The 56415-nt window shown below is 61.8% G+C and carries 55 protein-coding genes (1 of these 55 running past the window's edge); 32 read left to right on the plus strand and 23 right to left on the minus strand.

Annotation, left to right across the window (positions count from 1 at the left end):
* The 3 genes from OZ411_RS07915 to OZ411_RS07925 form a co-directional block, all read left to right on the plus strand.
* A protein-coding gene (locus OZ411_RS07915) for an alpha/beta fold hydrolase (protein ID WP_282527472.1) crosses the window boundary here: on the plus strand, positions 1-94 show its 3' portion. 1610 nt of this gene lie to the left of the window's left edge; 94 of the gene's 1704 nt are visible here — the last part of the coding sequence; its start codon lies off the left edge, out of view; its stop codon occupies positions 92-94.
* Positions 87-1007, plus strand: coding sequence for a poly(3-hydroxyalkanoate) depolymerase (phaZ, locus tag OZ411_RS07920; RefSeq protein ID WP_282527473.1), 921 nt, complete (start codon positions 87-89; stop codon positions 1005-1007). Before OZ411_RS07915 ends, phaZ begins: the two co-directional genes overlap by 8 nt.
* 107 nt (positions 1008-1114) lie before the next feature.
* A complete protein-coding gene (locus tag OZ411_RS07925; protein ID WP_282527474.1) occupies positions 1115-2332 on the plus strand; it encodes an acyl-CoA dehydrogenase family protein in 1218 nt (405 codons plus the stop codon).
* 30 nt (positions 2333-2362) lie between these two features.
* Here OZ411_RS07925 and OZ411_RS07930 read toward each other — a convergent pair whose 3' ends face one another.
* Both OZ411_RS07930 and OZ411_RS07935 read right to left on the minus strand, forming a co-directional pair.
* Positions 2363-3706: an adenylate/guanylate cyclase domain-containing protein gene (locus OZ411_RS07930; protein ID WP_282527475.1), complete on the minus strand. Its 1344-nt coding sequence runs from the start codon at positions 3704-3706 to the stop codon at positions 2363-2365.
* Positions 3687-3863, minus strand: coding sequence for a hypothetical protein (locus OZ411_RS07935; RefSeq protein WP_282527476.1), 177 nt, complete (start codon positions 3861-3863; stop codon positions 3687-3689). Before OZ411_RS07935 ends, OZ411_RS07930 begins: the two co-directional genes overlap by 20 nt.
* Positions 3864-4031: 168 nt before the next feature.
* Between OZ411_RS07935 and OZ411_RS07940 the strand changes: the two genes are divergently transcribed.
* Genes OZ411_RS07940 through OZ411_RS07960 form a run of 5 tightly spaced genes read left to right on the plus strand, consistent with a single transcriptional unit; the run spans position 4032 to position 9209 of the window.
* On the plus strand, positions 4032-5387 hold the full coding sequence (locus tag OZ411_RS07940) for an NAD(P)/FAD-dependent oxidoreductase (protein ID WP_282527477.1): 1356 nt from the start codon (positions 4032-4034) through the stop codon (positions 5385-5387).
* On the plus strand, positions 5384-6382 hold the full coding sequence (locus tag OZ411_RS07945; protein ID WP_282527478.1) for an HlyD family secretion protein: 999 nt from the start codon (positions 5384-5386) through the stop codon (positions 6380-6382). The genes OZ411_RS07940 and OZ411_RS07945 overlap by 4 nt, the downstream gene beginning before the upstream one ends.
* A gap of 1 nt (position 6383) precedes the next feature.
* Positions 6384-7571, plus strand: coding sequence for an ABC transporter permease (locus OZ411_RS07950; protein ID WP_282527479.1), 1188 nt, complete (start codon positions 6384-6386; stop codon positions 7569-7571).
* A complete protein-coding gene (locus OZ411_RS07955; protein WP_282527480.1) occupies positions 7568-8749 on the plus strand; it encodes an ABC transporter permease in 1182 nt (393 codons plus the stop codon). The genes OZ411_RS07950 and OZ411_RS07955 overlap by 4 nt, the downstream gene beginning before the upstream one ends.
* Positions 8750-8759: 10 nt before the next feature.
* Complete coding sequence (locus tag OZ411_RS07960) at positions 8760-9209, plus strand: hypothetical protein (protein ID WP_130577832.1); 450 nt, start codon at positions 8760-8762, stop codon at positions 9207-9209.
* A 115-nt stretch (positions 9210-9324) separates the two neighbouring features.
* Here OZ411_RS07960 and OZ411_RS07965 read toward each other — a convergent pair whose 3' ends face one another.
* The 11 genes from OZ411_RS07965 to OZ411_RS08015 all read right to left on the minus strand — a co-directional run bounded on the left by OZ411_RS07965 (position 9325) and on the right by OZ411_RS08015 (position 21889).
* Positions 9325-10560 carry a CoA transferase gene (locus OZ411_RS07965; protein ID WP_282527481.1) on the minus strand — a complete coding sequence of 412 codons (1236 nt, stop codon included), beginning with the start codon at positions 10558-10560 and terminating at the stop codon, positions 9325-9327.
* Between the two features lie 17 nt (positions 10561-10577).
* Positions 10578-11402, minus strand: coding sequence for an alpha/beta hydrolase (locus OZ411_RS07970; RefSeq protein WP_282527482.1), 825 nt, complete (start codon positions 11400-11402; stop codon positions 10578-10580).
* A gap of 136 nt (positions 11403-11538) precedes the next feature.
* On the minus strand, positions 11539-12333 hold the full coding sequence (locus OZ411_RS07975; protein ID WP_282527483.1) for an enoyl-CoA hydratase-related protein: 795 nt from the start codon (positions 12331-12333) through the stop codon (positions 11539-11541).
* Positions 12334-12398: 65 nt separating this feature from the next.
* The gene (locus OZ411_RS07980) at positions 12399-13616 is read right to left on the minus strand and encodes an acyl-CoA dehydrogenase family protein (RefSeq protein ID WP_282527484.1); all 1218 of its coding nucleotides are present in this window, start codon (positions 13614-13616) and stop codon (positions 12399-12401) included.
* 250 nt (positions 13617-13866) lie between these two features.
* The gene (locus OZ411_RS07985) at positions 13867-14946 is read right to left on the minus strand and encodes a 3-hydroxyacyl-CoA dehydrogenase NAD-binding domain-containing protein (RefSeq protein ID WP_282527485.1); all 1080 of its coding nucleotides are present in this window, start codon (positions 14944-14946) and stop codon (positions 13867-13869) included.
* On the minus strand, positions 14834-15763 hold the full coding sequence (locus OZ411_RS07990) for a 3-hydroxyacyl-CoA dehydrogenase (RefSeq protein ID WP_282527486.1): 930 nt from the start codon (positions 15761-15763) through the stop codon (positions 14834-14836). The genes OZ411_RS07985 and OZ411_RS07990 overlap by 113 nt, the downstream gene beginning before the upstream one ends.
* A gap of 175 nt (positions 15764-15938) precedes the next feature.
* Positions 15939-18371 (minus strand): PAS domain S-box protein, encoded by a 2433-nt coding sequence (locus OZ411_RS07995; protein ID WP_349016986.1) that lies wholly within the window; start codon positions 18369-18371, stop codon positions 15939-15941.
* 74 nt (positions 18372-18445) lie between these two features.
* Positions 18446-19354, minus strand: coding sequence for an AraC family transcriptional regulator (locus tag OZ411_RS08000; RefSeq protein WP_282527487.1), 909 nt, complete (start codon positions 19352-19354; stop codon positions 18446-18448).
* A gap of 106 nt (positions 19355-19460) precedes the next feature.
* Entirely contained in the window at positions 19461-20366 is a 906-nt protein-coding gene (locus OZ411_RS08005) for an AraC family transcriptional regulator (protein WP_282527488.1), read from the minus strand.
* 153 nt (positions 20367-20519) lie between these two features.
* A complete protein-coding gene (locus tag OZ411_RS08010; protein WP_282527489.1) occupies positions 20520-21422 on the minus strand; it encodes an AraC family transcriptional regulator in 903 nt (300 codons plus the stop codon).
* A 170-nt stretch (positions 21423-21592) separates the two neighbouring features.
* Positions 21593-21889 (minus strand): AraC family transcriptional regulator, encoded by a 297-nt coding sequence (locus tag OZ411_RS08015; RefSeq protein ID WP_165421029.1) that lies wholly within the window; start codon positions 21887-21889, stop codon positions 21593-21595.
* 399 nt (positions 21890-22288) lie between these two features.
* Here OZ411_RS08015 and OZ411_RS08020 point away from each other — a divergent pair, with 399 nt between their 5' ends.
* Complete coding sequence (locus OZ411_RS08020) at positions 22289-24901, plus strand: LuxR C-terminal-related transcriptional regulator (RefSeq protein ID WP_282527490.1); 2613 nt, start codon at positions 22289-22291, stop codon at positions 24899-24901.
* A 23-nt stretch (positions 24902-24924) separates the two neighbouring features.
* On the opposite strand, the gene OZ411_RS08025 is transcribed toward OZ411_RS08020, so the two are convergent.
* Positions 24925-25308, minus strand: coding sequence for a response regulator (locus tag OZ411_RS08025; RefSeq protein ID WP_282527491.1), 384 nt, complete (start codon positions 25306-25308; stop codon positions 24925-24927).
* A gap of 83 nt (positions 25309-25391) precedes the next feature.
* Positions 25392-26021 carry a response regulator transcription factor gene (locus OZ411_RS08030; RefSeq protein WP_130577851.1) on the minus strand — a complete coding sequence of 210 codons (630 nt, stop codon included), beginning with the start codon at positions 26019-26021 and terminating at the stop codon, positions 25392-25394.
* A 436-nt stretch (positions 26022-26457) separates the two neighbouring features.
* On the opposite strand from OZ411_RS08030, the gene OZ411_RS08035 reads away from it, so the two are divergent.
* The 5 genes from OZ411_RS08035 (at position 26458) to OZ411_RS08055 (ending at position 29025) form a co-directional block, all read left to right on the plus strand.
* Positions 26458-26943 (plus strand): AraC family transcriptional regulator, encoded by a 486-nt coding sequence (locus OZ411_RS08035; protein WP_282527492.1) that lies wholly within the window; start codon positions 26458-26460, stop codon positions 26941-26943.
* A gap of 128 nt (positions 26944-27071) precedes the next feature.
* Positions 27072-27314 (plus strand): NYN domain-containing protein, encoded by a 243-nt coding sequence (locus OZ411_RS08040; RefSeq protein ID WP_282527493.1) that lies wholly within the window; start codon positions 27072-27074, stop codon positions 27312-27314.
* A gap of 384 nt (positions 27315-27698) precedes the next feature.
* On the plus strand, positions 27699-27842 hold the full coding sequence (locus OZ411_RS08045) for a hypothetical protein (RefSeq protein WP_282527494.1): 144 nt from the start codon (positions 27699-27701) through the stop codon (positions 27840-27842).
* 308 nt (positions 27843-28150) lie between these two features.
* A complete protein-coding gene (gene ybgC, locus OZ411_RS08050) occupies positions 28151-28594 on the plus strand; it encodes a tol-pal system-associated acyl-CoA thioesterase (RefSeq protein WP_282527517.1) in 444 nt (147 codons plus the stop codon).
* A gap of 2 nt (positions 28595-28596) precedes the next feature.
* The gene (locus tag OZ411_RS08055) at positions 28597-29025 is read left to right on the plus strand and encodes a YbgC/FadM family acyl-CoA thioesterase (protein WP_282527518.1); all 429 of its coding nucleotides are present in this window, start codon (positions 28597-28599) and stop codon (positions 29023-29025) included.
* 113 nt (positions 29026-29138) lie between these two features.
* On the opposite strand, the gene OZ411_RS08060 is transcribed toward OZ411_RS08055, so the two are convergent.
* Positions 29139-29783, minus strand: a complete 645-nt coding sequence (locus OZ411_RS08060; protein ID WP_282527495.1) for a glutathione binding-like protein — start codon at positions 29781-29783, stop codon at positions 29139-29141.
* Positions 29784-29880: 97 nt separating this feature from the next.
* Here OZ411_RS08060 and OZ411_RS08065 point away from each other — a divergent pair, with 97 nt between their 5' ends.
* The 3 genes from OZ411_RS08065 to OZ411_RS08075 all read left to right on the plus strand — a co-directional run bounded on the left by OZ411_RS08065 (position 29881) and on the right by OZ411_RS08075 (position 32795).
* Positions 29881-30546 (plus strand): TetR/AcrR family transcriptional regulator, encoded by a 666-nt coding sequence (locus tag OZ411_RS08065; RefSeq protein ID WP_130580174.1) that lies wholly within the window; start codon positions 29881-29883, stop codon positions 30544-30546.
* 344 nt (positions 30547-30890) lie between these two features.
* Positions 30891-31661, plus strand: coding sequence for a methanethiol S-methyltransferase (gene mddA / locus OZ411_RS08070; protein ID WP_282527496.1), 771 nt, complete (start codon positions 30891-30893; stop codon positions 31659-31661).
* Between the two features lie 204 nt (positions 31662-31865).
* Complete coding sequence (locus tag OZ411_RS08075) at positions 31866-32795, plus strand: 5'-methylthioadenosine/S-adenosylhomocysteine nucleosidase (protein ID WP_282527497.1); 930 nt, start codon at positions 31866-31868, stop codon at positions 32793-32795.
* 222 nt (positions 32796-33017) lie between these two features.
* Here the strand turns inward: OZ411_RS08075 and OZ411_RS08080 are convergent, their stop codons facing one another.
* The 3 genes from OZ411_RS08080 to OZ411_RS08090 form a co-directional block, all read right to left on the minus strand.
* The gene (locus tag OZ411_RS08080) at positions 33018-34709 is read right to left on the minus strand and encodes an arylsulfatase (protein ID WP_282527498.1); all 1692 of its coding nucleotides are present in this window, start codon (positions 34707-34709) and stop codon (positions 33018-33020) included.
* A 171-nt stretch (positions 34710-34880) separates the two neighbouring features.
* Positions 34881-36356, minus strand: a complete 1476-nt coding sequence (locus tag OZ411_RS08085; protein ID WP_282527499.1) for an NAD(P)/FAD-dependent oxidoreductase — start codon at positions 36354-36356, stop codon at positions 34881-34883.
* 617 nt (positions 36357-36973) lie between these two features.
* Positions 36974-39163, minus strand: coding sequence for a tetratricopeptide repeat protein (locus OZ411_RS08090; protein ID WP_282527500.1), 2190 nt, complete (start codon positions 39161-39163; stop codon positions 36974-36976).
* Between the two features lie 625 nt (positions 39164-39788).
* Between OZ411_RS08090 and OZ411_RS08095 the strand changes: the two genes are divergently transcribed.
* Both OZ411_RS08095 and OZ411_RS08100 read left to right on the plus strand, forming a co-directional pair.
* Complete coding sequence (locus OZ411_RS08095) at positions 39789-41165, plus strand: FAD-binding oxidoreductase (protein ID WP_282527501.1); 1377 nt, start codon at positions 39789-39791, stop codon at positions 41163-41165.
* Between the two features lie 371 nt (positions 41166-41536).
* A complete protein-coding gene (locus OZ411_RS08100) occupies positions 41537-42589 on the plus strand; it encodes an AraC family transcriptional regulator (protein WP_130580167.1) in 1053 nt (350 codons plus the stop codon).
* Positions 42590-42735: 146 nt separating this feature from the next.
* On the opposite strand, the gene OZ411_RS08105 is transcribed toward OZ411_RS08100, so the two are convergent.
* The gene (locus OZ411_RS08105) at positions 42736-43701 is read right to left on the minus strand and encodes a glyoxylate/hydroxypyruvate reductase A (protein ID WP_282527502.1); all 966 of its coding nucleotides are present in this window, start codon (positions 43699-43701) and stop codon (positions 42736-42738) included.
* Between the two features lie 245 nt (positions 43702-43946).
* Here OZ411_RS08105 and OZ411_RS08110 point away from each other — a divergent pair, with 245 nt between their 5' ends.
* The 3 genes from OZ411_RS08110 (at position 43947) to OZ411_RS08120 (ending at position 46136) form a co-directional block, all read left to right on the plus strand.
* The gene (locus OZ411_RS08110) at positions 43947-44315 is read left to right on the plus strand and encodes a YciI family protein (RefSeq protein ID WP_130580165.1); all 369 of its coding nucleotides are present in this window, start codon (positions 43947-43949) and stop codon (positions 44313-44315) included.
* Positions 44312-45589, plus strand: a complete 1278-nt coding sequence (locus OZ411_RS08115; RefSeq protein ID WP_130580164.1) for an RNA polymerase sigma factor — start codon at positions 44312-44314, stop codon at positions 45587-45589. The genes OZ411_RS08110 and OZ411_RS08115 overlap by 4 nt, the downstream gene beginning before the upstream one ends.
* Before the next feature lie 133 nt (positions 45590-45722).
* Positions 45723-46136 (plus strand): VOC family protein, encoded by a 414-nt coding sequence (locus OZ411_RS08120; protein WP_130580163.1) that lies wholly within the window; start codon positions 45723-45725, stop codon positions 46134-46136.
* A 119-nt stretch (positions 46137-46255) separates the two neighbouring features.
* Here OZ411_RS08120 and OZ411_RS08125 read toward each other — a convergent pair whose 3' ends face one another.
* Positions 46256-46705, minus strand: coding sequence for a hypothetical protein (locus OZ411_RS08125; protein WP_130580162.1), 450 nt, complete (start codon positions 46703-46705; stop codon positions 46256-46258).
* A gap of 186 nt (positions 46706-46891) precedes the next feature.
* On the opposite strand from OZ411_RS08125, the gene OZ411_RS08130 reads away from it, so the two are divergent.
* Complete coding sequence (locus OZ411_RS08130) at positions 46892-47458, plus strand: histidine phosphatase family protein (protein ID WP_282527503.1); 567 nt, start codon at positions 46892-46894, stop codon at positions 47456-47458.
* Positions 47459-47467: 9 nt separating this feature from the next.
* Here the strand turns inward: OZ411_RS08130 and OZ411_RS08135 are convergent, their stop codons facing one another.
* Positions 47468-48256, minus strand: coding sequence for an SDR family oxidoreductase (locus OZ411_RS08135; protein ID WP_282527504.1), 789 nt, complete (start codon positions 48254-48256; stop codon positions 47468-47470).
* A 162-nt stretch (positions 48257-48418) separates the two neighbouring features.
* On the opposite strand from OZ411_RS08135, the gene OZ411_RS08140 reads away from it, so the two are divergent.
* The 9 genes from OZ411_RS08140 to OZ411_RS08180 all read left to right on the plus strand — a co-directional run bounded on the left by OZ411_RS08140 (position 48419) and on the right by OZ411_RS08180 (position 54831).
* A complete protein-coding gene (locus OZ411_RS08140) occupies positions 48419-49072 on the plus strand; it encodes a glutathione S-transferase family protein (protein WP_282527505.1) in 654 nt (217 codons plus the stop codon).
* Complete coding sequence (locus OZ411_RS08145; protein WP_282527506.1) at positions 49073-49441, plus strand: nuclear transport factor 2 family protein; 369 nt, start codon at positions 49073-49075, stop codon at positions 49439-49441.
* A 148-nt stretch (positions 49442-49589) separates the two neighbouring features.
* A complete protein-coding gene (locus tag OZ411_RS08150; RefSeq protein ID WP_282527507.1) occupies positions 49590-50003 on the plus strand; it encodes a YciI family protein in 414 nt (137 codons plus the stop codon).
* A gap of 152 nt (positions 50004-50155) precedes the next feature.
* Positions 50156-50575, plus strand: coding sequence for a YciI family protein (locus tag OZ411_RS08155; RefSeq protein WP_282527508.1), 420 nt, complete (start codon positions 50156-50158; stop codon positions 50573-50575).
* Between the two features lie 32 nt (positions 50576-50607).
* Positions 50608-50973, plus strand: coding sequence for a hypothetical protein (locus OZ411_RS08160; protein ID WP_282527509.1), 366 nt, complete (start codon positions 50608-50610; stop codon positions 50971-50973).
* A gap of 192 nt (positions 50974-51165) precedes the next feature.
* Positions 51166-51861 (plus strand): TetR/AcrR family transcriptional regulator, encoded by a 696-nt coding sequence (locus OZ411_RS08165; RefSeq protein ID WP_130580154.1) that lies wholly within the window; start codon positions 51166-51168, stop codon positions 51859-51861.
* A gap of 119 nt (positions 51862-51980) precedes the next feature.
* Positions 51981-52475: a DUF2852 domain-containing protein gene (locus OZ411_RS08170; RefSeq protein ID WP_130580153.1), complete on the plus strand. Its 495-nt coding sequence runs from the start codon at positions 51981-51983 to the stop codon at positions 52473-52475.
* Between the two features lie 165 nt (positions 52476-52640).
* Entirely contained in the window at positions 52641-53420 is a 780-nt protein-coding gene (locus OZ411_RS08175; RefSeq protein ID WP_282527510.1) for a serine acetyltransferase, read from the plus strand.
* A 439-nt stretch (positions 53421-53859) separates the two neighbouring features.
* Positions 53860-54831, plus strand: a complete 972-nt coding sequence (locus OZ411_RS08180; protein WP_282527511.1) for a Na+-dependent transporter — start codon at positions 53860-53862, stop codon at positions 54829-54831.
* Positions 54832-55042: 211 nt separating this feature from the next.
* Here the strand turns inward: OZ411_RS08180 and OZ411_RS08185 are convergent, their stop codons facing one another.
* Positions 55043-56116, minus strand: coding sequence for a tartrate dehydrogenase (locus tag OZ411_RS08185; protein WP_282527512.1), 1074 nt, complete (start codon positions 56114-56116; stop codon positions 55043-55045).
* Positions 56117-56415: the final 299 nt, after the last annotated feature.

Consider the following 56415-nt stretch of genomic DNA (forward strand, 5'->3'; position numbering starts at 1 on the left):
GCGCTCGGGCGAGGAGGTGAGCGCGCCCGCGTCGCTTGGCAGTGAACGCCATCCCGTCCTTGGACCCGCGCCGGGGACCTACGTCTTTGACTGACGACCGCACCAGCGCCGACCAATCGATCAGCCGGAAGCCGAGCTCGACCGCTATGAATCCGAACGAGATTGAGGTCCGACAAATTACGATTGGCGCGCAGTCATTGCGGGTTGCGATCAAGCGTGGGACCGGCGACAGCCGACCGCTTCTGCTGTTCAACGGAATAGGGGCAAACTGGGAGCTCGCGAGGCCGTTCCTTGAGGCGCTCACCAGAACGACAGCGATCATCTTTGACGTGCCCGGCGTTGGCGGATCGCCGCGACCTCTGCTGCCGTATCGCCCGTCGACGCTCGCGCGGCTCGCCGCCGACCTCGTCGCGGAGCTCGGTTACCATGAAATCGACGTCGCCGGCGTGTCCTGGGGAGGCGGCATCGCGCAGCAATTCGCGCATCAATATCCAAAGCTGTGCCGGCGACTGGTGCTCGCCGCGACCGCGCCAGGGGCCATCATGGTGCCGGCGCGCCCTTCGGTGCTGTGGATGATGGCGACGCCGCGCCGCTATGTCGACAAGGAATACTTGAGCAGGATCGCGCCGGACATCTACGGCGGCGCGTTTCGCAAGGACCCGTCCTTGATCCGCCCCCATGCGGAAGCGATGCACGGCGCACGCAACTTGGGCTACCTTTATCAGCTTCTCGCCATGGTCGGATGGACGAGCCTGCCATGGCTCTGGTCGTTGCCGCAGAGAACGCTCGTTCTGATGGGCAGCGACGATCCGCTAGTCCCGCCGATCAACGGCCAAATAATGGCGCGGCTGATCCCGAACGCCGAACTCCGCATGATCGACGACGGACATTTGCTTATGGTGACGAAGCCGGGGGAAACCGCGGCCCTTATCGAGGAATTTCTGGCCGACGAGCGCGAACGGGGCGAGCCGGAGCGTGTCCGCTTTCGCAAAGGGGCGGCCGAATGAGACATCTCTTGCCGAAACCGGATGGCGAACGCGCATAACCTAGGCACAGCGAGAAGGGAGGAAATCATGACGGATGCGACCTCACCATTCATTCCAGGGAGGACCCCATGGCGAACGCGCAGGCAAAGCTGACGGAGAAACCGGGTTACGTACCGCCGCCGATTGACGGCGACTTCTACAGGATCGCAAGCATGCTGAACAATGAGGAGCGTGCGTTGCTTGGGCGCGTTCGCGCCTTCACGGAAGGCGTGGTCGCGCTTGTGATCGAGGACTATTGGGGTCGTGATGAATTTCCGTTCGCGATCATTCCCAAGATGGCCGAAATCGGCATAGGTGGCATCGGCTACCAGGGGTATGGGGCGGCCGGAGGCAGCTGGCTGTTGAACGGCTTTGTCGCGATGGAGCTGGCGCGCGTGGATGCGTCCGTCGCGACGTTCTGGGGGGTGCACACCGGGCTGTCGGCGGGATCGATCTATCTGTGCGGCGACGAGGAGCAGAAGCAGCGTTGGCTGCCGGCCATGATGCGCTTCGATTCAATCGGCTCCTTCGGTTTGACCGAGCCATTGGTAGGCTCAGCAACGTCGGGCGGAATGATGACGTCCTGCCGCCGTGAGGGCGACAGCTGGATCCTCAACGGCCAGAAGAAATGGATCGGCAACGCCACCTTCGCCGACATCAACGTGATCTGGGCGCGTGAGGAGGGCTCAAACCAGGTCAAGGGCTTCGTCGTCGGAAAGGACAATCCGGGCTTCTCGGTCGAGAAGATAAGGACCAAGATGGCTTTGCGGGTCGTTCAGAACGGGCTGATCACCCTGAAGGACTGCCGCGTTCCCGAGGCGGATCGCCTGCAGAACGCCAACACGTTCAAGGACACGGCAAAGGTCTTGAGAATGACCCGCACCGGGGTGGCGTGGTTCGCCGTGGGCTGCCAGATGGGCGCCTACGAGCATGCGCTGCGTTACGCCACCGAGCGAATGCAGTTCGGCAGGCCGATCGGCGGCTTCCAGCTCGTTCAGGATCTCCTGGTGCGCATGCTCGGCAATGTCACATCGACCCAGGCGATGATGCTGCGACTCGGGCAGTTGCAGGATGAGGGCGTGATGCAGGACGAGCACGCCTCGCTCGCAAAAGCGTTCTGCACCGTGAAGTGCCGCGAGACGGTCGGCTATGCCCGCGAGCTGCTCGGCGGCAACGGCATCCTCCTGGAGAACCACATCGGGCGCTTCGTGGCCGATGCGGAGGCAATCTACTCCTATGAGGGGACCAGGGAGATGAACACCTTGATCGTCGGCAAGTCCATCACCGGATTGAGCGCTTTCGTATGACGAGATAGGGTTTGCACTGGCGCGTGCCCACTATTGGACCTCCGCGCCAGCCATCATCAGTCCCGAAATCGTGCCGTAAACAGCGATCCAGGCGGCGCGAATCTCCGGCGTGAACTCGTCGCCAAGGAATTCTGCGAGCGTCAAGAGCAGTGCATTGGCAACCTTGTCGTAATCGGTCGAAATTGCCCCATAGTGGCAGTGACGCGTTCCGAGGGCGCGCACGCCGCCCTCGATCTCGGTTATCCGGTTCAGTCCTTTGACGAGAGAACTCAGCATCGACACCAGCATCCGTCTCTGGAGTGCGAGGTCGCTCTTGAACAAAGGGCGAAGTTCCGGATTGGCCTCGAACAGAATGCAGTAGAAGCGTTCGCCGAACGCGACCAAGCGCGGAGCGATCCGGTGGAACGATGACTGGACCAGGAGAGCGGGATCGGGGTTCGTGAATCCGTCGCAATGGTAAAGCACGGAGTCTTCCGACGTGCCTTTGAGCTGGAGCTTGTGGCTCGCGCCAACTCGAAGGGCGCCGGGCAGCTCGGCGACAATGCTGTCGCTCAGGAGTATCGAAGAATTGAGTTGCTTGGTCATGCGCTCGATTCGGCTGGCAACGTTCACGGTGTTGCCGATGACGGTGATCGGCCGCTTTCCTGGATGACCGATTCGGCCCAGGATGACCGGTCCGAAATGCACGCCGATGCCGAGACGAAGCGAGATGTTGAGATCGCGTTCGAACATCGGGGAGAGCCGCTGTGCGGCGTCTTGCATCGCGATCGCCGCACGAACGGCATTCCGGCACGCGACCGCCGGCCGCTCACCGCGGATGCCAAAGATCGCAAGCAGACCATCGCCAATGTATTTGTCGATGAATCCATTGTTGTTCAGCACGACTTCCGCCGCGGCCGCGAAGTGGCTGTTCAGGAAATAGACGACGTCGTAGGGTAAGCTCTTTTCCGTCTGACTGGTGAAGTTGCGGATGTCGCAAAAGAGGACGGCTACTTCCAGTTCCCGCTCCTCGACGCCGGAAGGTGCGCCCAGTTCATCGAGGTCAAGGACCACGATGTCCTGCGGGCTCTGCAGGAGCCGGCGCGCGACGAGGTCGCCGTGTACCCTGGTCTGACAGGCGAGGCGCGTAAACTCATCCCACCCGCGCTCCGATGCGACGCGCTCCTCGAGCGGCGTGCGGGCTGAGACATGCGTGAGGCCATCGAGGATCCTGACCCGGCAGGTCGTACAGCGTGCTTGGCCGCCGCACTGGTGGTGGTGCGGAATCCGGTTCTGGATCGACGCCTCGAGCAATGTCTGTCCATCGGCCACCTGGATCGTCGTTCCGTGAGAGTAGGTCACGCAATGCACGGCATCAGCTCCCTGCTTGCTCAATCCCCTTGCTCTCCGCGAACAATCGAAAACCGCGCCGCTGGCCGAAGGCCGCCAGCAAAGGATTCGCCGAGAAGCTCATTGTCACCGTTTGGAGAAAGCGCACGCCCGGTGCTTGCATCGGTTTGACGGCGGCGGAACGCTCTTGCTGTGTTTCCACGAACCAGGCGCGACGGTTTTGACCTTCGTAATCCCGAGAAAAGTGACCAATTCGAATGCGGCAAGGATGTTCTAGGCTTCGCAACCCCGTTCAAGAACGGCCTGGCAGGCCGCTCTATGCCCCTTGGGTCCGTAGGCGGGCTTCAGCAAGAGATCGTCAGATACGCCGATGACCACCGTTGTGACCGAGAAACTTCCGCGCGAGAGGGGATCGGCGTCCGCATCATTCTCACTGACGCGGAAGCGTGTCGTGATCATCGGCGGCGGATTTGCCGGGATTGCGGCGGCGCGCGCGTTGAGGAAGGCCGACGTCGAAGTCATCCTGATCGATCGGCGGAATCATCACATCTTTCAGCCGCTCCTCTACCAGGTCGCGACCGCGGTCCTGGCGCCTTCCGAGATCGCGACGCCGATCCGTCAGCTCGAGGCCAAGCAGAAAAATCTCGACGTGGTGCTCGCCGAGGTTACCGGCGTCAGCCTGAGCGCTCGCGTGGTCGAAGTGATCTATCCACGACTTGGCACCCGCAAGCTCGGTTTCGATTATCTCATCGTCGCTACAGGAATGCGTCCGAGTTATTTCGGTCATGACGAGTTCGCGCTGCATGCGCCCGGTCTCAAGAGACTCAATGACGCCGAAACCATCCGCACCAAGATTCTCAGCGCCTTTGAATTGGCCGAGGCTACCGAAAATGAAACGGAATGCGCCCGCCAGATGACGTTCGTGCTGGTTGGAGCCGGCCCGACCGGCGTCGAGCTTGCTGCGTCAATCGCGCAGATGGTCTCGATCACGCTACGCAACAATTTTCGCAGCATCGATCCGGCGAACAGCCGGATCATCCTGCTCGACGGCGGCAGCCGTATCCTGCCGAGCTTTGCCGAGCCGCTGTCAAAGAAGGTCGTGCGGCGTCTCACCAGGCTAGGGGTCGAGGTCAGGACCGGGCTGAAGGTCGAGACGGTCGACGAGCAAGGCGTCATCGCCAGTGGGGAACGCATTGCCAGCGCGACCGTGCTGTGGACGGCGGGAGTAGCAGCCTCGCCGGTCGTGAAAATGCTCGGCACCAAGACCGACCGGGCCGGGCGGGCTCTGGTCGGGCCCTTCATGGAGATCCAGGAGGCGGGTGACGTGTTCGTCGCCGGGGATGCGAGCTCGCTCACCCAGGACGGCCACGCCGTGCCCGGCGTCGCGCAGGCCGCAATCCAGCAGGGCCGGTTTGTCGGGCGATTGATCGCTAATCGCGTCAAAGGACGGAAGGATGGCCGTCCGTTCCTCTACCGCAGCAAAGGCAACATGGCGGTGGTCGGCAAGAATTTTGCGATTCTGGAGACTGGTCGCCTGCGGACCAGTGGCTTTGCGACGTGGATCGTGTGGGCTGTCCTCCATGTGCTCGCACTGCCGCAGCTTCAGAATCGGTTCAGGGTGCAGACGCAATGGTTCTGGTCATATCTGACCGGTCAACGCAGTTCGCGATTGATTGCGGAAGCGCCTCGTGCCGTCGAACTCATCAAGCAGAAAACCGGATCATGAACGCTTCATCTACCGCACTAAGAGCCGTCCGTTGGATTGTTCTCGCCGGTGTGCTGCTCGGTCTGGGCACGTTTCTCTGGTTTGCGACGCGGCCACCGCCATTGACCGTGCAAGGCGAGGTTTCGGCCAACCGCGTGGACGTTAGCCCCCGCGTCAATGGACGGGTCGCTGACCTCCGCGTCGATGTCGGCGACACGGTCCAGCGGGGCGCCTTGCTCGCGGAGCTGGACAGTCCTCAGCTGAAAGCCTCCCTCATTGCCGCACGCGCGGCCCTTGCGGTTGCCACGGCGGATTTCGATCGGGTCTACAGCACGCGGCCGGAGACGATCGCCGCCCGCAAGGCGGATCTCGCCGCGGCCGATGCCGATGTCGTGCTCAGCAAGGAAGTCTTCGACCGGCAGACGAGCCTGATCAGCAGCGGTTCGACGCCGCAGCAGCGCGTGGACGAGGCAACGCGGAACCTGGAAACCGCAACACGCCGGCGCGAGGCGGCCAAGGCTGCGCTTGACCTTGCCACCAAGGGAGCCAGCGACGAGGAGAAGGCGCTGGCGGCAGCACAGGTGAAGCAGGCCGAGGCGAGCCTGAACCAGCGCGAGGTCGACGTCTCGGAATTGACGTTGCGAGCGCCAGCGTCCGGCCAGGTCACCAGCCGCGTCGCCGAGCTCGGCGAAAACTTCAGCGCCGGCGCGCCGCTGTTCTCGCTGATCGACATGGGAGATCTCTGGTTCACCTTCAACCTTCGTGAGGACTTGCTCGCTGGGCTGAAAATCGACGACAAGTTCGAGGTCACGGTGCCCGCGCTGAAATCGCAGGTCATTCCGGTGCGCGTCACGATGATCAACGTGCAGGGCCAATACGCGACTTGGCGGGCAACGCGCGCGACCGGCGACTTCGACCTTCGGACCTTCGAGGTGCGGGCCAAGCCGTTGCAGCCGGTTGACGGGCTGCGGCCAGGCATGAGCGCGATTGCGGCGTGGCAAGCGCGGGTGCGCTGAGATGCAGCGTCGCGACCGCCAGCAGCCCGGATTTCCGCTGGTATTTTGGCGGGAGCTCGCCTGGTTGCGGCGGCGTCCGTTGCTCCTCATGCTCACCGTCGTCGTGCCGCTCGGCCTGATGCTGCTGTTGACGGCTATCCTGAGCGCGGGGATTGCCACGCGGCTGCCGATCGCGGTTCTTGATCTCGACGGGTCCGAACTCTCCCGTTCCGTCATCCGCGCGGTCGATGCCACGCCCGATACCGCCACCGTGCTTCATGTCGCCGAACTGTCGGAGGGGCGGCATCTGATCGTCGCGCGCAAGATCCGCGGCCTCCTGATGCTGCCGCGCAATCTGGAGCGCGACGTCTTTGCCGGCCGTCGTCCGGAAGTCGTTCTCTTCTACAACACCCAGACATTTACGGTCGGCAATCTGGTCTTGCGGGGCGTCAATAGTGCCATACCGACCGTCGCCGCGGGGATCCGGATCTCGCTCAGGACCGCGGAAGGGCAGCCGGTGGAGGAGGCGCAGGCCGCGATCACGCCGATCCCGCTGCAGACCCATGCGCTGTTCAACTCGACCCTGAACTATGTGCATTTCCTGCTCGCTGCGCTGTTGCCGGCGGTGCTGCAGACCGTCGTCGTGACCACGATGGCCTATGCCGTCGGCATTGATGTCGAGACACGTCATCGCTTTGCGATATTGCGACGCTTGGGCGGAGGACTCTTGCCGGCGATGTTTGGAAAGATGCTTCCGTATACGATCCTATTCCTGTCGATGCTTGGGATCGCCGATTTCGTGCTGTTCAAGTACTTGGAGCTGCCGCTGAGAGGCGATCCGGCAGTGCTCGTGATTGCCGGGATTGTCTTCGTCCTGGCCTGCCAGTTCATCGGAGCGCTGCTCGCGCTCTTGCTTCGGCCGGTGGCCGCGGCGGTGAGCATCGCCACGCTGTTGACGGCGCCGGCCTTCGGATTCATGGGCATCGGCTTTCCACGGCTTGGCATGAACGCTTTCGCTTATGGCTATGGCGAGCTGTTGCCGGGCACCTGGTACTTGATGGCCCGGATCGACCAGACCATCCGAGGAACGCCGCTCGATCTCTCGTGGAAGCCGGTGCTGGTACTGACCGGCTTTGTTGCCGTGCTCATCAGCCTCACCGCCATAAGGGTAAGGATCATGCGCCGATCTATTCCGGAGCACGCGGCATGAAGATGTTCCTCACCATCTTTCGCAACGAAATCGGCCGGATATTCTCGCTGCGGCCGGTATTTTCAGTCGTGGTGCTTGCGGCTGCCGTCTACGCGCTGTTCTACCCGCAGCCCTATCTGAACGAAGCCCTGCGCAAGGTTCCGATCGCGGTCGTCGATCAGGACCGCACCCAGACCAGCCGCGAGCTGGCGAGGCTGGTCGACGCGACGCCCGATGTCGCAGTGGCCAGGGTTCTCCCGGACGTTCCGACGGCCGAGCGCGAGGTCTATGACCGCTCGATTTTCGGGATCCTCCTCATTCCACAGCATTTCGAGCGGGACCTGCTGCATGGCCGATCGTCACCGATCGCACTCTACGCGGACGCCAGCTATTTCCTGATGTATCAGCGCATGAACGGCGCGGTGATGGCGGTGTCGCGTACGCTCGGAACCAATTTCGAGATCGTGCGCTTGGTCGGGCTCGGCGTCGATCCGCCGGTTGCGGCCGCGGCGACCGATCCAATGCCTTTCATTCCGGTTCCGCTGTTCAACCCGCAGGGCGGTTACGCCACCTATATCCTGCCCGCCGCCTTCGTGCTGATCCTGCAGCAGACGTTGCTGATCGGCGTAGGCTTGCTCGGCACCTTGCCGGGAGCGCAGGTGATCTGGACCGGCAAGGCGCGAAGGCGCGTCAGCGACCTCGCCTTTGAATCGATCGCGACCGTAGCAGGCAAGCTGCTCGCCTATCTCACGATCCACGCGCTGATCGTTGCGACCTACCTGATTGGCCTGCCATATCTTTACGGGATTCCACGCCTCGGTTCGGTCGCGACCATTTTGGCCTTCGCGGTGCCGTTCACGCTCGCGGTCGGAGGTCTCGGCTTGGTGGTCGCGGCGACCTTCCGCAATCCGCTGGCGGTCCAGCTCGTCTTCGCAGCGATTGGGCTGCCGTTCTTCTTCCTTGCGGGCTTTGCCTGGCCCGCCGAAGTGATGCCCGCGCCGGTCAGGCTATTGTCGCAGCTATTGCCAAGCACGCTTGCGATCGACGGCCTGGTCGATGTCGCCCAGCTCGGCGCCAGCCTGTCCGACGTCCACCGCGAATTCCTGGAGCTTTGGCTGCTCGTAGCCGTCTATGCCGGCATCGCCGTGATCATCGAGTTTATCAGGCGGCGCCGTGCGCCGCTTCCCCACCCCGGCTGAGGACATCGCAATGGACGCCTCGATCATTTCCGCGCTCGCTGCCCTGACCGGGACCGCCGTCGGCGGGATGACCAGTCTGATCGCGAACTTGCTGACCCAGCGGCTCCAGCTTCGCGCGCAATGGCTGTCGCATGAGCAGAGCCGCCGTCAGGACCTTTACCGGGAGTTCATCGAGCAAGCCTCGAAATGCTATATCGATGCGCTCCAGCACGATGAGGCCGACATACCGGGCCTGGTCGGTCTCTACGGCAAGCTTGGAAGGATGCGGGTGCTATCGAGTGAACGCGTCGTCCACTGCGGCGAGCACATCGCGAGGAAGATCCTCGACACTTACCTTGAGCCTGACCGGACTTTCGTCGAGCTTCGCGAGATGGCGAAGCATGGCGCGATCGATCTGTTGCACGAGTTCAGCGTGGCCTGCCGCATGGAGTTCGAGGAGCTGGATGCCCGGCGTTTCTGACGTTTCTGAGCTGGTTAATTTCAAGCCGCGAATGGCTTCATTCGGCCGCGACCAGCGAGCGGGTAAAGCAAAGACCCGGTCGCAGTGTTTTGAAGTCAAGCATCAATAGCCGCCGCTAGGCCGCCGAGGGTTTATGCTCCTGAGGGCGTGGTACGGCACCGCTGACGAGCAGTCCCTCGATCCGGCCGTCGTCATAGCCCAACTCCTTGAGAATATCGGCGTTGTGCTCACCGAGCCCGGGCGCGCGCCTGGCCGCGACCTTGGTCACGCCGTGGATCTGCAGCGGACTGCTGACGGTGAACGTCAGATTGCCGCCGGCACCCTCGAGCGGAACAACGATATCGTTCTCGTGCAGCTGCGGATCCTTGACGACCTCGTAAGGCGCCCGCACCACACCGAAAGTGATGTGGCTGTGATCGAAAACGTCGTGCCAATGCGACATCGGTTGCGAACGGAACACCTCGTCGAGGATTGCCGAAAGCTGTGCCGCATTTGCCACCAGCTTTGCGGCATCCGAGAAGCGGGCGTCGGACAAAAGATCGGGGCGGCCGACAGCGGTCGCGAAGGCGGACCATTTGTCAGGCGTCAGCACGATCAGGAACCAGGCCTCGTCGGAGGCCTGATAGACGTTGAAGATCGCGTTCGGCGGGCTCTTGCGATCGTGCAACGGATAGAACTGGGCATCACACAGTGCCGCCTGGACCGAGACACCGCAGGCCCAGACACCCGAGGCGAGCAGCGACGTCGTCACGTAGGAGCCTTGCCCCGTCCGCTCACGTCGGTACAGCGCAGTCACGATAGCCGAGTAGAGGCTCACGGCGGTGGCGTGATCGCCGCTGCCGGAGACCGGCAAGGTCGGCGGCGCGCCGGCATCGCGGGTGAGGGAAAGCAGGCCGCTCCGCGCCCAATAGGCGGTGATGTCAAATCCGGGCAGGTCGGCGTCCGGCCCTTTGTCACCATAGCCGGTAATGTCGGCATAGATCAGGCGGGGATTCCACGCCGTGACATCCTCATAGTTGAGCTTCAACCGCTTGCGCGCGGGGTGAGGGGTGTTGACGATCAGCACGTCAGCCCATTTGACTAGCCGCTCGAGAATCTCAGCCGCGTGCGGTGATTTCAGATCCAGCGTCAGGCTCCGCTTGTTGCGATTGTTCAGATGCCAGGGATAGTTGTCCTTGGCACGCGGCTGCGGCGGGATCTTGTAGCCGATGCGCCAGGTATCGCCGCTTGGCGGCTCGACCTTGATGACGTCAGCGCCGAAGTCGGAGAGGATGACGGCGGCTCCCGGGCCGGCGATGAAACTCGCCAGATCCACAACCTTCAGTCCCGAGAAAATGTTGTCAGTGGACATTTGCTGTCTCCTCAGCGTTACAGTTTGTGCGCGATCGAATGACGGGTGTCATCGGCGGCCGGGCGGTCCAGCACGCGGGAAATCCATCCGGTTAGCCGCGTCTGGACTTCGCGGCGATTGGTTTCGTTGAGCATCTCGTGGCGTCCGCCCGGATAGGCATCGAAGGCGATGTCGTGCAGGCCGGCGGCGCGGTAGCGCTCCACCAGGAGTCTGACGCCATCGAGGTGTTGGCCGACGGGATCTTCGCTGCCGGAAAACAGGTAGACCGGTAGGTCGCAGCGTATCTTTGACAAGGCAACGGGATCGCAGAGCGTGGGAGCCGAACCAAGAAAGGACGCAAGCGAATCCGGCTGCAGGGCCGCAAAACACAGGGGGTCATCGATGAACGCGTCGACAACGAGCTCATCGCGGCTCAGCCAGTCGAACGGCGTGCGCGCCGGCTCAAATGCGGCGTTGAGCAGGTTCGCTCCGGGTGGCGCCGAACTCGCCAGTCGCGCCAGCCCGTCGAGCGCCCCTGACCCCGAAAGGATGAGACCATCGATTTTATGGCCGTGACCGATCGCATAGCGCTGGGCCGCGAACGAGCCCATGCTGTGGCCAAACAGGAGCAGGGGCAGGTCGGGATGCTCGTTCCTGGCAACTTCGCTGAGGCGCACCATATCCGCCACCAGCAGCTCGAAGCCGCCTTCGCCAAAATCTCCTAACTGTGCGGCCGAGCGAGCGGTGAGTCCATGACCGCGATGATCGTTGCCGTAGACTGTAAGCCCCATCGAAACCAGAACGTCGATGGTGTCGACGTAGCGCCTCAGATGTTCGCCCATGCCGTGCGCGATCTGGATCACGCCCCGGGTCGGCCCGCGGCTGTCCCAGCGCGCGCAGGCTACGCATAATCCGTCGGCACTGGTGAACTGAAATTCGGCGCTTGGACTCGCGGATGTTTTGGAGACTGCCATGACACGCCTTTCAGCCGCTCGCGCTTCAACGACCATGAAACTGCGGCACGCGCTTCTCGAGGAAAGCGGCAGTGCCTTCCTTCTTGTCCTCGGTCGCGGCGCAGATGCCGAAATAGGAGGCCTCCAGCGCAAATCCCTCCCTCTGGCTTGTCTCGAGGCCCTTGTGAGCTGCTTCCAGTGAGAATTTCACGGCGATCGGCGCGTTGGCGGCGATCTGCTTCAAGATCGCTTCGGCGCGCGCGATCACCTCAGTCGCCGGCACAACCTCGTTCACCAACCCGATGCGGTATGCTTCCTGCGCCGAAATCGTTTCCCCGGTCAGGATGAGCTGCAGAGCCCGGCCCTTGCCGACCAGCCGGGGCAAACGTTGCGTGCCGCCGCCGCCGGGTAACAGGCCGAGCTTGACCTCGGGTTGTCCGAACTTGGCATGCTCGGCCGCGATCCGGATGGTGCAGGCCATCGCCGTTTCGCAACCACCGCCAAGCGCGAAGCCATTGATCGCCGCGATCACGGGCTTGCCGAGATTTTCGATCAGGTTCAGCACATCCTGACCGAAGCGGCTGGATTCCTCCGCCTCATAGGCGTCGACATGGGCGAGTTCGCTGATATCGGCCCCGGCGATGAAGGCCTTGTCGCCGGCGCCTGTGAGGATCACGCCGTGCACGGATGCGTCAGCCTTTGCGTCCTCGAACGCTCTCTGCAGGTCGATCCAGGTCGGCGTGTTCAGGGCATTGAGCACTTTTGGGCGATTGAGGGTCACGTAGGCGATGCCGTTCTTCTTCCCGTAGAGCACGTTCGCCAGCGCCAACGTATCTGCCATTACTGTCTCCTCGTCCGGAACGGGATGGGCGGAGGGCGTGACCTCTCGCCCGTTCTGCGGCGCGGTTAGATGAAGGCGCTGATGCCGGTGATCGCCTTGCCGACGATCAGATTCTGCATCTGGTAGGTTCCTTCGTAGGAGTAGAGCGCCTCGACGTCGGCAAAGAAGCGCGCCACGTTGTAGTCCGCGACGATGCCGTTGCCGCCCAAAAGTTCGCGCCCCCACGCGACGGTTTCGCGAGCTTTCGCCGTGCAGAAGGCTTTGGCCAGCGCCGCATGGTGGTCGCCGAGCTTGCCTTCGTCGTCGAGCTGGGCCAGCCGGAGCATCATGCATTGGCAAGCGGTAAGGTTGCCGAGCATCTTGGCCAGCAGATCCTGCACCAGCTGGAACGAGGCGATGGGCTTGCCGAACTGGAGACGGCTCTGGGTGTAGGCGAGGGTGTTCTCAAATGCGCCCATCTGCGCACCGGTCGATGCCCACCCGACCATGTAGCGGGTCATGCGCAATACGCGGGCGGTGTCGCGGAAGGAGTTGCCGCCCTGCAGCCGGCTAGCTTCTGGCACGCGCACGTCCGTCAGCGTGATCTGGCCGTTCTGGACAACCTTGAGCGCGACCTTGTGTTCGATCTTCTCGACGCTGAAGCCGGGCGAGCTCTTGTTCTCCACGATAAAGCCCTTCACCTGGTTGTCGCCGAGGTCGCGGGCCCAGATGATGGAGAGATCGCACCATGGCGCGTTGCCGATCCAGCGCTTCTGGCCGTTCAGGACCCAGGAATCGCCGTCGCGCTTCGCGGTCGTGGTCAGGCCGCCGCTCGCACCGGAGCCGATCAAGGGCTCGGTCAGGCCGAAGCAGCCGATCTTCTCGAAACGAGCCATCTGCGGCAGCCATTTCTGCTTCTGCTCTTCGGAACCGTCGAGATAGATCGAGCCCATCGCAAGGCCACTGTGGACACCGAAGAAGGTACAGATCGACGGATCGACCCGTGCCAACTCCATTGCCACGAAGCCGAACTGCTTCTGGCTGCCGCCGGCGCATCCATAGCCTTCGTAGCCAAGCCCGCCGATGCCGAGCTCCTTGAATGACGGCAACAGTTCGAACGGGAAGGCGTCGTCGGACCAATATTTGTTGATGATCGGCTTGACCTTCGTATCCATGTAGGCCCGCACCTTCTTGACAAGCGCCAACTCGTCGGCGTTCAGGAGCTCGACAAGTTGGTAGAAATCGCCGTCCGGCACTGGCAGTGCCTTCGCGTCCGGTTTGCGGGCTGCAGTGGCTGTGGCCATGTTGAATCTCCTTGGCGGGACGGTTTGAAGCGCGAAAGCCTGAGCGAAGCGTCGAGCGCGCTGATTGGTCTCGCCGCCGAATTTGCCGGGAGCGCCGTCCGCGTTCTTGAAGCCGCTTGCCGTTCCAGGGACGTTTTTGCTTCGTTGTAGCGGGAGCGGCGAAGTGCGAATTCGTCGCCGCGCCGTCGTGAATTCGCCTCCAAGGACTGAGGTTTTGGAGGCGCGTGCGGTCCGATCGAACGTTTGGCGATTAGGCGACCTTTGCCTGATTTGCCTTGCTGGCCTTGTTGCGCATTTCGATAAGCCCGAGCAGGATTTCGTCGCGCTCCGCAGCCAGCTCGTCGATAGAGCGTGAACCGACTTCGGCGTGAACGCCGTCGATCAGCTTTTGCTGAACCTCAGGGGTAAGCTCCGGCGAGCCCAGCACCTTCCACCAGGCCGTCATCGGACCGGTGAACTGTTTGAAGAAATGCTCGATGCCACCCTGGCCGCCGCCGAGATGATTGAGAAGCACTTGGCCCATAATGCCCCAACGCAGGCCTGGCCCCCAGCTCAACGCGGTGTCGACGTCGGCGACGCTGACGACCCCGTCAGCAACAAGGTGATAGACCTCCCGCGCCAGCGCGGCTTGCAGTCGGTTCGCGACGTGGCCGGGCACTTCTTTGTTGAGACGGATCGTCCGCTTGCCGATGGACGTATAGAACTCCGCGGCGCGGCGTATGGTGTCCTCTGAAGTCCTGACGCCGCCAACGATCTCAACGAGCGGGACTAGATGAGGCGGATTGAAGGGATGCCCGATCACGCAGCGCTCTGGATGCAACTCGCAGGCCGACTGGATCTCGCTCATGGTCAGCCCCGACGAGCTCGAGGCGATGATCGCATCGGCGGGCAGGAGCTCGTCGAGCTGCTTATACAGCGTTCGTTTGAAATCGATTTTTTCCGGGCCGTTCTCCTGAACGAGATCAGCGTCCCTCACCGCGTTCGCGAGTGCTGCGGTGAAAGTCAGCCTGCTCTGCGTTGCGCCGGGCGCAAGGCCTAATCGCTGCAGCGCCGGCCAGGCCGTTGCAACAAAGCGCCTGAGAGCCGCTTCCGCGTCCGGGGCAACGTCGGTCGCCACAACCTCGAGGCCGTTCGCAAGGAAGAGGGCGGTCCAGCTCGCGCCAATGACGCCCGTTCCTATGATGGCCACCCGGCGAATGGGCTTGTGCTCCGGCATATCAATTCTCCTGGGGGATTTCGGCATAGGCGATGCCGGTGAGATTGCCCTGGGCGTAGAGGAAATTTCGCTCGGCCGAGCCGTCGAGTCGAGACGAGTAGAGCGATCCGGCAAAATCGGTCACGAAGATCCGATCGTGCGGGACGTCCAGCGCAATGCCGATCGCTTCCATCAGATGATTCAACACGATCTCGGGCTCGGCGGGCTTGTGGTCGATCGAGGCCCGACTGACGGTGTTGCCACGCGGCGCGTCGCCACGATCGGTCCAGTACAGGAGGCGGCTCTTCAGATCGAGCTCGAGGTCGATCGGCTCCGGCAGGCCATCGAAGAACACCTTGACGTCGGAACGCTTCTCGGCCGTCTCGCCTTTCGGAATTTCCACGTTGGCGCAGAAGATGCGGCCCTGGCCACCATTGTCTGGGCCCTTCTGCGTCCAGTAGATCTTGTTGTGCCTGGGGTCGATGGTGAGCCCGACGCACCACCGGGTCTGGTCACGCCGGTCCGCGTCGCCGTGGCCCGCTTCGATCAGCGTCTCCAATTGCGAGCCGTCGAGATTGGCCCGCATGACGCGCATGCCCTCACGATCGCACCAGTATAGTTTGCCGGCTTGCTTGTCGAGAATGATCTGCTTGGGGGTATGAGTGTCGCCTTCGGCGACGATGGTCTTGCGGTTCCTGCCATCGAGATCAGCGCGCTCGATCGAGCCGTCGTTCAGGCTTGGAACGCCCATGTTGGTCCAGTAGATGTGGCCCGCTTCGACATCTACGACAATGCCGTCCGGAAACCGGCAGCCAGTCACAATGGTCTTCTTGTTCGAACCATCTACGTTCATCGAATGAATGCAGCCGGCATTCAATTCGAGCACAAACAAGCGAGGGGTGGCGGCCTGCGCGCCGGGGTGTGGCACTGGTTTCGAGACGGCGTCGGGCATGTGTCACCTCTGCAGCTAATGCGTCCGACAACCGATCGGGTTCGACCGGTTGTCGGCGGCTACAATGGCTCAAGTGCCGCTCGCCTTATTGGATGGGATTGCCACCTCTGGAATGGTTTTGCTTTTTCTCTGGACCACAGCCTTGCGTACTGAATGCTCGCGGCTTACCGAAACCCTATTGCAGGGTTCCATTCGCCGCCGGCAACGTGAAGGAGAATCGGGCGCCACCGTGGATGCTGCCATTGTCGGCTTCGATTCGCCCGCCATGGGCCTCAATGATCGAGCGGCAGATGGACAATCCCATTCCCATGCCTCCCTCCTTGGTCGTGAAGAAGCTCTCGAACAAGCGGGGCTGGTGATCCGGTTCGATTCCGGGACCGCTGTCCTCGACGCTGCAGCACAGCGACGCGCCGTCAAGCGAGGCGGTCCGCACGGTGATCCTGCGCTCTGCTGCGCCAACCTGCGCCATGGCCTGCATGGCGTTGACGGCAAGATTGACAATGACCTGATGCAGCAAGGTCCGATCCGCCAGCACATGCGGCGCCGCGGGCAAGAAGCTGTGTGACACGGTAACGCCGCGCCACTCGACTTCATGCCGAAGGAACTGCAGCGCTTCCAGGATAATGGCGTGCGGGGATACGAGCACGCGCGCGGGCGCGCGGCGCGCGGCCATCTCGCGCACGCGGGCGATAATGTCGGCCGCCCGCCGGGCATCCGAAAGACTGCGTTGGATCAACGTACGGACCTCGTCCAAATCCGGCTGGGGGCGGTTGAGCCATCTGAGACCCGCCGAGCAATTGGTCGCTATCGCTCCGAGCGGCTGGTTGAGCTCATGGGCGATCGAGGCGGTCAATTCGCCAAGCGTCGAGACCCGGGCGGCATGCGCGAACTCGATCTGCAATCGCTCAAGTGTCTCCTGCGCTTTGACGAGCTCGGTCAAATCGACCAGTCCCGAAATTGAGAAGCCGAAACCGGTGCGCACTGCAGTGAAAAGCACGTCGATTAGCCGGCCGTCCAGTGTGACGAACTGCATTTTTTCCTCGAAGAATGATTCATTTCGAAATCGGCTCTCGAGAAGGCGCCGCAAGTATTTGGGCTGCCAAAATGGGGTTATTGGTCCCAACAAGTCCTGTGCGTCTTTGGCGCCCAGCAAACGTACGCATGCGTCGTTAACTTCCTCGGTTTTGAATGCGTGCATCGCTTTCATTATCCATTCGGGATGTGCGTCCAGGTACGCCGGGAAGTCAGTGACGCCGGCGGCCCTGAGTTCATCAAGCATCTCGCACGCGGCCCCGGCATCAACCCTCCATAATGAGATCGGCATGAATTTGAAAAGAAGGCGATAGCGTTGCTCGCTTTGCTCCAAGGCCGAATAGGCGACCTTGTGCGAAGTTACGTCCATGACGGCGCCGACCAGCTTCGGATGTCCGCGTTCCTCCAGTGAGGGGCGGGCGACGACATGCAGCGTCTTCACTGAGCCATTCGGCATCAGCAGCCGATGTTCGAAATCGAGCGGCTCCTCGTGGGTGGCCGCTCGCTCAAGCTGCGTGCGGACCAGTATACGGTCGTCGGGATGGACGCGCTGGAAGACGAGTTCGAGGGTCGGTTTTGCTTCGCTATCAAATCCGAATATCCTGAAACTCTCCGCCGACCAGGTCAGTTCGCCGGTCGTGACGTTCCAGCCGAAACTGCCGGTGTGGCTCAATCGCTGCGCTTCCGATAGATAGGCCGCCTGGCTTTTCAAGAGCGCTTCCTCGGCGCGCTTGCGGGCTGTGATATCGGTATTGCTTTGGAGCGTGCCGATCAAGTTTCCCCGTGTGTCACGCCGCACTGTCCATTTGCTGGAAACCACGACCTCGGCGCCGTCGCGCGTCATCTGCACCAATTCGCCCTCCCAACGGCCGTCGCGGTTGGCGGTCTCGACGATCTCCTGCAAGGGGGCAGGATAGACGGTCTTCAAGAGCAAGTGCACAGTCTTGCCGAGCGCTTCCTCCCGGGTCCAGCCGAACAGCCGTTCGGCGCCGCGGTTCCAGTAAGTGATGACGCGATTGACATCGACGACCAGGATGGCGTCCGGTGTCAGGTCGAGGAGATGCGCCTGCGCGTGCTGTGCCTCGCCGAAGCGGCGTGCTCTCCTGACGAGCGTGGTGATCGCAAACGACGTCACCACGAATGCGACAAGGGCCACCGCGTCCTGCGTACTCGTGATCTCGAAGGAATAGAGGGGTACCATGAAGAAGTAGTTTAGGCAGCCGACCGCAATCAGCGAGAAGAGCGCGGAAGTGACGAAACTGTCCATCAGCGAAAGTACGATGATGATGAGCAAATAGGCGAGTATTGCGGTTCCCGGGCGGTCGAAAATCTGGAGCCGCACCATTCCCCAGGTTGCCGCGGTCATCAGCACGATGCCGACCGTCCAGAGCCTCGCAAGGTAGCGAATATGCTCGTTGAACGTAGGTCTTGTTCTCGGGAGGATGACGTCAGGATTTGGCTTCGTGTTGAGGAGAGCCGCTATGAATTCCGAGAGGAAGCTTGTTGGCACAGGCCTATGCTCGGTGCTCGTCGGCTCGTACTCGACCGCTGTGTCTGACTGCCTTAGATGCTGCATGGCTGTTGCTCATCAATGTTCGACGGAATCCCGGAGACTACCGGCGATGCACGCTGGTCTGCTCCGTCGACGTCCTATCCCTGCCTCCATGCCTCGGGATGCACACCGGTTACGCCCTTGAATACGCGCACCAGGTGAGCTTCGCTGGCGAACCCGCACGCGAGAGCCAGTTCATCCAGATCGGCTTGCCGATTTCTCCGCAGCAGGAACTTGGCGTGCTCGACCTGATGCTGGAGCAGCCAGCGGTATGGGCTGACCCCGGTGGTTTGACGGAAGGCTCGCAGAAAAGCGCCGGTGGGAAGTCCGCACTCGCTGGCAAGGTCGGACACAAAGATCTCGCCGTCCAATCGGGAGCTTAGAACCTCCTTGGCGCGCCGCTCTTGCCATGGCGCCAGACCCGCGAGCGTGCAAGGAATTACACAGCTGCCGACGCCATAGGTCTTCAGCGTATGCGCCGTCGCCGCAATCGCCAGATGGTCGATGAAAACTTGGTTGGCTTCCTTGGGGCGCTGGAATGCCGGCAGCAGGGCTGTCCCCAGTCCGCTGAGCACGGCATCCTCCACGCCAACGCCGGGCTCATTGGCGAATTCGTCTACCCGACCACAGCCTTCCATATCGGCGATGACATCGAGAGCGGCCCGCGGGACGTAGAAATGCAGTGAATGAAAGGTGCTGATGCCGTTGGCGATCGGATTGGAGCGCAAGTCGTAGATGCTGACGCTTCCCGCTCGCAAATAGCTGGTCGGCACCTGCCGGTTGTCGATGAAGAGATCGTGTTGTGGGCAGTCCTGAAGCTGCACCGTGATCAGAAAGGCGTCCTCATAGGGGATCGGCGCTGTGAGGCCGTGGTTGGCGATATCGCACTTGATCTCGGTGATGGCGATCTTCGACTTTTGGAGGGAGCGCGTCACGAATGCGGGCGCTCGCTTGAGCTGGAAGGCATCTGCGAGCCGCTGGCCATAGGCGCCGCCTTGGTCCGTCATGTGAGACCTTTCTGCAAGCGATGCCGCTATTTGCACCGCCCTGCAGAAAAACGATTGTCAGATTCGTGCAGGCTTTGACCGTTTCGACCATGAGAAATCTAAGACGTTAGTCTAGATTTCGGCGCCACACGCCGGGGCTGACACCGGTCAAGCGGGAGAAGACCCGGGTAAAGTGGCTTTGATCAGCGAAACCGCAGGCAAGGGCGATTTCCGACAGTGACAGCCGTCTCTCGCGCAGCAGGACCTTGGCCTCGTCCACGCGTTTCTGCTGAAGCCATTGGTGGGGTGATAGACCGGTCGATTGCCGAAATGCGCGGGCAAAATGACTTGCCGATATGCCGCAATCATTTGCCAAATCCGCCAACGAGATGTCGCCCTGAAGACTAGCAGCGAGCGTCTCTTCGGCCCGTTTCAACTGCCAGGGTGCCAATCCGCCGCGCGTTGGCCGGATTTGCGAAACCATGCCGCCATACATCTTGGCCACGTGAATGCCGACCGCGAGCGTGACGTGATCCACAAAGATACGGCTGGCTTGATCAGGATGCTCGAAAGCCGGAACGAGCGAGGAAGTCAGCGCGCGTATGATGGGATCATCGACCCCGACGCCGGGCTGATAGCGAAGTTCGTGAATGCGCCGCGCCTCTGCGTTATCGGCAATGATGTTGAGTGCACTACGTGGAAAATAGAAATGAACGCAGTGGCAGGCCTTGTTGATGGTGAATTGCGGACTGCGCTTGAGATCGTACAGCGTGGTCTGGCCGGCTCTGAGAGAGGTGAGGGGAGTGGTGCGCTCGTCTTCAAAATATTCGTGAATGGGATAGTCGACAAAATGATAGCCGATCAAATAGGCATCTTCACGAACAAGCGGTGCAGATATGCCATGTTCAGGGTTGTCCGAGCGCAGCTCTGTAACCGCGATACTGGTATTGCGCAGTGAACGCGAAACGAATGCGGTAGCCTTGGCCCGCAAGCGCTCACCAAATCTGTCCCCGTAACCGCTGCTCTTTTGCATCCCAAGTCTCAGCTGCTTGAGTTGCTTTGCCGGCTAGAAGGTTAAGCTTGCGCGGCAAGGCGCTCTGTTTGAAATAGGCGTACGGATTCTTGTAGGGCGCACGATACTGCCTGCGACGGCGAACGACAACGATCTTTGTCGTTCTAATAGACATTAGTCGCGGTTTCGACGCCAGGCACCAGGACCAATTCCGACAAGACGTGTAAAGACGCGCGTGAAGTGACTCTGATCGGCGAATCCGCAGGCGAGCGCGATCTCTGAGAGCGACATTTTGCGCTCGGACAGCAAACTTTTGGCCTGGTCGACGCGGCGCTGCAGGAGCCACCGATGTGGCGAGAGGCCGGTGGATTGCCGAAACGCCCGGGAAAAATGACTTGCCGACAAGCCGCAATCGTTTGCCAGGTCGGCCAGAGAGACGTCGCCCTCCAAGTTAGCCCCCAGCGTGTCCTCGGCGCGCTTCATCTGCCAAGGCGCCAATCCGCCGCGCGAGGTCGTGGCGACTGAACGCACATCCCCATATGTCTTGGCGACATGAATGCCAACCGCCAATGTGACATGCTCGACAAAAAGGCGGCTTGCTTGTTCGGGATGCTCGAAAGCCGGCACCAGAGAGCCGACCAATGCCCGCAGAATGGGATCGTCGACACCGGCACCGGGTTGATACCGCAATTCCTCGACCTTCTGCGCGTCCTCACCTTCCGCGATCAGGTTCAACGCGACACGCGGAAAATAGAAATGAATGCTGTGGAATGGATTATTAATATAGAACTGCGGGTTGCGCTTCACATCGTACAGTACCGTCTCACCGGTCCTGAGCGATGTTACTCCCGCAATTCGGCCGTCCTCGAAATACTCATGGACTGGATAGTCCCGCAGTATAACCGCCACCAAGAACGCATCTTCGCGCGTAAGGGGCGCGGACAGGCCATGTGGCGGATTGTCGGCGCGGACCTCGGTTGCGGCGATATTGGTGTTGCGCAACGAGCGAACAAACGAGGTGGCTTGCGCCCTCAGGCGTTCTCCGAAAGATTGGCCGTAAGCGCTGCTCTCTTCCATGCTCGACCAACCGAGTTGTCGTCAGGCGTTCAGAGCCGCTGATTTACGGACCATGAGCGAAGCCCCGTGAGCCAAGCTCCGTCCCGGCGGACGCGCGACGGCATCCACCATTTAGGCAGTTTTATACCATTGGTGTCTTTACCGATCTTGCTGATTTTCGCTGCCCTTGGTTACTGGGTCTTTCGGCGATATTTGCCCGGCGCCAGGCCGAAGGCGCGGGTGAAAGCGCGGGTAAAGCTCGACTGTGAGGAAAAGCTGCAGATCAGGGAGATTTCCGCAATCGTTGCGGCTCCGTCGGCCAGCAATTCCTTTGCCTTCTCGAGGCGGCATTCGCGCAGGAAGCGATGCGGGGATTCTCCTGTGGCTTTGCGAAAAGCCCTGGAGAAGTGAAACGGGCTCAGGCTCGCAACCTCCGCCAAGTCCTTGAGACGGATAGTGTTATGCAGGTTGGCCGCGATGAATTGCATGACGCGCCGCAAACGGCGGTCGTCGAGCGCTCGCGACGCAGACGATCTATCGCGGCGCGCAGGCATGGCTATTCCGTTCGGCGTTGCGAATCGCGTTGTTCAAAGGTTGCTGCGCGGTCGCGTGGTGGCGGACCATTTTCCATTATCTCCCGTCGGCTGCCCCCCGCTTTGCGGGGCACCGGGGCGGGAGGTAGCGGCCAGGGTGCAGCGCAAACATCACGGAGAACCGTGAATTGTGCAGTCACGGACGCAAGCGTCTGTATTGACAGCGGAAATCTGCCATCGCAGCATCAAGGCTCCTCTGCATCAAGCTGGGAGCGCCGGATGTCGTTACCCCAGGCAAGTCACACGACAGGCCTGCGAGGCGCTCGCTTTTCGCCCCCGCGAGCGCCGGCCACGATGGTCGAGCGGGCGCACCTGCTGGGCCTGATTGGCGAAAGTGTCGCGCAGCTAACGCTGATCTGCGCCCCGACCGGTTTTGGAAAAAGCACGCTGATGCAGCAATTGCGGCGACGCTTCCAGGCGCGTGGCATCGCTACGGTCTGGCTGCAGGTGGAGCGAGCTGACAATCAGCTCGGTCGCTTCCTGCAATCGTTGAAGGGGGCAATTCAGACGGCGTTCGGGGAGCCTGTCGCCAGCCCGTCCATGGAAACGCCCGCGACAAATGCGAATCCGGTACAGGGCAGGGCAGCTGACCTGATCGAACGACTATCGCTCTCCGACGCTCCAATCGCCCTGTTTTTTGACGATCTCGAACTAATCGTTGATGAGAGCGTCTGGGCCTTCTTGCAGCGTCTGCTGGCTGATCTTGACATGCATCATCGCGTCGTTCTCGCCAGCCGCACGAAGCCGCCTTTGGCGCTCGGCCGGCTGCGCGCGTATGGCCAGCTTCTTGAACTTGACCAGGCGGAATTGCGTTTTACACCGGAGGAGACCCAGACGTTTCTTGAACGTCAAAACATCGGCGTTGCAGCAATCCGGGCGCTGCAACAGCACACGGAAGGGTGGCCCGCCGCGCTGCAGCTCGCGGCAATTGCTGTGAACGGCAGATACGGATCCGATGCGCTGCGGGCGATTTCGGGCGCGAGCGCAAGTGTCGCCGAGTATCTGGCGCAGGAAGTGCTCGACAGTCGACCGGGCCCGCAACGCGATTTCCTGCTGCGTTCCGCCGTTCTTGGCCAATTTTGTGCTGAGTTGTGTGACGCTGCGCTGGAGCGAGGCGATAGCAATGAGATGATCGCGCAGATCGTGCGCGACAATCTTCTCCTCGTTCCGATCGACGCGGAGGAGCGCTGGTATCGCTATCATCCGTTATTTGCGGATTTCCTGCGTGTTCGCATGGCGCAGGAGAGACAGGGCGAGTTGCAGCCGTTGCATCGGCGCGCGGCCTGCTGGACCTCCGCCCATGGTTTCATGAACGAAGCCATTACACATGCGCTGTCGGCAAAGGATCACATGTTCGCCGCCGATCTGCTCGCAGCATCGGCCATGGACAATCTTCATTCCGGCCGGGTGGCGGACACCGCACACGCCATTGCACTGCTGCCCGACGCCGAAGTCTACCGCCGGCCGGCGCTGCTGCGGGCCGCGGCCTTCGCGGCGATCTTTGCCCATCGCTATGATGCTGCCAGACGATACATGGACGTCATTGAACGGGCTGATGAGGTTGGAACGGATGGCGATGATGAGATCGTTGCCATGCGCCTCATGATGCTCGGCTGGACCGACGGCATTCCCGACTTGCTTCGAGCCGTTGATGAATTGCGCAACAGATCGTCGCATTTCGGCCGGTTCACGGCGGGGCTCGCCAGCAATGCGAGGGCTTTCTGCCATCTTGCGCTCGGGCGCTACGATGAGGCGCAGCGCGCGCTCGCGCAGGCGCGCGAGGCCTGCGAACCGATCGATGCGCTGTATGTCTTGAGTTATAGCGCGTGCTTCGCCGCGGCCATCGAACTTAATCTCGGGCAGGTCGCGGCCGCGCGCGCAACACTTGAACGTGCGTTCAACCGGGCCATCGCGGGCGGCGAACGCTATGGCGGCGCCGGCGCCGTCGTCGCGACCTACCTTGCGGAGTGTCTCTATGAAGCCAATGCGCTCGACGCCTGTCAGGCGCTTGTCGATGACTACATGCCGATCGTGATCGAGACCGGCATGCCGGATCACTTGATCGTGCTGCATCGTATTGCGGCGCGACTCCACTTCTTACGCGGACACGGCGATGACGGCCAGTCGCTGCTGGTGCAGCTCGGTGAGATCGGTGCTCGCCGCGGCCTTCGCCGCCTGACTGCCGCTGCATGGCTCGAGCGCTCCTACGCATCGTTGCGGAGCAACAATAATGAAGGTGCGCGCCGCGCGCTCGCCGCCGGCAGCGACGCGGCTCTCTGGGACAGCTTTGGCGCGTTCAATCCGCACGCCGGCGAAATCGACGACGTCATGATTGCCGGACTGCGCCTTCGGCAGGCGACAGGCGATAGCAATGAGACGGTTCCGGAAATCCGCGCCGAGCGGCAGCGCGCCGAGGCAGCCGGACGTCGACGCCGGGCGTTGCGGCTGTTGTTTCTTGAGGCGCAAGCGCTCGAATCAGGCGGCCGACGACGTGAGGCCAGCGCGGCGTTCGATGAGGCGGTGATGCGCGCTGCGGACGGCGGGATGGTGCGGGTACTCGCCGACGAGAGCTGGGCGACTGAGCCGCTTGTGGTTCGTTCTGCCGTCATGAGGGAGCCGCGCACGGTCGGTTTGTTACGCGAGCTCAAGGAGCCAATTGCCGCGATGACGACGACGGCGCTTCGAGATCGCAGGGCTGAGGTAACGGGAAACGCGGTTCGGCTTACCACCCGCGAGGTACAGATTTTGCGATTGATCTGGAAAGGAAGCTCGAACAAGGCGATCGCCCGAGACCTGTTCTTGACCGAAAACACAATCGAAACGCACCTGCGGCGCATCTACGAGAAGCTCGGAACGCGCAAGCGTACGCAGGCTGCGGCCATTGCGCGTGAAGCCGGTGCGATTTAGTGCGGAAGAAAAGTCATCATGCTCTAACGCGCGTTAGGCCAACCTTCCAGCGCCTGTGCGAGGCAACCGACCAGAGTTTCTGCTTCAAAAGGCTTGCGGAGGAAAGAGGCGGCCCCGCTCGACATCGCCCTTTCTTCGAGATCCGGCTCGGCGCGCGCGGTGATCATAATGACGGGCACGGCGCCATGATGTAAGCTGAGCTGCCGTTTGAGTTCGAAGCCATTCATCCCGGGCATCTGGATGTCGGTGATTGCGCAGGAAAACCGCTCGAGCTCGTGGGACGCGAGGAACTCTTCGGCGGAGGCGAACGCACGAACATCGTGGCCAAGCGATCGGATGAGGCTCGCGAGTGCGTCGCGCATGGACGGATCATCGTCCACGATCGAAATGAGATGTCCGTTCGCCATGCTGCAGCCCCTATCGAGCCGACCTCAAGCCAATCTCCACCCGGCATTGCGCGCTGTTGCTTGATCGTTCTCCGGAGCTTCCCTCAATCTGATCGGCTCTTCAGTGCGTCCGCCATTCGAACAAGGTCGGCCAGCGAACGGGCGCCCATCTTTCGCATTGCGGCGCCGCGATGGATCTTGACCGTCACTTCGCTCAGACGGAGATCTGCGGCGATTTGCTTGTTCATCTTGCCGGCGGTGACCAATGCCATGACTTCGCGCTCCCGTGGCGAAAGCATCGCATAGCGATCGACGACGGCAACCGCTTGGCTTTCGCTCGCGCGCTGCAACCGATTGCGATTGATGGCGGCGGTTACCGCGTCGATCATGTCCTGGTCACGGAACGGTTTTGGAAGGAAATCGACCGCGCCCGCCTTCATGGCGCGGACGGTCATTGGAATGTCGCCATGGCCGGTCATCAGTACCACCGGCAAGCGTATCCCGAGCGTCGTAAGCTCTTCCTGGAAATCCAGTCCGCTCGCCCCCGGCAGGCGGATATCGAGCACAATGCAGCCGGGTTGTTCCGGTCGCTCCGCGCTCAGAAATTCCTGGGTTGAACCATAGGTCCGTGCAGTCAACCCGACCGTGCGAAGCAGGCTGGCAAGTCCAGCGCGCAGCGAGTCGTCGTCATCGACGATGTGAACGAGAGGGGGCTCGTCTGACACCTGGGGCATCTCAAATCCACCCGGCAGGAGGATCACACTCAATACCATGATGCCGGCCATCGGCATCATCACACGAAAGTATGATCGATGGCCAGAAAAGCGTGCCGCGTCATCGAATCTCCGGCCGCCCGTCCACAATGAGGGGGCGACCAGCGAGGGCATCGCCCGATCGCTCCGCAAGCATTTTGTATGAAACATGCAAGTCTTGTTCGAATTGATCATTCGATTGGCGCCACCGCCCCGATCGTTTGCAAGAACGAGGGTGGCAGGATCACCCGTACTCACACCAAGGTGTGAGACAATCAGACCCATGCACGATTGGCGCCGGGTGGCGAGTTAATCATCCTCGCCCACACGCTCAACAATGGGCCGACCTTCGCAGAACGGCTGGTCTCTCGTATTCGCTACAGAAGTGGCAAGAAAAGATCTAACAGGGGAACGCGAGATGTTCAAAGCGCTGGATGAACGAAGAAACGAGTCTTCAGTGTGGAGGTTGCAAGCGCTGGCTACAGATGGATGTCCGGAGGTCTCGCCGTTGCGACTTTTCACGGTTGGCTCGGCTGACATGGCAATCGCCCTTCCTTCCGGTCCCCATGTCCGGGGCGGCCTGCCCCCAAGGGTGTTGCGGAGAGTGCGCGAATACATTGATGCGCACATCGAGCAGCGGATCAGCGTCGAAGCGCTGGCCAAACTCGCAAATCTTTCAGTTTGCTATTTCGTCCGCGCCTTTAAGCAGTCCGTGGGCCTTACTCCACACGACTATCTGGTTCGCCGCCGAGTGGAGCGGACGATGGAGCTCTTGTCGGAGACGGATCTGTCACTCTCTGAGATCGCGCTGGCGGCCGGCTTTTCCGACCAAAGCCATTGTGCGCGGCGCTTTCGCCAGCACGTCGGCATGTCACCGCGCGACTATCGCTGGTCGATACCGTGAGGCGTTGCCGTCGTTAGAGCGTGATGACTTCGGATCGTTATCCCGCTTGACCCTCCATTTGAGCATGATCCCGGCTTCCAGAGTGTCGAGATACTCCCGGACGGATCGATACCGCTATAGCGACCAAGATGACGAAGGATGCCTACAAGCAAGGAGAAAAGGACGAGGATCTTTTCGTTCTCGTTGCTGGTGACAGGGATTATGTGCCGACGCTGCTTGAACTCGCTGAGAATGGATTTAAGGTCGAAGTCGTGTTCTGGGGGGCATTGTGCGCGAGAGCTTCGAGACGCGGCGTCAAATTTCATCAACCTCGACCCGCATCTCGAAAACCTTCGCTGTTAGTGCGTGCGGATGATTATTGCTTAACGTGATCAAGGTATAGGTCGGCGACCCGCATACGATTACCAACCGGAAAGCCGACTGCGAAATCTAGCCGGTCGCTGGTGATGGGTCCACTCCCTAAGGGTGAAGTGAACCGTTTGGACCTTGCGAGCTATCTTGGTTCGCTGAGTGGGGCGGCGTTCTTTCTTCGCTGCGACGCTCGCGACGCGATCGTTAGGATTAATGGCGACGCTGTAGTAACACCATCTCATCACAGATCTTCCCGTAGACCTTTGAAGACGGGGGTCACACCTTCGCCGCCGATTTGGCGCGGTATCGATCGGGGGCAAGCAGCTTCGCCTCAACACAGTTGCCCTCGTGCGCAATCCGCTTCGACTATGGTCTTGCCCGTCAGCGATATAGACAACTGTGAGGTGTTGGCGCTAGACGGTGGGAGTGCGGCAGAGCTCGCCGGCTACCAGGACGCTGCGCACTCCCAAGGAGCGGCCGCGGTGAGCGAGGCCGAGATCGACAAGGCCGAGCTCGCAGGGCAGGCGAGTGGCGTTTCGCCTGATTGAGCAGCGGAGCCGGCAAGGGATGTGTCGATCCTTCGTGGTTCGACGCTACGGGGCCCACGCAGCAATCCAGAGCATTAACCCAGACAGCGGGGACTTTGGTAGTGCGTGCCGTTCAGGCGGTTCTTTCTTGTGGTGCGGGAGCAGCCCGGCGACGCTATTAATGACGGGCGCACTGCATGCTGCATTCACCCGGCGGGGCGCTGGAGCTTCCGGCTGCAGGAGCCAAGTTCAAGATTTTTGGCGCTTGCTCAGAAAAGCACCTCTGTGCAAGACAATTGTTCCCGAAAGCGCAACAAAGGAACCGCACCGTGACAGCCTCTCTTGACGGCGAAATTCGTGGCGGACGCCATCACATGCAGGTCCGCGTCTATTTTGAAGATACCGATTCTGGCAAGATTGTTTATCATGCAAATTTTTTGCGGTTCATGGAACGCGGCAGAACGAATTACTTGCGCCTGCTCGGAACCAATCAGCAAGCGCTGCTCGAAGAAGCATGGAACGATGCTCCCGGCTTTGCCTTCGTTGTCCGTTCGATGACAATCGATTTTCTAAAGCCTGCGATTTTGGACGACGTGCTAGATGTCGTCACGCTCCCACAAGAAGTGAGAGGCGCGTCAATTGCCTTGCTGCAGGAATGCAGGCGCGGAGACGATCTCCTAGTCACGGCGCGTGTACGCGTGGCGTTTATCGCAGGCGGAAAAGCGCAGCGCATTCCCAAGGCGCTGCGGCTTGCTATGGAGGGGCATAGATAAATCTGCTCCTCGTTCACGCGTTGGCCGTCCATCGACCCAATTGCGACATCGTCAAACCAGTGTTTTCCGGCATCGTCTATCACGCCAATTATCTGCGCTTCATGGAGCGCGGCCGTACCGACCATTTGCGGCTGATGGGCGCCGAGCAGCATGCGCTGTTCGCGGAGACCGAGGTGGAGACGTCGGGCTTTGTGTTCGTCGTGCGCTCGATGGAGCTCGACTTCCTAAGGCCCGCGCGGATGGACGATGTGCTCGACGTCGTGACCTGGCCGGTCGCGGTGAAGGGCGCCTCGATCACGCTGGCGCAGGAAGTGCGGCGCGGCGAGGACGTGCTGGTCAAAGCGCAGGTGCGCGTCGCCTTCATTAGTGAGGGCAAGGCGCAGCCGATTCCGAAAGCGCTGCGGCTGTTGTTGAAGGCCGATGTGGCTTGATCGCAGCACCAACCTTGTAGCCCGGATGGAGCGAAGCGCAATCCGGGACTGCCGTATCCGCGTTTGCGACAACCCCGGATTACGCTTCGCTCCATCCGGGCTACGGGTGCGTGTTACGCCGCCGCCTTGTGGCGCGCGATCTCGGCCTTGTAGAGCTCGAACTCCTCCGCGATGGCTTTTGCCACGGAAGGTCGTGCGCGCAGGCGCTCATAGTAGGCCGTCAGCGCCGGCCATTTTGCCAGTTCGACCGGCGGCGTCGCCATGGTCCAGTTGATGACGGTGACGAGATAGGCGTCCGCGACGCTGAAATGGTCGAGCAGGTATTCGCGCCCCTGCAGATAGTTCTCGAGATAGTCGAGCCGCGACAGGTTCTTCTCCACCACATAGGTCTTCGCGTCCTGCGGCGCCTTCTTGTCCAACAGCGTCACGAACAGGCCCTTGTGCAGTTCGGTGCCGATGAAGCAGAGCCACTGATGCAGCCGGCTGCGCTCCATGCCGGCGCCGGTACCGAGATTGGCCTGCGGGAAGCGGTCCGCGACATATTGCAGGATCGCGGCATTCTCGGTCAGCACCGCGCCGTCATCGGTGCGCAGCGTCGGCACCAGGCCAAGCGGATTGACCTCTGTGAAATCCGAGCCGTCCTTCAGCACCGCCTTGGTTTTCGGATCGACCTCGAGATAGTCGGCGCTTGCGCCCGCTTCATACAGCGCGATGCGGGTCGCCATCGAGCAGGCGAGCGGCGAGAAATAAAGCTCCATGGATGCCTCCTTGGCGGTTCGGCCCGGCAGCCGGGCCTCGTGTTGATTTTTGTACTGTTCTGCATAGTATAGTTTCGGTCAAGGAATTTTCTGCGAAATGGTACAAAAAAAGAAGAAGCTGCCATCTGCTGCCAAACCACCGGCTGGCAAAAAGGCTGACGCCGCTGAGCCGAAGCGGCGCGGCCGGCCGCGCGCCTATGAGCCCGATGTCGCGCTCGGCAAGGCGCTCGACCTGTTCCGCAAGCGCGGCTTTGCCGCGACCTCGCTCGACGACCTCAGTGCCGCGACCGGTATGAACCGGCCGAGCCTCTATGGAGCATTCGGCGACAAGCGCGAGCTCTACATCAAGAGCTATCGGCGCTACCGCGATGATGCGCGCGCTGCGATGGTCGACATCTTCCGGGAGGAGTTGCCGATCCGCGAAAGGCTGATGCGCATCTATGCGGTGGCGCTCGATATCTATCTTTCCGGCGATTCTCCGCGCGGCTGCTTCACGGTGGTGACGGCAGCCTCCGACGCGGTCGCCGATCCCGAGATCCGCGCTTTGGCGCTCGACGGCTTCGTCGAGCTCGACAAGGCTTTTGCCTCGTGCTTCCGCCGCGGTAAGGAAAAGGGCGAGCTATCGCCGGCGGCCGACGTTACCGCGCTCGCGCAACTCGCCTCCGCCACGCTCCACACCATCGCGCTGCGCGCGCGCGCCCGTGTCTCGCGCAAGGAATTGGAAGCCCTCGTCAACGGTGCCATCGACGTGATGTGCCGCTAAGCGTCGCATAATCCATCGTCGTCCCAGAGCGTTTTCGAGCGAGGCATGCCCTCGGACCTGATCCGAGCGTGGACGCCGGTTCGCATAGCGATCAAGTTTACGCAGATCGCGTAGACTTATCTGCGCAGAAAACGTGTTAGAATAGAAGGTGTGCGACGACCAATATTACGTCTGCAACCCTTTAAAACAGAAATGAAACAGCGCCGTCACCGCACCTCTCCATCGTTGGCGATGCGAGCAGGTGAAGATGACGAGCTACCCGGTCAGAACACTCCTGCTTGCGCTGATTACTCGGTCACGGTGCGAGATGATCGAACATCTCCCCCCCTGAAAAAGGAGCAAAAATGGCCCGAATTGTCTCAATCTGTTTCGGACTGATCGCCTATGCAATCTTCGTGGGCACAATTCTTTATATGATCGGCTTCGTCTTCGGCGCGGTCGTGCCGAAAGATATCGACTCAGGGCCCGCCACGCCAACGCTCGAGGCGGTGATCATCAATCTTCTGCTCTTGTCGCTCTTCGCTCTCCAGCACAGCGTGATGGCCCGCAGGTCATTCAAGCAGTGGTGGACCCGGTTCATTCCAAATGCAATCGAGCGAAGCGTGTATGTCCTTCTCGCCAGTCTGGCCCTGATCTTGCTGGCTTGGCAATGGCGCCCGATTCCCGCGATAATCTGGAGCGTTGCGGATCCGACCGCCGCCATGGCGCTGCAAGGGCTGGCACTGTTCGGCTGGTTCATCGTGCTGTTCGCCAGCTTCCAGATAAACCACTTTGAGCTGTTCGGACTGAAACAGGTGTTCGCAAATCCAGCCGCCAGCGCTGTCGGCTCTCGTTTCAAGACTCCATTTTTGTACAGACTGGTACGCCATCCACTCTATCTAGGCTTCATCATCGCGTTCTGGTCGACGCCAACAATGACGGCCGGGCACTTTCTATTCGCAGCCGTCGCAACAGCCTACATCTTCTTTGGCGCCAGCCTGGAGGAGCGCGATCTGATTGCGTTGTTTGGCGATCAGTATCGGCAGTACCGGGAGCGAGTCGCGATGCTGGTGCCCTGGCCTCGCTCCTTCAAAGCCGATCGCTATACAACCGAGCCTAACGCCAGCGACCGCTGAGGCCCCGGAGATATCCGCGACCAAAGCAGAACAAGACGTACCCGCGTCGCTCGATGCGAGAGCCTGCGCGGGTCGTCATTCTCCCTTTATGCTGCCTCCAGACTTGTCCGTAGCGCTCCCGTGAAAAAACTCTCTTCGAGATCGGATAGGAAAGCATCCACCAGTCGGCCACGATGGCGGAATGCTTTATGGCTTGCACCACTCTTGCTGGCCTCATTGACTCTGCTGACGGATCGTGCAGCCGCGGCGGAACAGGTGGACCCTACGCCGCGGATCGCCATCATTTCGGCATACACCCCCGAATGGCGCGTGCTCAAGAATGCAATGAGCGCGACCCGGACGGAGGTCATAGCGGACGCGACTTACATCGTGGGTCAACTCGAGGGAAAAGATGTCGTTCTCTTCCTCAGCGGCGTGTCAATGGTCAACGCGGCCATGACCACGCAGGGCGCAATTGATCATTTCAAGATCAGGCGCATCGTCTTCTCCGGAATTGCCGGCGGCATCAACCCCAGTCTTTCAGCAGGGGATGTCGTCGTGGCCGACCGCTGGTCTGAATATCTCGAATCCGTCTTTGCCCGGAAAGCCGGGGCCGGCTGGTCGGTACCGAACTGGCTCGGCAAGACGCTGCCGAACTACGGCATGATCTTCCCCCGTGCGGTAGGAATTGCTCATCCGGGAGAGCGCGAGCCGGAAAAGCGCTTCTGGTTTGACGTCGATCCGACCATGCTGGAGACCGCGCGTTCGGTCGCGACGAAAGTCGAGCTGAAGGCCTGCTTAAAGCCGGCTGTCTGCGGAACCACGCGTCCCCGTGTCGTCATTGGAGGCGCCGGCGTCTCCGGCCCGGCGTTCATTGACAATGCCGAATTCCGCAAGTGGATCTATGACACCTTCAAGGCCAACCTCGTCGACAATGAAAGTGCGCCAGTCGCCCACGTGGCCTATTCGAACCACATCCCCTTCATAGCCTTCCGAGGCTTGTCGGATCTGGCCGGCGGCGATGCCGGCGAAAACACGGAGAATGAGCTCGAACACCTGGCTTCGGACAACGCCGCCACCGTGGTCAAAGCATTTCTCCACGCTCTCCCAGCTCAAGAGCCTTCTGAGCGCCGCCCTGGCGAAGCGAGCAAATAACATAGACCTGTAGCTGCGCAGGGAGGAATGCGGGCTCTCGCCAACCATGCGCGAGACGTGCTCGCGGTCTCATCTCATTTTTTTCTCATGACCGCATCATGACTTCGGCATCGCCGACCTTTACCCAGAAGCCAGGCCTGCCGCGCAACGTCGTGGTGGTGATACCTGCAGACCTATCGGGCGCTCTCTGGAGAGCGCCCGCGTGTTGAAGAACAGGGCCGACTACTGGCCCCGATAAGCCTTAATCTTTTCCTCGACCTCTCTCTTCACGGCCTCAAGGTTGAAGCTCGCCGGCGCCTGCATCGGAGGGTAGTCGATGGCCGTTTGCGCCAATTTGGCAACCTCTTGCTGAACAAGCACGAAGCGCCAGAATTCGCGGGCCATGAAATCATTCATGTAACCTCCGCCCATATTGTTCAGGCTTTCGCCGCGGATTGACGGCGTCCGCTCAAACGGGTCTTGGCGGATGTTGACCATGGTCGGCATATCGGTGGTGTCCTTCTCGCCCGGCCACCCGTGTGGCTGCTGGAAGAACTGAAACTTGAAGTTATCGTGGCGAAGCGCACCGAGAAGCGGACCGGCGAAATAGAAGATCTCATGGCGGACGGAGGGACCCTTGCCCGTCAGCAGATCCATCTGATTGTAACCGTCGAGGTGGTTCTTGTAGGTGCGGCCTTCCAGCGTCACGCCCTTGAGAAGCTGGTCGGTAATGTTCGGGTTTCCCGCCGCAGCGGTAAGTGTCGGGAACCAGTCGAGCCCAGAGAAGATTCCATTCTCGACCAACCCCGGCTTGATGCGGCCCGGCCAGCGAATGATGGCCGGCACGCGGAAGCCGCCTTCATAGCTGGTCCCCTTGGTGGCCTTGAACGGGGTCATGCCGCCATCCGGCCAGGTGAACACCTCGGCGCCGTTGTCCGTTGTGAAGATGACAATGGTGTTGTTGGTTTCGCCGATGTCATCGATATGCTTGAGCAGGGCGCCCACGCTGTCGTCGAGCTGCGCCATGCCGGCTTCCTCGAGACCGTAGTTCGTGTCGTTGTTCTGCATCGCGCTGTACTTCTTCGACAGGAACGTCCAGACGTGCATGCGCGTCGTGTTGTGCCAGACGAAGAAAGGTTTGCCGTCGCGCTTGGCCTTATCCATGAAGTCACTGGACGATTTGACCAGCACCTCGTCGAAGGTGGTCATGTCGTACTTCGGCTTCAGGAACGGCAGATCATGCATATTCGGGACGTTCGACATGTCGGGGAACGGCGGCAGCGGCCCCTCGTCGACGATCCTTTGCTTGCCGATCTTGCCCCAGCGCGGCATCTCGGTGGGGTCGTCATTATCCGTCGCGTAGCTGTGGATCAGGCTCCGCGGGCCATACTTGTCGTAGTAGTCCTGGTTGGCGGGGAACGAGTACCAGTACGGATCAGACATCGCGTCGAGGTGATATAGATATCCGAAGAATTCGTCGAAGCCGTGCACCGTCGGCAGATATTTGTTGAGATCGCCGAGGTGGTTCTTGCCGAACTGCCCCGTTGAGTAGCCGAGCGATTTGAGCACGGTGGCGAGCGTCACGGCTTGGTCCGGGATGCCAACATCGGCACCAGCCTGACCGACAGTCGTTAGCCCCGTGCGGATTGGTAACTCGCCAGTGATGAAGTTGGCGCGCCCTGCTGTGCAGCTCGCTTCGGCGTAGTAGTCGGTGAACATCATGCCTTCGGACGCCAGCTTGTCGAGGTTTGGCGTCTTGCCGGACATCATTCCGCGGTGATACGCGCCGACGTTGAACCAGCCGACATCGTCTCCCATGATGACAAGAATGTTCGGCGGCCGTTGCTGCTGCGCGGCCGCCGGTGGTCCGGCCGCCACCAACACGGCTGCGAACAGCGCAAGTACGCCGATCCAAAGGGTCCTTCGGATACTCATGACCTGTTCCCTTCCTCGAACTGATGTCGATTGCAATACATAGCACCTCTCGGAGCGCACCGTGCAGCGAGCGCATCCGAGCGAGCCTTCCGCCTCTTGCTCTTCAGCCTATTAAAGGTGGCCTGACCGCGGCTATGCACTTCCGGCAGATCGCATCCCGAGGTAGGGGCCTCAGTTTGCGGGTATGCGCGTCAAGGTGCCCACCACGGCCTCCGCAGTCTCCAGCGCTCCCTCCACCCATCCCTGGTTGGTCGACCAGGCCTCGCCGACGATGTGCAGCGCCATTCCGGGCACCGGCGCGGCGATTGTCTTCATGAGCTCCCAGCTCTTCACGCCCTGATTCCAGGTGTGCCAGGCGCCACCGTACGGATCTTCTTCCCAGTTCATGAAGCCGACCGACAGCGGTGCTGGCATGGGCTGATCGAGCCCGTGCACGACACCGATCTGGCGGCGGACTTCTGTCGCCACGGGGCCATCAGGATCGAGCACGGTGAATCCGCTGGCGGCCGGCTGCTCCAGGCGCCGCAAGCCGGCCCAGTAATCGAGCTGCGGACGATCGAAATAGCCCATGGTCAGGTGGCCTGTCGCGCCTGCCGGCCGGTCAGGCTCGGTGCCGAAATAATAGATCTGCCGGATCGGCAGGTCGGTCGTCGCCCGTCCGCTGGTCAGACCGAGCGGACGCCACCAGGGCTGCTCATGGGCGACGAAGACCTTGCCAAGCGGCCGCGGCGTCACGGTTGCAAGCAGAGCTGCAACGCGTGGTTCTTTCAACGCGGCGCAGTCGCCGATGAGTTCGATCGCCCGGCGTGGCAGCGCAAGTACGACACGGCGCGCACGAACGGCGCGCGGTCCCTCAGGCGTTGCAAAGACGAGTTCGTGCAGGCCATCGCCTGTCTGGGCCGGACCGCGCAGTGATACCAACCTGTGCTGATGATAAAGCGTGCTGCCTTCGCGCACGATGGCGGCCGCAAGCGCGTTCGGCAAGGCCTGCATGCCGTCCACCAGGGTTTTCTCGGTGGCGCTGTTGGTATACTCGACCACCAGCGACAATGCGTCGGCGGCATTCCAGTTGCTCACGACTGCACTGTAGCCAATCCCCATCTCGATGAACTGCAGCGCCTCATCCGATAGGAATCGGCCAAGCAGATTGCGGAAGCCCCAGTCGATCAATGGAAAGCCGTCGAGAGTGAGCGACTCTTTCATCTTCACCCAGTCATCGGGCGAAAGGTGCTTCATGGAAGGCATCACCCGTTGGACGGCTTTGACGATCAATTCGAACGGATCGAGATAGAGCTCGTCCGGGCGCAGGCTGTAGGGGAGGGGTTGCTTCTTTGCGATGTCGCCGGCACGCCACTCCTTGCCGCGGGAATAGAAGATGCTCTCCGAGTTGCCCGTGGTGAACTCGCGAATCTTCAGACCGAATTTTGCCGCGAGCGAGGTGATGAGCGTGTGGCTGGAAAGGAAGCGCATCCCGCCGAATTCTGCGGCGATGCCGGTAGTCCCCGGCATGGTCACGCTGAATAGGCGACCGCCGACGCGCGCGGAGGCTTCGAACACGGCAATGCCGCCGGGAGGCTGGCCGCAACCGAGCAGGCGCCACGCGGCGTAGAGGCCGCCAACCCCGGCGCCGACGATAGCTGTGTCCAAGGTGTCACCGGTTGATCGAGATGGATCGTTGCTGTTCATTGCGGGCATTCCTGTCAAATCGAACGATTACGACGCTGCGCGGCCCCAGATGAGGAGTACGCGAGCGATCAAGCGCGCCCCAAGTCTTCCTCTGTCACTACGATAATATTTCTACGCATCGGAATTCGGCTACCGACGAAACATCGCATCGTCATATCTGAATAACTCCACACCACGCGACTGACCAAGTTCGGGGAAGACAGTCTGGTCCGCGTGTGCCTTCGAGATCAAACCGAACCGGTCAAATGCAATTCGGAGTCCGGCGGACCCTGATGCCCTACACTCGCGCGCCGTGACGATCCGGTCCGGCCGGGGAGCCGAGCTAGAACGCAAGTCACATTGATCCTCAACAGACATTTGGTCAGTCTGCTGAGTTCAGGAAAGATGCAATGTTTCGACCGTAACCGAATTCAGATGGGTAGAAATATTTCCGTAGTGAGAGGCGGAAGATCTGGCGCGAGCCTACGACCCGTAGCTGTGCCGGTAGCAACGCGTGAACACTGGTTCGCTTTACGTTTGGAAGCAAACTCTGGCGACTCCAGGGGCCAGGTCGCTCCTAATGCCGGACATGACAAAAGTTAAAGGTCCTGCGTCCACAATGGCAACAGAGCAGCCGGAACGATTGGCGCAGCGGTCTTGCCGAAAATTCTTGCGTTTATTGAGTTTGATTGCTCGCGCAATCTGTCAGCGTCTGCTTGACGCCCTTCATGCTCACGCAAATCAGCGAGATTGTTCAACAGGATTGCCAACGTTGGGGTTTCTGTCCCGGCGCCGGAGCGCAACAACCCGATCGCCCTGGTGAAGAGCGCTTCAGCTTCGTCGGTCCGACCCAATTGAAGTAGCAGAAGCGCCTTGTTGTTCATGATGCATGCGAGTGCGGGGCTGTCTTCACCAAGCGCGCTTACCAGAATCCCGTTTGCTTCGTCGTAAAGTCCTTCGGCCTCCTTTGGCCGCCCCATGGCGATATAGAGCGATGCGAGCCGACCGAGACTTCCTGCAACTGCCGGATGACGGGGGCCAAGAGCCTTGCGATAAATCGCGAGCGGGCGCGCGTAGTATTTCTCAGCGTCGCCGAACTTGCGGCGCATTTGATAAACTTCCGCGATGCTGGATAATGTGTCGGCGACAATAACAGCATCCGTCCCCACGACGCGCTCGCAGATTGCGAGTGCCCGTTGAAGGAACACTTCCGCGGAGTCGGCGTCCCCCATTATGATGCGTAGCTCAGCGACCGCCTCAAGTGCCGGCACGATAGCGACATTGTCCGGGCCAAACCACTTCTCCTTGATTTCCAGCATTTTCGACGCGTATCCACCAGCCTCCTCGAATTGACGCTGGGCCATCGCGAGACGAGCAAGGTCCGCGTAACTGTCCGCCACCTCGGTATGGTTAGTTCCAAATGTGGACTGGCGAATCGCGAGGGCCCGGCGGAAGAGCCGATCAGCCTCTGCGAACTCCGCACGATCCTGATGGATCATTGCCAGCGGCAACAAGGCTCGCACGACGTAGATGTGGTCAGGGCCAACGGCCTTCTGGTAGATGGCGAGCGGACGGTCAGCAAGTTGTGCCGCATCGGCAAAACGGCCTTGTCTGCGCAAGACCCGTACCAGACTGACCAAGGTGTCGGCAATTTCATAGTGATTAGGTCCCAGGAGTCTCTCTCGGCCTGCCAGTACCTGGCGCAACATCTGTTCTGCCTCGGGGAAGCGACCGAGACCGTCGAGTGTCAACGCCAAGGCCTGCATGTCACCAAGAGGATGGCGTTCCCCAGATCCAAATGCTGCTTCACGAATGGCGAGAGAGCGCCGAAAGAGGGGCTCCGCTTCGATGTAGCGGCCTTGCCAACGATAGAGGGCACCCAGATGGTACAGACTTTCTCCAATCGCGGGATCGCTGGGCTGGAGTCGCGCTTCGCGGATGGACAGGGCACGACGCAACAGCGGTTCCGCGTCGGCAAAGCGGCTTTGCATGCGGTAGTTCGTTCCGAGGTACACCAAGCATAGCGCGAGGCCAAGCTCATCTGCAGGAGCTTTTCTTTCCTGTATGGCAATGACTCGCTTGTACACGCCTTCAGCCTCGCCGTAGCGACCCAAATCCTGGTACAACATGCCCAGAGACGCGAGCGCGTGGCCCACCTGGAGTTCGTCAGCTGGCCACACTTTCTCCCGCAGCGCGACCGCTTGCTTCATTGCGGCCTCAGCTTTGGAAAAATCCATCTTGTCCCACCATAGTTTCCCGAGTTCGTGTGCGGCATAGGCGGCAACAGCTTCGGTGCCGAGGCGATTGTCGGTGACTTCGAGTGCTGCGCTGAAATGCTGCTCTGCTTTGGGCAACTGGCGCTGCAAGACCGCAATAGATCCGAGCAGGGAATGCATCCGTGCCGTGAGCACACTATAATGTCCGAACACCTGGTCGCGAATATTCAGCGCTCGCTCGGCAGCCTTCCGGGCCTCGTCGTATTTTTGCTGGCTCTTGTAAAAAATAGCCTGCCATTCAAGGACATAGGACACTTCGAAACTCTGCGGCCCCCGCGCTTGCTCCGCATCCCGTAGGGTCTTCTCATAAAGCATTTCGGCTTCGGCCGGCTTGTTGGCCTTGGCCAAATCCTCCGCCTGACGAATCACGTCGGGTCGGAGCCGCCAAGAAATCGGCCGCGCACTGCCGTTCGATTCAGTTTCACCGGCAAATGCAATCGACGGCCCGCACGCCGTCACAATTGCCATTACGTAGAGGAAATGGATCGCAATTCCGCGAGAAGCCCGCAACATAGATTGCAACTCCAATGGTTTCCCATTCTCGTGGGAATTTGAAAATCGCAATCTAGGTGTAATTTGTCTGGTGCACAACCGAGGACCAATTCAGCTTTTCGGCGGATAAGGAGAGACCAGCCGCCCTACCTGCGGGCATTCCAGTTAACAGTGTTGCGCCCCATAGCCGTTGGGCTTGCGCGCGTCTGTGATTGTTTCGCTGTTCAAAGCGCAAGGCTGTCTGACTGCGCCCAAGTTCTCGGCCTACCTCCGACAACCGATATGGGATATGGTGAGAGCTGAAGCGCGGTTTAGCTCAGGCCGGACTTGGAAGTGCCTTTGGTGCCGGAAGCTCGTCAGTCTTTCCCCAGCCGACGTGGATGGTGACTGAATCCTTCGACGGCTGCGGGCCAAAAGCGGTCAAGACCCACCTGCACCAATGGCGTCTATGAAGCGGGGAAGTGACAAGCGTAGCCCGTTCGCCCAACGCTGAAATAATTCTGTAGCTGGAGAACGGCCATTTCGGCCGCAGACGTTTGCAATTCGCGAATCGCGAGCACCAGGAAAAGCGGCGTCAGGTGAATTCTTTGCGTTTGTTCAGTGTAGCCTGGCGCGGACAACTTTGGTTGAAACGAAGGAGAGCGCCATGACGGCAGATCGATCTGTTGCCGCTGCTGCGGCCAAACTAGGCAAAACCTTCACGGGGCAACTCCTCAAGCCCGCAGATGCAGGCTACGAGGAGGCAAGGAGGGTGCACAACGGGCTGGTGGACAAACGCCCGGCGTTGATCGTGCAATGCCATAACCCGGCAGACGTGACCGAGGCGATCAAGCTTACGCAAGAGCTGGGCCTCGAGGTGGCGGTTCGCGGCGGCGGCCACAATGTGGCAGGACGCGCGACGACCGATGGCGGCGTTATGATCGACTTGGCGCCGATGAAAGCGATTCAGGTCGATCTCAAGAACCAAACGGTTCGCGCGCAGGGCGGGGCTACCTGGGCCGATCTCAATCGGGAGACGCAAAAGCACGGCCTCGCAGTGACGGGCGGCGTTGTCTCGAGCACCGGGGTCGCGGGGCTCACTCTCGGGGGCGGTTTGGGCTGGTTGATGGGCAAGTATGGGCTCGCCCTCGACAATCTTTGCTCCGTCGACCTCGTCGACGCCGAGGGCAAAGCCATGCGGACCGCCAAGGACGAAGAGCCCGACCTGTTTTGGGCCGTGCGCGGAGGAGGCGGCAACTTCGGCGTGGCAACATCATTGGAATATCAGCTGTATCCGATAGGCCCGACTGTCACGGGCGGCTTGCTCGCGTACCCGTATGACCACGCCCGCGATGTGCTGAGATTTTTCCGCGAAAGCACTGCGTCCCTGCCTGATGAACAGACATTGTTCGCCGCCCTCACTCATGCGCCCGATGGCTCCGGCGCCAAGCTGGCGGCGATGGTGACGAGTCACTGTGGTTCGCTTGACGCCGGCGAAAAGGCGGTATCGCCACTCAAGCAATTCGGATCTCCGATACTGGATGCGGTTGGTCAGATGACCTACTGCGACCTCAACGGCATGCTCGATGCCGGCTATCCAAAGGGGGCATTCAATTACTGGAAATCGACCTTCCTGAGACAGTTGAGCGATGATGCAATCGACACCATGATCCAGTGCTTCGCGCGCTGTCCGAGTCCGATGGGGCAGCTTCTGCTCGAGCACATCCACGGTGCCGTTGCGCGGGTTGGCGTCCAGGATACGGCCTTCCCGCATCGAGCGAACGGCTACAACTTCATCGTATTGTCTCAATGGACCGAGCCGGCAATCACCGACCAGTGCATCGCCTGGGCGCGTGAGACATATGCGGCGATGGAGCCCTTTGCTGCCGCTGGCCGATATGTGAATTACCTCGGCGACGATGAGCCCGGCGACGCGGTTTCGGCCGCCTATGGGCCAAACTACCGGCGTCTTCAGGAACTGAAGACAAAGTACGATCCGAAAAACTTCTTCCGGATGAACCAGAACATTCGGCCATTGGGCTGAAGCCCGGCCCGGAGGCGGCGAAGTGCCATGTTTGCAACCGCGCCTGGCCTAAAGGGCCAGGCCGGCGGCCCGGGGCCAATGCCGACTATGCCGCTTCCAGCCACTGATCGATTTCTGCGCGCAACAAGCCGACACGGCCATTTGCGACGATTGCGGCTAAAGGCTGGTTGTTCTCGCCAGTGAAGAAAGCTGCGGTCTCGCTGGCCGCCACAATCTTTACGCGACGCGTACCAGCTCATCACGTACAGAGAGCGGCGCGCCGCGCTCGGTCATGTCGCGCAGCCTACCTCCCGCCTTGTGAACCATTTCACACTTGCAGCGAGCGCGGTGCGATATCATTTCTTGAAGGGGCCTCGAAACGGGAGGCCGAGATGACAACGTCATCTCACCTTTTGCGATGGTCGACCGAGATGCTGCCGGAGCGCGCGCGGCTCTCCACGTTCCGCGAGGAGTTTGCGCGGCAGAACCTCGCCCTGGACGTGATAGATCACAGCGGCGGGCGACCGCGTATCGACGTCACCTACTTGCCGCTCGGTGCGGTTGGCGTTTGTAGCGTTGCCGCCACGCCGGTGGAGTTTATTCGTCACAAACTCCACCTCAAGGATAGCCGTGACCAATTCGGACTGAACATCGTCGAGACCGGACCGGTCCGATTTGCAACTGCTGGCCAGGAACGTGTCTATGATGCCGGCTCCGCTTGTTTGATTGACCGCGGAAGGCCGCTGCGAGTATTTGGGCCGCGTGGCGCCAGAGTCAGATACGTAATCGTGCAGGCTGCCGCCCTCAGGTCTCTGGTTGCGCAGCCGGAAGATCTATCGGGTCGGCCGGTGCGTCCTGGACCCGCGCTTAGACTCCTCGACCGGTACCTGCGGTCGCTCGCATCCCTCAAAGAACCTCCGTCATCAGAACTGGCCTCCACCATCGGCGTACATCTGCTCGATCTCGTGGCCGCGACGCTCGGGCCGACCGCCGAAGCTGCAAACATCATTACGGACCGTGGTGCGAAGGCAGCCAGGCTGCAGGCAATCCTGGCTGAGATCGCGCAACGATTCAGCGATCCCAATTTCGATCTGGACAATGTCGCCGCTGCGCTCGGCATGTCGCGGCGATACGTGCAAAAACTGCTCGAGGGGACCGGGAAGTCGTTCACCGAGCATCTTGCAGGATGCCGGCTTGAGCGGGCCTTCGCGATGTTGACTGACCCGCACCATCTGCATTTGGCCATCATCGATATCGCGTTTGCAGTCGGCTTTGGTGACGTTTCTCATTTCAATCGCACGTTCCGCCGGTACTTCGGCGAGACGCCATCAGGAGTGCGCGCCGCATCGACCCATGCGGAAGCAGAAGTGATCCTGCGACCCCTCACAGTGCGCGGGCGAGGCCGCCGCGCACTTCGCGCCACATCTGCGTTTGTGAATAGCTGAAACCCGGGACGACAGTTGGGCTAGAGCGCGATGACTTTTCTTCGAAACGTCATCCCGCTCCATCTTTAGGTTGGGGCATGATCTCCGCGCAAACGCTTCGCGTTTGTCGCGAGGGAAGCCGGTACCCACTTTTCCGGGATTATGCTCTAGTATCCCCGCCCACGGTCGACCACGTTCTCCAGCGCACCGCCGGCTTCGAAGCGCTCGATCTGCTGCGCGACATATTTCGAGATCTCGTCCGGGTCGGTATCGGCCGCATTGTGCGGCGTCAGCACCACCTTCGGATGGCTCCAGAACGGGCTCGCCTGTGGCAGCGGTTCGGTCTCGAAGACGTCGAGCGAGGCGGCACCCAGCGTGCCGTCGTCAAGCGCGCGCAGGATGTCGGCCTCATCCTGTAGTCCGCCGCGGCCGGCATTGATCAGGACCGGCGCGCCCATCGGGCTGCTGCGGTTCAGTTTGGCAAAGACGTCGCGGTTGAGGATGTGCCGCGTGTCCGGCGTCAGCGGCAGCAGGCAGACCAGGATGTTGGTCTCTCGCAGGAAGGCGCCGAGCTGTTCTGTCCCGGCAAAGCATTCGATGCCATCGACCTGCTTGGCGCTGCGGCTCCAGCCGACCACGCGGAAGCCGATCCGCGCGATCACCTCTGCCGCGTTGGCCCCCAGCGTACCCATTCCCATGATGCCGACCGTGATTGCGCCTGCGGCCCATTGATACCGCGGCGCCCAGAGCCTCTCGCGCTGCGACTCGCGCAAGTACAGTTCCTGGCGGTGATGCATCAGCACATGCAGCGTCACATATTCCGTCATCCGGCCGGTGAGGTCGGAGACCGCGACACGGACCAGCGGCACGTCTGGCAGGGAGGCATCCGCCATCAGCGCGTCGACGCCGGCGCCGAGATTGAAGATCACGCGCAGATTCGCAAACGCCGCAAGCTCGCCCGGCAGCGGCTTCCAGACCGCGGCGTACTGCACCTCGGAACGATCGATACTTGCATCGGGCAGCACCAGCACACGCCTGTTACGGCAGACCTCGTCGAACCGGGCCTTCCATCGCACCGGCGACCAGTTTTCGGTGCCGCCATGCACCAGCAGCGCCAGCGCGCCTTTCGCCATTTTCGCACCCCAAATTATCAGCGTGACCTTCATCACATACCGGATAGAACCGGTCGCATACTCTCCTGCCACCAATCAAGCGGAGACTTTGAGATGCGCAAATTGATCCTGATTTCCGCGGAAGCTGCCGCCTCGCAATGACGGAGGGGTGCGGAACCCACTTCTTCTCCTCTCGAAATTTCTTCTAAGCCTTGTCGGCTGCGGGCATAATCGTTCGTCTTCAACACAACGGAGATGCCTGACGCATGCTGTATGCCATCCTTTGCTATCACGACGAGGACATGGTCGGTTCCTGGACCAAGGAACAGGACGCGACCGTCATGAAGAAACTTGCCGTCGTGCAGGAGAAGCTGGCCCAGCAGGGCCGGCTTGGGCCGGTGGCGCGGCTGTTGCCGACCACGGCGGCGACCACGCTGCGCAAGGACGATCCGCCGCTCGTGCTGGACGGTCCCTTTGCCGAGACCAAGGAGCAACTGCTCGGCTTCTATGTCGTCGACTGCAAGAATCTCGACGAGGCGCTCGACGTCGCGCGCGACCTCGGCGCGGCCAATCCGGGCGGCGCCTATGAGATCCGCCCCGTGGGGGTTTTCAATCCCGGGAGTGTTCAGACGTGACCGATACCGCCTGGATCGACGCCGCGCTAACCTCGGCGCGACCCCAGGCGGTCGGCGCGCTGCTCCGCTATTTCCGCGATCTCGATCGGGCGGAGGAGGCGTACCAGAACGCTTGCCTGCGCGCGCTCAAGAGCTGGCCGCAGAACGGCCCGCCGCGCGATCCCGCGGCGTGGCTGATCATGGTCGGCCGCAATGTCGGGATCGACGATATCAGGCGCAGCCGCAAGCAGGAGGCGCTGCCGGATGACGACCAGGCGATCTCCGACCTCGACGACGCCGAGGACGCGCTCGCCGAGCGGCTCGATGGCTCGCATTACCGCGACGACATCCTGCGGCTGTTGTTCATCTGCTGCCATCCCGACCTGCCGCCGACGCAGCAGATCGCGCTGGCGCTGCGCATCGTCTCCGGCCTTTCGGTGAAGCAGATCGCGCGCGCCTTCCTGGTCAGCGAAGCGGCGATGGAGCAGCGCATCACCCGCGCCAAGGCGCGTGTGGCGGACGCGAAAGTGCCGTTCGAGGCGCCGGGCGCGGCCGAACGCAGCGAGCGCCTCGCTTCCGTCGCGGCGATGATCTACCTGATCTTCAACGAGGGCTATTCGGCGAGCGGGGACACCGCCGAGATTCGCAGCCCCCTCTGCGAAGAAGCGATCCGGCTGGCGCGGCTGCTGCTGCGCTTGTTCCAGAGCGAGCCGGAGATCATGGGGCTGACCGCGCTGTTGTTGTTGCAGCACGCCCGCGCCGCGGCGCGGTTCGATGCTGATGGCGCCGTGATCCTGCTTGAGGACCAGGACCGCCGCCTGTGGAACCAGACCTTGATCGCCGAGGGGCTGGCGCTGATCGACAAGGCGATGCGCCATCGCCGCAGCGGGCCCTACCAGGTGCAGGCCGCGATCTCCGCATTGCATGCACGCGCCGAGAAGCCCGAAGACACCGACTGGCTACAGATCGAGCTGCTCTACGGCGCGCTCGAGATCATGCAGCCCTCGCCGGTGGTGACGCTGAACCGCGCGGTGGCGGTATCAAAGGTGCGCGGACCGGAAGCGGCGCTCGAGATGATCGATCCGCTCGCCCAGCGGCTGCAGAACTATTTCCACTTCTATGGCGTCCGCGGCGCCTTCCTGATGCAGCTCGGCCGCAACGAGGAGGCGCGCGTCGCCTTCGACCGCGCGATTGCGCTCGCCAACACCACCGCGGAGGCCGCCCACATCCGCATGCATCTCGACCGCCTGATCCGCGACAGCCAGCCGCGTGGCGCCAAGTCTTCGAAGAAATAAAAGTCTTCGAAGAAATAATTCTGCGATCTTTGTCGGATACGGGCTTCGAAGTTCGTCCAGAGGGCATGATCCGGCCATGCTTGGACAACAAGATCGTCGACGGCGACAGTGGCATCAACCCAAGGAGCGAGCGATGCAAGTCAATCCCTATCTGTTCTACAGCGGCAACTGCGAAGCAGCGCTGAAATATTATGAGAAGGTGCTCGGCGCGAAGATCGAGGCGATGCTCACCCATGAGCAGGCGCCGGAATCGATGCCGGTCGCGCCCGACTGGAAGAAGAAGATCATGCACGCCAAGATCACGATCGACGGCGAGATCCTCATGGCCTCCGATTCGCCGCCGGAATATTTCCACCAGCCGCAGGGCTTCGCGGTCTCTCTGACGGTCGAGGACCCAGCCGACGGCGAACGCAAGTTCAAGGCGCTCGCTGAAGGCGGCACCGTGACCATGGCCTTCACGCCGACCTTCTGGGCCAAGGGTTTTGGCATGTGCGTCGATCAGTTCGGCATCCCCTGGATGGTGAACTGCCCGGCGGAGGGGATGTAATCGACGCTGCGACCGTAGCGCCGTAGGGTGGGCAAAGGCGCGCAAGCGCCGTGCCCACCATCAACACTCCGCTCGCGATGGTGGGCACGCTTCGCTTTGCCCACCCTACGCGATCCCGTTCATCGGCACCGCGGATAGATCGCCGAGAGGTCGCGCCCGCGCAGCAGCAGAAGCCGCGACGTCAATCCGCCGTGGCTTACGATCCAGCCACGCACCGGCCCCGGATAGGCCTCGAGCACCGCCTCGGAGGCCTCCGGCTCGGCATAGAAGCGGCCGCGTCCGTCGACCGAACGCGCGGCATGGAAGCCGAGCACGGCACGCCGCGTCACGCAGATGCGATCGTTCGGGACCATCGAGAGCACCAGCGTGCAGGCCGACAGGCACGGCCCGTCGATCACCACGCGCTCGCCGGAGGCGCGCACGCGCGCGAACAATTCGATGAAGGGCTCGACCTCTCCGCCCGGGCTTGCCAGGATGCGGACCTCGGCGCGCGCGAACGAACTTACTGCGAGCAGCGCCGCTGCGATCAAAGCCGCCTTGATCACCGCCCTTGACGTCGCTCTTGGCATCCGCGGGCTCCCTGATTTCCTCGTTCCCGTCGCATATTTAACGGCGTCGCATGCGGCAAGATTTTGTCATGCGTGCGCCCGCCTTGGGCAAGTCGCGACAGAAGGCGCGGACATCGTCTAAACTGGCGACTGCATGCGATTCCTTCGCATGATGCTGCTCGCCGCAAGGCTGGCCCAGGCTTCAAGATGAACATCGAAACCAATCTGTGGCTGATCCGGCACGCCCCTGTCGATGGGCCGAAAGGGGTCATTCATGGCCCGGACGCGCCGGCCGACCTCGGCAATCAGGCGGCCCTTGCCGCGCTGAAGGCAAGGCTGCCGCAGGGCGCGTTTGCGGTCTGCAGCCCGGCGCGCCGCACGCGGGAGACCGCGGCGGCGCTCGGGCTCGCAGCGGCCGAGAACGCCGCCTTTCGTGAACAGGATTTCGGCGCCTGGACCGGGCGGCGCCACAACGATCTCGTGGCCGAACTCGGCGACGCCTATCATGCGTTCTGGCGATCGCCGGCGAGCAATCGGCCGCCCGGCGGCGAAAGCTTTGTCGATCAGATCGCGCGCGCGAGAGAAGGGCTTGCATCGCTGCCGGCAGGCGATGCCGTGCTGGTCGTGCATTCCGGCACGATCCGCGCAGTGCTCGCGATCGCGCTCGGCCTTCAGGCCGAGAACGCCCTGCGCTTCGTGATCGATCCGCTGTCGCTCACCCGGATCGATCGCCTGGCCGATGGCTGGCGCGTCATCGCGGTCAACCAGCGCTAAGACGTGTCTCTAGCCGTTCCGCCCCTGTCCGCGCAGCGTCGGCAATCCGATGCCGGCGGCATCGAAACCGCCGTCGACGGCGAGGATCTGCCCGGTGATGTAGCTTGCGCGTTCGCTGCTGAGGAAGAAGATCGCTTCCGCCAGTTCCTCTTCGAGACCGTAGCGGTTGAGCGGGATCGCGTCGTGATAGTCCGCGCGGATGGCCGCCGTATGCACCGCTTTCGCCATCGCGGTGTCGACCGGGCCCGGCGCCACCGCATTGACGCGGATGCCGAGCGAGGCGAGCTCGACCGCAAGCTGCTTGGTCAGATGCGCAAGCCCCGCTTTGCTGGTGCCGTAGGCCGAGCGCAGCGTCGAGGCGCGCACCGCCGAAATCGAGGTGATGTTGACGATGGCCCCGCCGCCATGCTCGCGCATCAGCGGCGCGGCTGCCTTGGCGCAGAGGAACGGTCCGGTGAGGTTCACCGCCAGGATCCGGCTCCAGTCCGCGTCCGACGTCTCGAGCAGCGGCGCGAACACCGCAACCCCGGCATTGTTGACGAGCGCATCGAGCCGACCGAAGCGTTTTTCCACCGCGGCAACTGCCGCAGCGACGGCAGCGGCGTCGGAGACGTCGCAAGGCAGCGCCAGCGTGTTCTCGGCCTGCTTGAGGCCTGCGACCGCGTCGTTCAGCAATTCGCGCTCGATATCCAATAGCGCGACGCGCCAGCCCTCGGCGAGGAAGCGCCTGGCGGTGGCAAGCCCGATGCCGCGCGCCGCCCCGGTGACGAGCGCGACCTTCTGCGAAGATGAAGTCATGAATGTTCCGATGTTTTCCGATATCGGTTCCTGTTGCGCCGTCTACCCGGCGAAAGCAAGGTCTGCGGCCGCGAAATAAATCCGCCGGCGATGTCGGGCGCCCTGAGCCCTGCTTCGTCTTCCCTGTGGCGGCACATCCGGCCGCCGGCAACAGGAGTTTCCATGTCGCTCACGCTGCATTATCACCCGCTGGCGTCGTTCTGCTGGAAGGTGCTCATCGCCCTCTATGAGAACGACATCCCATTCGCGCCCAATCTGGTCGACCTCTCCAATCCCGCCGAGCGCGCGGCGCTGTTGAAACTGTCGCCGATCGGGCGATTTCCGGTGCTGCAGGACCATGCGCGGAACCAGGTCGTGCCGGAATCCAGCGTCATCATCGACTATCTCGACCGCCATTATCCCGGCCGCACCAGGTTCATTCCGCCTGACGCCGATCTCGCCTGGCACACCAGACTGCGTGAGCGCTTCTACGATCTCTATCTGCACCTGCCGATGCAGAAGATTGTCGGCGACCGGCTGCGGCCCGCCGACCGCAAGGACCCGTTTGGTGTCGAGGAGGCGAGGGCGCAGTTGCGCGCCTCCTACCGCATCATCGACGAGCAGTTGGCGCCCGGCGGCTGGGCGGCGGGCGAGGCGTTTACGCTTGCCGATTGCGCCGCCGCGCCGTCTTTGTTCTACGGCAACATGATGGTGCCGTTCGGCGACCGGCACGAGAATCTGCACGCCTATTTCGAGCGCCTGAAGGCGCGCCCGTCCTTCGCGCGGGTGATGAAGGAGGCGGAGCCCTATTTCAAGATGGTCCCGAAGGAGAGCTGAATGTCGTCCACCGACAAAGCCGGGATCATTCGCGCGATCTTCGCCGCCTATCTGGCGAACGACCGCCAGCGCGTCGAGGCGGCCTTCACCGACGATTTCCATTTCACCAGCCCCTATGACGACAATCTGGACAAGCCGACCTATTTCGCCCGCTGCTGGCGAGATAGCGACTGGATCGCGAGCCATGAGCTGGAACGGATCTTCGTCGAAGGCGACGAGGCCTTCGTGACCTATAGCTGTATGGCCAGGGACGGAAAGAACTTTCGCAATACCGAGTTCTTTGCCTTCGACGGCGACAAGGTGAAGCGCATCGACGTCTATTTCGGCGCGACCTATCAGGATGGCAAATTCGTCAAGCAGGGCGCGTAGGGTGGGCACGCCACCCGCGCCCAATTGCCGCAATTACCTCCAGAATAATTTTGCAGGACCTGTCGGTGCGGCAAGACCCGGTTCGTCTTATCTGCGAGTGCCTGAAGACAAGTGACCAATCAGTGACCCCCTAACGGAGCGCGAGACGATGCGATTCATGGTGATAGTGAAGGCCAACCGGGACACCGAAGCCGGCGTGATGCCCTCGACGGAACTTTTGGCCGCGATGGGCGCCTTCAACGAGGAGATGGTCAAGGCCGGCATCATGCAGGCCGGCGAGGGCCTGCATCCAAGTGCGAAGGGCGCGCGGGTCGGCTATGGCGGCGGGCAGCCCCGCGTCAGCCACGGACCTTTCAGCTTGAGCAACGATCTCGTCGCCGGCTTCTGGCTGATCGAGACCAAATCGCTCGATGAAGCGATCGACTGGATGAAGCGTGCCCCGTTCGAGGACGGCGAGATCGAGATCCGGCAGGTTTTCTCCACTGAGGATTTCGGCGAAGCATTGACCCCCGAACTGCGCGAGCAGGAAGAGCGCCTGCGCGCCCAGGTTGCCCGAAACTGACCCTCCCTGTCATTCCGGGGCGCACGAAGTGCGAACCCGGAATCCATCGGGCCACACACGCAAGCGGCGAAATGGATTCCGGGCTCATCGCTACGCGATGCCCCGGAATGACGATGGCGAGACTGACCTTCACCCACCCAAAGGAACCACCCATGCGATTCATGATGCTGATGATCCCGCTCGGCTACGAGACCGCGCCGCCGAAGATCGACCTCGACCCGGAACGCGTCGCCGCGATGATGAAATACAACCAGGCGCTGAAGGATGCCGGCGTCCTGATCGCGCTGGACGGGCTGCATCCGCCGTCGGCGGGCGCCCGCGTCTCCTTCGCCACTGGCAAGCCCGTGGTCACCGACGGACCCTTCACCGAATCGAAGGAAGTGCTCGGCGGCTACTGGATGATCAACGTGGCCTCGCGTGCGGAGGCGATCGAGTGGGCCAAGCAATGTCCGGCCAGCGAGAACGAGATCATCGAGATCCGCCAGGTGCAGGAAATGTCCGATTTCTCGGAGGAAGTGCAGAAGGCAGCCGCCGGCTTCGATGGACTGCAGCGGGATTCGGCACACCGTTAAGCCGAGGGTCCATCAACAAAGGAGGAGAACGCATGAGCGCGAACGATACCTATCTCGCCATCTTCGTGGGCAGCATGAACAATCCGAAAATGGCCGCCTGGCACGCGCTGCCGGAGGCCGAGCGGCGCGCCAAGGAGCAGCAGGGGATGGCGGCCTGGAAGGCTTGGGTCGACAAGCATCAGGCCGTGATCGTCGCCATGGGCGGTCCGCTCGGTAAGACCAAGAAAGTCGATGCCAGCGGCATCGCTGATATCAGCAATGAGCTGAGCGGCTTCACGGTGCTGCGCGCCAGTTCGCATGAAGCCGCCGCGAAACTGTTCGAAAACCACCCGCATTTTGCGATCTTCCCCGGCGAGCGGGTGGAGATCATGCCGATCCTGCCGATTCCGGGTGGTTAATCTGGCAGACCGTCATTCCGGGGCGATGCGATAGGCTAGCATCGAACCCGGAATCTCGAGATTCCGGGTTCGGCTCTGCGAGCCGCCCCGGAATGACGAGACGTTGTGCAACCGGGCGCGCCGTTAATCTTGATGAACGGCGCGCCTCGGCGCTAGTGACCTTTGCATCCGGCTCATGTAAGACCTCTTCACATGAGCTGGCGCAAGGATACGCGCCGCGGCGAGCGCGGCTATCATCACGGCAATCTGAAGGAAGCGTTGCTGCAGGCGGCGCTCGACCTGATCACGCAGAAGGGGCCGGCCGGCTTCACTTTCGCCGATGCCGCGCGCATGGCCGGCGTCAGCCCCGCCGCACCCTATCGGCATTTCCGCGACCGCGACGAACTGCTGTCGAGCATCGCCCAGCGCGGCTTCGAACAGTTCGAACAGCTCCTGACGCAGGCCTGGGACGACGGCCGTCCTGATACGATCACCGCGTTCGAGCGCGTCGGCAAGGCCTACCTCGCCTTCGCCCGCGAGGAGCCGGCGTTCTATTCCGCGATGTTCGAATCCGGCGTTCCCGTCGAAACCACGCCCGCTTTGATGGCAGCGAGCGAACGCGCGTTTGCAGTCATTCGTGCCGCTGCCGAGCGGCTCGCGGCTTTGGCGCCGCCCGGCATGCCGCGTCCGCCGGCGATGATGATGGCGCTGCACATCTGGGCGATGTCGCATGGTGTCGCTTCGCTGTTCGGCCGCGGCGACGCCGCGCGTCGCAAATTGCCGATGACGCCGGAAGAACTGCTGGAAGCCGAAGTGCTGATCTATCTGCGCGGTCTCGGCTTCCCCACCGAGCGCACGCCCGAGCCGGTGGACGAAAAGCCTGCCGGTCCGTGGGGAAAACCGAAATAAAATTGCCGAAATAATTTTGTCGCACCCCTGTGGGGTCCGCTTGACTTTCGGATTGGATCGGCCAAGTATGTAAATGTTATTTACATTCACAACGGCGTGATGCCGCGATGGAGACGGAAATGGCCTACACCGCAGATGTCAATCGATGGCGCGGCCCCGTGGAAGAACCGTACCGCCCACGCATGTCTGAGAGCCCGTGGCACCCCGGCTGGATCGCGGTGACCATCCTCGGCTTCATCATCTGGTGGCCGATCGGGCTCGCCCTTCTCTTTTACACACTCGGGAGCAGAAAAATGGGTTGCTGGAGTCACAACGATCGCGATCGCTGGCAGAACAAGATGGAGCGGATGCAATACAAGATGGATCGCATGCGCGACCACATGGAGCGCCGCGGCTTCGGCTTTGGCTTCGGTCCGCCCTCCAGCGGCAATCGTGCCTTCGACGAATACCGTGCCGAGACGCTGCAGCGGCTCGAAGAGGAGCAGAAGGAGTTCAAGGAATTCCTGAGCCGCCTGCGTCACGCCAAGGACAAGGAAGAGTTCGACGCTTTCATGAACCAGCATCGCCAGCGTCCGACTCCGCCGAACGACCAGCCCCCGCCGCAGCAGGGCTAAGTCATAAGGTCCAAAGCTAGCCTTCAGGCGATGTGCCCCCATAAAACCTGATGGCCCTGAGCCGCCCGTTTGCGAAAGCAGACGGGCGGTTTGGTTTTGTGATCGGCGGCACCCAGCTATAATAAACAGAGACGCCGGGCCCGGCGGTGACGGTGGGGTGAACGCATGGTCACAGATGGAATGGTATCGGCGGACGCGCTGTGGCAGTTGATCCGCCGCGAGTCAGAGGTCGCAGCTTCCGATCCGCTCTTGCGCGGTTCGTCTGCGGCGATTCTCGGTCATCCTGATCTCGGGCATGCCGTCGCCTTCGTGATCGGACAACGGCTGGGCACAGGCAATGACCGTCGCGCGCTGTTGACGCGCATCGCCAACGAGGCCTTTCACGCCGAACCCGATCTCGTGGAAGCGGCAAGCCGTGACCTGCAAGGCATCATTCGCCGCGATCCCGCGACACGAGGATTTCTTCCGCCACTGTTGAACTTCAAGGGCTATGTCGCGCTGCAGGCCTGGCGCGTCTCGCACTGGCTCTGGTGCCGCGGCCGTACTGACCTCGCGCTCCTGATGCAAAGCCAATCCTCCGAGCGGCTCCAGGTCAGCATCCATCCGTCGGCCTCGATCGGAACGTCGGTGTTCCTGGATCATGCCACCGGCATCATCGTGGGCGCATTCGCCTCGATCGGTGACGAGGTCACCATGCTGCAGAATGTCACTATCGGACGACAGCAGGCCGATCCCGACGCCGCGCCCCGGATCGGTCGCGGTGTCTTCATCGGCGCCGGGGCGACCATCATCGGGGATGTGAGCGTCGGCGATTTTGCCAAGATCGGTGCGGGCTCGGTGGTGCTCGCTGACGTCCCGCCCGGATGCACCGCGGTCGGCGTGACCGCGCGGCTGACCAATTGTCCTGATGTAAGCAGGACGGCACCGTCATTGCGAGGAGCGTAAGCGACGAAGCAATCCACGCCTCCACATGCGGCAAGATGGATTGCTTCGCTTGCGCTCGCAATGACGACGTCGTCCCGGGCTTGCGCGCCGCGGCGGAGCCTTGGCGTAGCCGGGACCCGGGACCCATAACCACAGGCCTTTGTGGTGTGCTCCGCTGTAGCCGCCTTGCTCGCGCCACAACGCATTCCGGTGGTTATGGGTCCTGGCCTTCGCCAGGACGACGCGGAAGCCTCTTGCCAACAGCGCCCGGCGATGCCAATCAAGTCCCATGGACGATTGCATGACCTTCACTGCGTCGCGCTGGTGGCGCTCCTTTTAGGGAGCGGCACGTCGTCTTGTCCTACATGCAAAACATGAACGAGTGCCGCCGCAGTCCGGCGGGCGCGTGTTCTTATCTCAACAGGCCTCTTCGTGCTGCGGCTCCATCAGGAGAACGCCAATGCCTGTTGCCTTGACTGCTATCATCGCCGCCATCGCCCGGCCGCTCGCATGGCTCGGCCGCCAGGGCACACGCGCCGTCGCCGCTTTGGTGTTCATCGGCATCGCGATCCCGCCGCTCGGAGAAGCCTTGCGGCCCTTCGTTACGGAAGCCGTCTTTCTCCTGCTCTGCATTTCCTTCATGCGCGTGGACATCTCCGCGCTGCGGCTCTATTTGCGCCGGCCTGCGATCGTCGCGGCCGCGACGGGATGGACACTGCTGGCGGTCCCGGCCATCACCGGCATGTTCTGGCTCGCGACGGGCCTGCGCACGGCGTCGCCCGATCTCTTCTTAGGCTTGATGCTGCAGGCAGTGGCTTCGCCGATGATGGCCTCCCCCTCGCTCGCGGCGCTGATGGGACTGGACGCCACGCTGGTGCTGATCACGCTCGTGACCGGCACCGCGCTGGTGCCGCTCACCGCGCCGCTGTTCGCCTATCTCTTCTTCAGCGCGGCCTTGACCTTGTCGCCGGTCGCACTCGGCGCAAAACTGTTCCTGATCCTGGCCGGCGCGCTCGCGGTCGCTGCGATCATCCGATGGCTGTTCGGGCTTGCCGCGATCGAGCGCCACAAGGCGCCGATCGACGGCCTGAACATCCTGATCCTCCTGGTGTTCGTGTGCGCGGTCATGGGCCCGGTCGCGCCGAGTTTCTGGCATGAACCGCTGCAGGCGCTCGGGCTGACGCTGCTCGCCTTTGCGGTGTTCTTTGCGCTCCTCGCCGGCACCATGCTGGTGTTTCGCCGCTTCGGCATGGAGCGGGCGCTTTCCCTGGCCTTGATGGTGTCGCAGCGGAACATGGGCCTGATGGTCGCCGCCACCGACGGCGTGCTGCCGGGCCTGACCTGGCTCTACTTCGCGCTATCGCAATTCCCGATCTACCTGTCGCCGCTACTGCTCAAGCCAATCATGGAACGGCTGACGAAGCGGCGGTAGAGACAGGTGCGGCAGAACTGCCGCCAGAAATAGCGCCGTCATTGCGAGGAGCGATAGCGACGAAGCAATCCATGCTTCCGCGGACGCGGCTCGATGGATTGCTTCGCGGAGCTTGTCATCGGGCGCGCGTTCGCGCGACCCGTTGGCTCGCAATGACGGCTGGGCAGTCATTCGTCCGAAGTTCTGCGCAAGAGCGGGGGAGAGGGGGGCTTCACACATTCGTGCCGTGAATCGCGTCGATCACGGCGTCCGTCACCTCTTTCGTCGTCGCTTTGCCGCCGACATCCGGCGTCAGCACGCCGGCGGCGCAGACGCGCTCCACCGCCGCCATAAGCCGCGTGGCCGCGTCCTTCTCGCCGAGATGCTCCAGCATCTGCGCGCCGGTCCAGAAGGTCGCGACCGGGTTGGCGATGCCCTTGCCGGTGATGTCGAAGGCCGAGCCGTGGATCGGCTCGAACATCGAGGGGAAGCGACGCTCGGGATCGATGTTGCCTGTTGGCGCGACGCCGAGGCTGCCGGCGAGCGCGCCTGCCAGATCGGACAGGATATCGGCGTGCAGGTTGGTCGCCACGATGGTGTCGAGGCTTTTCGGGTTCAGCGTCATGCGCACCGTCATGGCGTCGACCAGCATCTTGTCCCAGGTGACATCGGGGAATTGTTGCGCCACTTCGGCGGCGATCTCGTCCCACATCACCATGCCGTGACGCTGCGCGTTCGACTTCGTCACCACGGTGAGAAACTTCCGTGGTCGCGCCTGCGCGAGCCGGAAAGCATAGCGCATGATGCGCGTGACGCCGACGCGGGTGAAGATCGCAACTTCGGTGCCGACCTCCTCGGGCAGGCCCTTATGGGCGCGTCCGCCGGCGCCCGCATATTCGCCTTCCGAATTCTCGCGCACGATCACCCAGTCTAGATCTCCGAGGCCGACATTGCGCAACGGCGAGGCGACGCCGGGCAGGATCTTGGTCGGCCGCACATTGGCGTATTGGTCAAAGCCCTGGCAGATCGGCAGCCGCAGCCCCCACAGCGTGATGTGGTCGGGCACATCGGGCGCCCCGACCGCGCCGAAATAGATCGCATCGAACTTCTTCAGCTCAGTGAGCCCGTCCGCCGGCATCATGACGCCGTGCTTCTTGTAGTAGTCCGAGCCCCAGTCGAACGTCTTGAACTGGAAGGCAACATCGCCGGAGCGTTGCGCCAGCGCCTCCAGCACACGAACGCCCGACGAGATCACCTCGGGGCCGATACCGTCGGCAGGAATGGCGGCGATGGAATGGGTGCGCATGAGGAATCTCTCCCAGGGTATGATTTGTCGGATGCGTAACCCACCATCTCGCACGCGCCAAGCTTCTTGGTCATTCCGGGGCGCGCGCAGCGCGAGCCCGGAATCCATTTCGCCGCATGCTCTGCGGTTGGATGGATTCCGGGCTCGTCCTTCGGACGCCCCGGAATGACGGCGGAGAAAAATTCGCCAGCAATTCCAACCTGATTGGCCCCGTCCAGCCCTCACGCAAAAAACATTCCGCTTTCGCCGTCGGGCAAATCAGTGATTTAACTCCGCGCGTCTCACCCGAATGAGGGGCG

Source organism: Bradyrhizobium sp. Arg237L (assembly GCF_029990105.1).
Lineage (GTDB): Bacteria > Pseudomonadota > Alphaproteobacteria > Rhizobiales > Xanthobacteraceae > Bradyrhizobium.

Excerpts from the sequence above, each read along its gene's own strand:
- OZ411_RS07925 (WP_282527474.1), top strand. The coding sequence starts at position 1,115 with ATGGCGAACGCGCAGGCAAAGCTGACGGAGAAACCGGGTTACGTACCG.
- OZ411_RS07940 (WP_282527477.1), top strand. The coding sequence starts at position 4,032 with ATGACCACCGTTGTGACCGAGAAACTTCCGCGCGAGAGGGGATCGGCG.
- OZ411_RS07945 (WP_282527478.1), top strand. The coding sequence starts at position 5,384 with ATGAACGCTTCATCTACCGCACTAAGAGCCGTCCGTTGGATTGTTCTC.
- OZ411_RS07950 (WP_282527479.1), top strand. The coding sequence starts at position 6,384 with ATGCAGCGTCGCGACCGCCAGCAGCCCGGATTTCCGCTGGTATTTTGG.
- OZ411_RS07955 (WP_282527480.1), top strand. The coding sequence starts at position 7,568 with ATGAAGATGTTCCTCACCATCTTTCGCAACGAAATCGGCCGGATATTC.
- OZ411_RS07960 (WP_130577832.1), top strand. The coding sequence starts at position 8,760 with ATGGACGCCTCGATCATTTCCGCGCTCGCTGCCCTGACCGGGACCGCC.
- OZ411_RS07965 (WP_282527481.1), bottom strand. The coding sequence starts at position 10,560 with ATGTCCACTGACAACATTTTCTCGGGACTGAAGGTTGTGGATCTGGCG.
- OZ411_RS07975 (WP_282527483.1), bottom strand. The coding sequence starts at position 12,333 with ATGGCAGATACGTTGGCGCTGGCGAACGTGCTCTACGGGAAGAAGAAC.
- OZ411_RS07980 (WP_282527484.1), bottom strand. The coding sequence starts at position 13,616 with ATGGCCACAGCCACTGCAGCCCGCAAACCGGACGCGAAGGCACTGCCA.
- OZ411_RS07990 (WP_282527486.1), bottom strand. The coding sequence starts at position 15,763 with ATGCCCGACGCCGTCTCGAAACCAGTGCCACACCCCGGCGCGCAGGCC.
- OZ411_RS07995 (WP_349016986.1), bottom strand. The coding sequence starts at position 18,371 with ATGCAGCATCTAAGGCAGTCAGACACAGCGGTCGAGTACGAGCCGACG.
- OZ411_RS08000 (WP_282527487.1), bottom strand. The coding sequence starts at position 19,354 with ATGACGGACCAAGGCGGCGCCTATGGCCAGCGGCTCGCAGATGCCTTC.
- OZ411_RS08005 (WP_282527488.1), bottom strand. The coding sequence starts at position 20,366 with ATGCAAAAGAGCAGCGGTTACGGGGACAGATTTGGTGAGCGCTTGCGG.
- OZ411_RS08010 (WP_282527489.1), bottom strand. The coding sequence starts at position 21,422 with ATGGAAGAGAGCAGCGCTTACGGCCAATCTTTCGGAGAACGCCTGAGG.
- OZ411_RS08015 (WP_165421029.1), bottom strand. The coding sequence starts at position 21,889 with ATGCAATTCATCGCGGCCAACCTGCATAACACTATCCGTCTCAAGGAC.
- OZ411_RS08020 (WP_282527490.1), top strand. The coding sequence starts at position 22,289 with ATGGTCGAGCGGGCGCACCTGCTGGGCCTGATTGGCGAAAGTGTCGCG.
- OZ411_RS08025 (WP_282527491.1), bottom strand. The coding sequence starts at position 25,308 with ATGGCGAACGGACATCTCATTTCGATCGTGGACGATGATCCGTCCATG.
- OZ411_RS08030 (WP_130577851.1), bottom strand. The coding sequence starts at position 26,021 with ATGCCCCAGGTGTCAGACGAGCCCCCTCTCGTTCACATCGTCGATGAC.
- OZ411_RS08035 (WP_282527492.1), top strand. The coding sequence starts at position 26,458 with ATGTTCAAAGCGCTGGATGAACGAAGAAACGAGTCTTCAGTGTGGAGG.
- OZ411_RS08040 (WP_282527493.1), top strand. The coding sequence starts at position 27,072 with ATGACGAAGGATGCCTACAAGCAAGGAGAAAAGGACGAGGATCTTTTC.
- OZ411_RS08060 (WP_282527495.1), bottom strand. The coding sequence starts at position 29,783 with ATGGAGCTTTATTTCTCGCCGCTCGCCTGCTCGATGGCGACCCGCATC.
- OZ411_RS08065 (WP_130580174.1), top strand. The coding sequence starts at position 29,881 with ATGGTACAAAAAAAGAAGAAGCTGCCATCTGCTGCCAAACCACCGGCT.
- mddA (WP_282527496.1), top strand. The coding sequence starts at position 30,891 with ATGGCCCGAATTGTCTCAATCTGTTTCGGACTGATCGCCTATGCAATC.
- OZ411_RS08080 (WP_282527498.1), bottom strand. The coding sequence starts at position 34,709 with ATGAGTATCCGAAGGACCCTTTGGATCGGCGTACTTGCGCTGTTCGCA.
- OZ411_RS08090 (WP_282527500.1), bottom strand. The coding sequence starts at position 39,163 with ATGTTGCGGGCTTCTCGCGGAATTGCGATCCATTTCCTCTACGTAATG.
- OZ411_RS08095 (WP_282527501.1), top strand. The coding sequence starts at position 39,789 with ATGACGGCAGATCGATCTGTTGCCGCTGCTGCGGCCAAACTAGGCAAA.
- OZ411_RS08100 (WP_130580167.1), top strand. The coding sequence starts at position 41,537 with ATGACAACGTCATCTCACCTTTTGCGATGGTCGACCGAGATGCTGCCG.
- OZ411_RS08105 (WP_282527502.1), bottom strand. The coding sequence starts at position 43,701 with ATGGCGAAAGGCGCGCTGGCGCTGCTGGTGCATGGCGGCACCGAAAAC.
- OZ411_RS08110 (WP_130580165.1), top strand. The coding sequence starts at position 43,947 with ATGCTGTATGCCATCCTTTGCTATCACGACGAGGACATGGTCGGTTCC.
- OZ411_RS08120 (WP_130580163.1), top strand. The coding sequence starts at position 45,723 with ATGCAAGTCAATCCCTATCTGTTCTACAGCGGCAACTGCGAAGCAGCG.
- OZ411_RS08125 (WP_130580162.1), bottom strand. The coding sequence starts at position 46,705 with ATGCCAAGAGCGACGTCAAGGGCGGTGATCAAGGCGGCTTTGATCGCA.
- OZ411_RS08130 (WP_282527503.1), top strand. The coding sequence starts at position 46,892 with ATGAACATCGAAACCAATCTGTGGCTGATCCGGCACGCCCCTGTCGAT.
- OZ411_RS08135 (WP_282527504.1), bottom strand. The coding sequence starts at position 48,256 with ATGACTTCATCTTCGCAGAAGGTCGCGCTCGTCACCGGGGCGGCGCGC.
- OZ411_RS08140 (WP_282527505.1), top strand. The coding sequence starts at position 48,419 with ATGTCGCTCACGCTGCATTATCACCCGCTGGCGTCGTTCTGCTGGAAG.
- OZ411_RS08145 (WP_282527506.1), top strand. The coding sequence starts at position 49,073 with ATGTCGTCCACCGACAAAGCCGGGATCATTCGCGCGATCTTCGCCGCC.
- OZ411_RS08150 (WP_282527507.1), top strand. The coding sequence starts at position 49,590 with ATGCGATTCATGGTGATAGTGAAGGCCAACCGGGACACCGAAGCCGGC.
- OZ411_RS08155 (WP_282527508.1), top strand. The coding sequence starts at position 50,156 with ATGCGATTCATGATGCTGATGATCCCGCTCGGCTACGAGACCGCGCCG.
- OZ411_RS08160 (WP_282527509.1), top strand. The coding sequence starts at position 50,608 with ATGAGCGCGAACGATACCTATCTCGCCATCTTCGTGGGCAGCATGAAC.
- OZ411_RS08165 (WP_130580154.1), top strand. The coding sequence starts at position 51,166 with ATGAGCTGGCGCAAGGATACGCGCCGCGGCGAGCGCGGCTATCATCAC.
- OZ411_RS08170 (WP_130580153.1), top strand. The coding sequence starts at position 51,981 with ATGGCCTACACCGCAGATGTCAATCGATGGCGCGGCCCCGTGGAAGAA.
- OZ411_RS08175 (WP_282527510.1), top strand. The coding sequence starts at position 52,641 with ATGGTCACAGATGGAATGGTATCGGCGGACGCGCTGTGGCAGTTGATC.
- OZ411_RS08180 (WP_282527511.1), top strand. The coding sequence starts at position 53,860 with ATGCCTGTTGCCTTGACTGCTATCATCGCCGCCATCGCCCGGCCGCTC.
- OZ411_RS08185 (WP_282527512.1), bottom strand. The coding sequence starts at position 56,116 with ATGCGCACCCATTCCATCGCCGCCATTCCTGCCGACGGTATCGGCCCC.